The sequence below is a fragment of the Micromonospora sp. NPDC007230 genome, assembly GCF_042869115.1.
In the GTDB taxonomy this organism is placed as follows: Bacteria; Actinomycetota; Actinomycetes; order Mycobacteriales; family Micromonosporaceae; genus Micromonospora.
In genome coordinates, this window is the sequence record NZ_JBIAFE010000013.1 from 115,344 (window position 1) to 173,014 (window position 57,671).

At 72.4% G+C, this 57,671-nt stretch carries 45 protein-coding genes (1 of these 45 only partly in view); 23 read left to right on the forward strand and 22 right to left on the reverse strand.

Annotated features, from left to right (window positions below; genetic code table 11):
• Positions 1 to 63: 63 nt before the first annotated feature.
• Positions 64 to 936 (reverse strand): LLM class F420-dependent oxidoreductase, encoded by an 873-nt coding sequence (locus ACFYML_RS19870; protein ID WP_387422021.1) that lies wholly within the window; start codon positions 934 to 936, stop codon positions 64 to 66.
• 165 nt (positions 937 to 1,101) lie between these two features.
• Here ACFYML_RS19870 and ACFYML_RS19875 point away from each other — a divergent pair, with 165 nt between their 5' ends.
• Together ACFYML_RS19875 and ACFYML_RS19880 are read left to right on the forward strand one after the other, a co-directional pair.
• Positions 1,102 to 2,478, forward strand: a complete 1,377-nt coding sequence (locus tag ACFYML_RS19875; protein WP_387422022.1) for a transaminase — start codon at positions 1,102 to 1,104, stop codon at positions 2,476 to 2,478.
• A 103-nt stretch (positions 2,479 to 2,581) separates the two neighbouring features.
• The gene (locus ACFYML_RS19880) at positions 2,582 to 2,944 is read left to right on the forward strand and encodes a YybH family protein (protein ID WP_387422023.1); all 363 of its coding nucleotides are present in this window, start codon (positions 2,582 to 2,584) and stop codon (positions 2,942 to 2,944) included.
• 178 nt (positions 2,945 to 3,122) lie between these two features.
• Here ACFYML_RS19880 and ACFYML_RS19885 read toward each other — a convergent pair whose 3' ends face one another.
• The 3 genes from ACFYML_RS19885 to ACFYML_RS19895 all read right to left on the reverse strand — a co-directional run bounded on the left by ACFYML_RS19885 (position 3,123) and on the right by ACFYML_RS19895 (position 7,176).
• Positions 3,123 to 4,220, reverse strand: coding sequence for an epoxide hydrolase family protein (locus ACFYML_RS19885; RefSeq protein ID WP_387422024.1), 1,098 nt, complete (start codon positions 4,218 to 4,220; stop codon positions 3,123 to 3,125).
• Between the two features lie 291 nt (positions 4,221 to 4,511).
• Positions 4,512 to 5,423, reverse strand: coding sequence for a GNAT family N-acetyltransferase (locus ACFYML_RS19890; protein ID WP_387422025.1), 912 nt, complete (start codon positions 5,421 to 5,423; stop codon positions 4,512 to 4,514).
• A 55-nt stretch (positions 5,424 to 5,478) separates the two neighbouring features.
• A complete protein-coding gene (locus ACFYML_RS19895) occupies positions 5,479 to 7,176 on the reverse strand; it encodes a right-handed parallel beta-helix repeat-containing protein (RefSeq protein WP_387422026.1) in 1,698 nt (565 codons plus the stop codon).
• Positions 7,177 to 7,527: 351 nt separating this feature from the next.
• Here ACFYML_RS19895 and ACFYML_RS19900 point away from each other — a divergent pair, with 351 nt between their 5' ends.
• From ACFYML_RS19900 to ACFYML_RS19910, 3 genes are all read left to right on the forward strand, one after another.
• A complete protein-coding gene (locus ACFYML_RS19900) occupies positions 7,528 to 7,710 on the forward strand; it encodes a hypothetical protein (protein WP_387422027.1) in 183 nt (60 codons plus the stop codon).
• A gap of 250 nt (positions 7,711 to 7,960) precedes the next feature.
• Positions 7,961 to 9,730 (forward strand): thiamine pyrophosphate-dependent enzyme, encoded by a 1,770-nt coding sequence (locus ACFYML_RS19905; protein ID WP_387422028.1) that lies wholly within the window; start codon positions 7,961 to 7,963, stop codon positions 9,728 to 9,730.
• Positions 9,727 to 12,825: an FAD-binding and (Fe-S)-binding domain-containing protein gene (locus tag ACFYML_RS19910; protein ID WP_387422029.1), complete on the forward strand. Its 3,099-nt coding sequence runs from the start codon at positions 9,727 to 9,729 to the stop codon at positions 12,823 to 12,825. Before ACFYML_RS19905 ends, ACFYML_RS19910 begins: the two co-directional genes overlap by 4 nt.
• A 40-nt stretch (positions 12,826 to 12,865) precedes the next feature.
• Here ACFYML_RS19910 and ACFYML_RS19915 read toward each other — a convergent pair whose 3' ends face one another.
• Positions 12,866 to 14,659 carry a glycoside hydrolase family 15 protein gene (locus tag ACFYML_RS19915; protein ID WP_387422030.1) on the reverse strand — a complete coding sequence of 598 codons (1,794 nt, stop codon included), beginning with the start codon at positions 14,657 to 14,659 and terminating at the stop codon, positions 12,866 to 12,868.
• Positions 14,660 to 14,787: 128 nt separating this feature from the next.
• On the opposite strand from ACFYML_RS19915, the gene ACFYML_RS19920 reads away from it, so the two are divergent.
• Positions 14,788 to 15,807: an SDR family oxidoreductase gene (locus ACFYML_RS19920; protein WP_387422031.1), complete on the forward strand. Its 1,020-nt coding sequence runs from the start codon at positions 14,788 to 14,790 to the stop codon at positions 15,805 to 15,807.
• A gap of 205 nt (positions 15,808 to 16,012) precedes the next feature.
• Here the strand turns inward: ACFYML_RS19920 and ACFYML_RS19925 are convergent, their stop codons facing one another.
• Positions 16,013 to 16,744, reverse strand: coding sequence for a class I SAM-dependent methyltransferase (locus ACFYML_RS19925; protein WP_387422032.1), 732 nt, complete (start codon positions 16,742 to 16,744; stop codon positions 16,013 to 16,015).
• Between the two features lie 182 nt (positions 16,745 to 16,926).
• On the opposite strand from ACFYML_RS19925, the gene ACFYML_RS19930 reads away from it, so the two are divergent.
• Positions 16,927 to 18,048: a DUF3103 family protein gene (locus ACFYML_RS19930; protein ID WP_387422033.1), complete on the forward strand. Its 1,122-nt coding sequence runs from the start codon at positions 16,927 to 16,929 to the stop codon at positions 18,046 to 18,048.
• A 173-nt stretch (positions 18,049 to 18,221) separates the two neighbouring features.
• Here the strand turns inward: ACFYML_RS19930 and ACFYML_RS19935 are convergent, their stop codons facing one another.
• Positions 18,222 to 18,782 carry a snapalysin family zinc-dependent metalloprotease gene (locus ACFYML_RS19935; RefSeq protein ID WP_387422034.1) on the reverse strand — a complete coding sequence of 187 codons (561 nt, stop codon included), beginning with the start codon at positions 18,780 to 18,782 and terminating at the stop codon, positions 18,222 to 18,224.
• Positions 18,783 to 19,036: 254 nt separating this feature from the next.
• Here ACFYML_RS19935 and ACFYML_RS19940 point away from each other — a divergent pair, with 254 nt between their 5' ends.
• The 6 genes from ACFYML_RS19940 (at position 19,037) to ACFYML_RS19965 (ending at position 21,833) form a co-directional block, all read left to right on the forward strand.
• Complete coding sequence (locus ACFYML_RS19940) at positions 19,037 to 19,465, forward strand: hypothetical protein (protein ID WP_387422035.1); 429 nt, start codon at positions 19,037 to 19,039, stop codon at positions 19,463 to 19,465.
• Positions 19,459 to 19,683: a helix-turn-helix transcriptional regulator gene (locus ACFYML_RS19945; RefSeq protein WP_387422036.1), complete on the forward strand. Its 225-nt coding sequence runs from the start codon at positions 19,459 to 19,461 to the stop codon at positions 19,681 to 19,683. The genes ACFYML_RS19940 and ACFYML_RS19945 overlap by 7 nt, the downstream gene beginning before the upstream one ends.
• On the forward strand, positions 19,680 to 20,645 hold the full coding sequence (locus ACFYML_RS19950; protein ID WP_387422037.1) for an NAD(P)-dependent alcohol dehydrogenase: 966 nt from the start codon (positions 19,680 to 19,682) through the stop codon (positions 20,643 to 20,645). The genes ACFYML_RS19945 and ACFYML_RS19950 overlap by 4 nt, the downstream gene beginning before the upstream one ends.
• A 166-nt stretch (positions 20,646 to 20,811) precedes the next feature.
• Positions 20,812 to 21,138 carry a hypothetical protein gene (locus tag ACFYML_RS19955; protein WP_387422038.1) on the forward strand — a complete coding sequence of 109 codons (327 nt, stop codon included), beginning with the start codon at positions 20,812 to 20,814 and terminating at the stop codon, positions 21,136 to 21,138.
• Positions 21,138 to 21,341: a rhodanese-like domain-containing protein gene (locus ACFYML_RS19960; RefSeq protein ID WP_387422039.1), complete on the forward strand. Its 204-nt coding sequence runs from the start codon at positions 21,138 to 21,140 to the stop codon at positions 21,339 to 21,341. Before ACFYML_RS19955 ends, ACFYML_RS19960 begins: the two co-directional genes overlap by 1 nt.
• 3 nt (positions 21,342 to 21,344) lie before the next feature.
• Positions 21,345 to 21,833, forward strand: coding sequence for a hypothetical protein (locus ACFYML_RS19965; RefSeq protein ID WP_387422040.1), 489 nt, complete (start codon positions 21,345 to 21,347; stop codon positions 21,831 to 21,833).
• A gap of 45 nt (positions 21,834 to 21,878) precedes the next feature.
• Here the strand turns inward: ACFYML_RS19965 and ACFYML_RS19970 are convergent, their stop codons facing one another.
• On the reverse strand, positions 21,879 to 22,214 hold the full coding sequence (locus ACFYML_RS19970; protein WP_387422041.1) for a TraR/DksA family transcriptional regulator: 336 nt from the start codon (positions 22,212 to 22,214) through the stop codon (positions 21,879 to 21,881).
• 191 nt (positions 22,215 to 22,405) lie between these two features.
• Positions 22,406 to 23,668 carry an NAD(P)/FAD-dependent oxidoreductase gene (locus tag ACFYML_RS19975; protein WP_387422042.1) on the reverse strand — a complete coding sequence of 421 codons (1,263 nt, stop codon included), beginning with the start codon at positions 23,666 to 23,668 and terminating at the stop codon, positions 22,406 to 22,408.
• A 133-nt stretch (positions 23,669 to 23,801) separates the two neighbouring features.
• Between ACFYML_RS19975 and ACFYML_RS19980 the strand changes: the two genes are divergently transcribed.
• Entirely contained in the window at positions 23,802 to 25,358 is a 1,557-nt protein-coding gene (locus ACFYML_RS19980) for a PucR family transcriptional regulator (protein WP_387422043.1), read from the forward strand.
• 118 nt (positions 25,359 to 25,476) lie between these two features.
• On the opposite strand, the gene ACFYML_RS19985 is transcribed toward ACFYML_RS19980, so the two are convergent.
• The 8 genes from ACFYML_RS19985 to ACFYML_RS20020 form a co-directional block, all read right to left on the reverse strand.
• A complete protein-coding gene (locus ACFYML_RS19985) occupies positions 25,477 to 26,289 on the reverse strand; it encodes a rod shape-determining protein (protein ID WP_387422044.1) in 813 nt (270 codons plus the stop codon).
• Positions 26,290 to 26,526: 237 nt separating this feature from the next.
• Complete coding sequence (locus ACFYML_RS19990; RefSeq protein ID WP_387422045.1) at positions 26,527 to 26,841, reverse strand: hypothetical protein; 315 nt, start codon at positions 26,839 to 26,841, stop codon at positions 26,527 to 26,529.
• 9 nt (positions 26,842 to 26,850) lie between these two features.
• Positions 26,851 to 26,979 carry an alpha/beta hydrolase gene (locus ACFYML_RS19995; RefSeq protein WP_387422046.1) on the reverse strand — a complete coding sequence of 43 codons (129 nt, stop codon included), beginning with the start codon at positions 26,977 to 26,979 and terminating at the stop codon, positions 26,851 to 26,853.
• 38 nt (positions 26,980 to 27,017) lie between these two features.
• Positions 27,018 to 27,620, reverse strand: coding sequence for an MBL fold metallo-hydrolase (locus ACFYML_RS20000; protein WP_387422047.1), 603 nt, complete (start codon positions 27,618 to 27,620; stop codon positions 27,018 to 27,020).
• A gap of 26 nt (positions 27,621 to 27,646) precedes the next feature.
• Positions 27,647 to 28,882 carry a Cmx/CmrA family chloramphenicol efflux MFS transporter gene (locus tag ACFYML_RS20005; protein ID WP_387422048.1) on the reverse strand — a complete coding sequence of 412 codons (1,236 nt, stop codon included), beginning with the start codon at positions 28,880 to 28,882 and terminating at the stop codon, positions 27,647 to 27,649.
• 287 nt (positions 28,883 to 29,169) lie between these two features.
• Positions 29,170 to 30,576: an aminobutyraldehyde dehydrogenase gene (locus tag ACFYML_RS20010; RefSeq protein WP_387422049.1), complete on the reverse strand. Its 1,407-nt coding sequence runs from the start codon at positions 30,574 to 30,576 to the stop codon at positions 29,170 to 29,172.
• A gap of 9 nt (positions 30,577 to 30,585) precedes the next feature.
• Entirely contained in the window at positions 30,586 to 32,031 is a 1,446-nt protein-coding gene (locus tag ACFYML_RS20015) for an NAD(P)/FAD-dependent oxidoreductase (RefSeq protein WP_387422050.1), read from the reverse strand.
• Positions 32,028 to 33,323 (reverse strand): glycosyltransferase, encoded by a 1,296-nt coding sequence (locus ACFYML_RS20020; protein WP_387422051.1) that lies wholly within the window; start codon positions 33,321 to 33,323, stop codon positions 32,028 to 32,030. The genes ACFYML_RS20015 and ACFYML_RS20020 overlap by 4 nt, the downstream gene beginning before the upstream one ends.
• 117 nt (positions 33,324 to 33,440) lie before the next feature.
• On the opposite strand from ACFYML_RS20020, the gene ACFYML_RS20025 reads away from it, so the two are divergent.
• Positions 33,441 to 34,091 carry a TetR family transcriptional regulator gene (locus tag ACFYML_RS20025; protein WP_357436495.1) on the forward strand — a complete coding sequence of 217 codons (651 nt, stop codon included), beginning with the start codon at positions 33,441 to 33,443 and terminating at the stop codon, positions 34,089 to 34,091.
• Positions 34,092 to 34,115: 24 nt separating this feature from the next.
• Here ACFYML_RS20025 and ACFYML_RS20030 read toward each other — a convergent pair whose 3' ends face one another.
• Genes ACFYML_RS20030 through ACFYML_RS20045 form a run of 4 tightly spaced genes read right to left on the reverse strand, consistent with a single transcriptional unit; the run spans position 34,116 to position 37,978 of the window.
• Positions 34,116 to 35,183: an ABC transporter ATP-binding protein gene (locus ACFYML_RS20030; protein ID WP_387422052.1), complete on the reverse strand. Its 1,068-nt coding sequence runs from the start codon at positions 35,181 to 35,183 to the stop codon at positions 34,116 to 34,118.
• Positions 35,180 to 35,950, reverse strand: a complete 771-nt coding sequence (locus tag ACFYML_RS20035) for an ABC transporter permease (RefSeq protein WP_387279639.1) — start codon at positions 35,948 to 35,950, stop codon at positions 35,180 to 35,182. The genes ACFYML_RS20030 and ACFYML_RS20035 overlap by 4 nt, the downstream gene beginning before the upstream one ends.
• Positions 35,943 to 36,866: an ABC transporter permease gene (locus ACFYML_RS20040; RefSeq protein WP_387422053.1), complete on the reverse strand. Its 924-nt coding sequence runs from the start codon at positions 36,864 to 36,866 to the stop codon at positions 35,943 to 35,945. Before ACFYML_RS20040 ends, ACFYML_RS20035 begins: the two co-directional genes overlap by 8 nt.
• Complete coding sequence (locus ACFYML_RS20045; RefSeq protein WP_387422054.1) at positions 36,863 to 37,978, reverse strand: spermidine/putrescine ABC transporter substrate-binding protein; 1,116 nt, start codon at positions 37,976 to 37,978, stop codon at positions 36,863 to 36,865. Before ACFYML_RS20045 ends, ACFYML_RS20040 begins: the two co-directional genes overlap by 4 nt.
• Positions 37,979 to 38,090: 112 nt before the next feature.
• Between ACFYML_RS20045 and ACFYML_RS20050 the strand changes: the two genes are divergently transcribed.
• The 6 genes from ACFYML_RS20050 to ACFYML_RS20075 all read left to right on the forward strand — a co-directional run bounded on the left by ACFYML_RS20050 (position 38,091) and on the right by ACFYML_RS20075 (position 53,590).
• Positions 38,091 to 39,179, forward strand: a complete 1,089-nt coding sequence (locus tag ACFYML_RS20050) for a hypothetical protein (RefSeq protein WP_387422055.1) — start codon at positions 38,091 to 38,093, stop codon at positions 39,177 to 39,179.
• Positions 39,180 to 39,193: 14 nt separating this feature from the next.
• Complete coding sequence (locus tag ACFYML_RS20055) at positions 39,194 to 40,171, forward strand: SIS domain-containing protein (protein ID WP_387422056.1); 978 nt, start codon at positions 39,194 to 39,196, stop codon at positions 40,169 to 40,171.
• 121 nt (positions 40,172 to 40,292) lie between these two features.
• Positions 40,293 to 41,900, forward strand: coding sequence for a flavin monoamine oxidase family protein (locus tag ACFYML_RS20060; RefSeq protein WP_387422057.1), 1,608 nt, complete (start codon positions 40,293 to 40,295; stop codon positions 41,898 to 41,900).
• Between the two features lie 270 nt (positions 41,901 to 42,170).
• Positions 42,171 to 44,978, forward strand: a complete 2,808-nt coding sequence (locus tag ACFYML_RS20065) for a family 78 glycoside hydrolase catalytic domain (RefSeq protein ID WP_387422058.1) — start codon at positions 42,171 to 42,173, stop codon at positions 44,976 to 44,978.
• 77 nt (positions 44,979 to 45,055) lie between these two features.
• Entirely contained in the window at positions 45,056 to 49,714 is a 4,659-nt protein-coding gene (locus ACFYML_RS20070) for a family 78 glycoside hydrolase catalytic domain (protein ID WP_387422059.1), read from the forward strand.
• Positions 49,715 to 49,735: 21 nt separating this feature from the next.
• Positions 49,736 to 53,590 carry a family 78 glycoside hydrolase catalytic domain gene (locus tag ACFYML_RS20075; RefSeq protein WP_387422060.1) on the forward strand — a complete coding sequence of 1,285 codons (3,855 nt, stop codon included), beginning with the start codon at positions 49,736 to 49,738 and terminating at the stop codon, positions 53,588 to 53,590.
• Between the two features lie 139 nt (positions 53,591 to 53,729).
• On the opposite strand, the gene ACFYML_RS20080 is transcribed toward ACFYML_RS20075, so the two are convergent.
• A complete protein-coding gene (locus tag ACFYML_RS20080) occupies positions 53,730 to 54,758 on the reverse strand; it encodes a LacI family DNA-binding transcriptional regulator (protein ID WP_387422061.1) in 1,029 nt (342 codons plus the stop codon).
• Between the two features lie 326 nt (positions 54,759 to 55,084).
• On the opposite strand from ACFYML_RS20080, the gene ACFYML_RS20085 reads away from it, so the two are divergent.
• Together ACFYML_RS20085 and ACFYML_RS20090 are read left to right on the forward strand one after the other, a co-directional pair.
• A complete protein-coding gene (locus tag ACFYML_RS20085; RefSeq protein ID WP_387422062.1) occupies positions 55,085 to 56,608 on the forward strand; it encodes a sugar ABC transporter ATP-binding protein in 1,524 nt (507 codons plus the stop codon).
• A gap of 151 nt (positions 56,609 to 56,759) precedes the next feature.
• A protein-coding gene (locus tag ACFYML_RS20090; protein WP_387422063.1) for an ABC transporter permease crosses the window boundary here: on the forward strand, positions 56,760 to 57,671 show its 5' portion. Its footprint extends 150 nt past the window's final position; the window shows 912 of its 1,062 coding nt (coding positions 1–912); its start codon is at positions 56,760 to 56,762; the stop codon falls past the right edge of the window.

Below are 57,671 nucleotides of genomic sequence, written 5' to 3' on the forward strand. Positions count from 1 at the left end.
TGCGAGGGGATGGGCCGCCACGGGTCGTCAGCGTGGGTTCGCCGCTTATCGCCGCGGGGTAGCTCACGGAAGTTCGGCCAGCAGCGTCGCGACCTGCTGCTCGGCCAACTGCTGCGCGAACTCGACCGGGTGGCGGTCGGGCATTGTCTGCACCTCCGTCACGCCGAGCGCGGCGTACTCGGCCACCTCGGCCACGAACGCGTCGACGTCGGCCAGGGGCGGCCGCATGACCAGCACCGTCTTCTCGATGCTGTCGTAATCCCGGCCCTCGGCGGCGCAGTGTTGCCGCAGGACGTCCAGCTTGTGCGCGACCTGGGCGGCGCTCTCGCCGAACAGGTTGCAGGCGTCGGCGTAGCGGGCCACGAGCCGCAGGGTCTTCTTCTCGCCGCCCCCACCGATCATGATCGGGGGGTGGGGCCGGCTGATCGGCCCCGGCACGCACAGCGTCTCGGCCAGTTGGTAGTGCTTGCCGTCGAACGGGCCGTTGTCGGCGCTCCACATCTGCCGGCAGATCTGCAACGTCTCCTCGAGCCGTTCGAAGCGCTCGCCGACCGGGACGACCGGTACGCCGAGGCCGCGCTGCTCGCGTTCGTACCACGACGCGCCGATGCCGAGCTGGGCGCGCCCGCCGGAGAGCACGTCCAGAGTGGTGACAATCTTGGCGAGCAGGCCCGGGTGGCGGTACATCACCCCGGTGACGAGGACGCCGAGTGTCATCCGTTCCGTCTTCGCGGCCACGTAGCCCAGGGTTGTGTAGGCCTCGAGCATCGGCTCGTCGGCCGACGTCGTGAACTCCATCTGGAAGTAGTGGTCCATGACCGTGAATGTGGAGACGCCGGCCTGCTCCGCGATCCTTGCGGTCTCCGCCAGGGCCGGGGCGATCTCCGCCGGGTCGGCGGGCGTGGAGAAGTTCCAGTAGTGCAGGCCAAGCCTCATGCCTCATCCTCCAGTTCCTGGCGGCTCCTCCCATCATGCCGGGCGGGCGGCCGGTCCTCCGCTCATCCCGCGGACGGAAGGGAACGTTGCGCTGCCCGGCGTGAGAGGCGGGAATCAGTCGCGCAGCTACTGGTTCGATGAGCACTCCGTTGGTACTGTCGCCGAATGCCGACGGATTTCGCAGCTGACGGGATTGACCGCGCGCGTCTCAACCGGCTCCTTGAGCGGGAACGGGCCGAGTTCGTGGACCGGCACCCCCGGTCGGCCGCCGCGTACGCCCGGGCCGAGCACCTGTTCGGCAAGGTGCCGATGACGTGGATGAACAAGAACGCCGCCGGCTTCCCGGTGTACGTGGACCGGGCCCGCGGGGCCCGACTCACCGACATCGACGGGCACGACTACGTCGACTTCTGCCTCGGCGACACCGGCGCGATGGCCGGACATTCCCCGGACCCGGTCGTCGCCGCGGTCACCCGTCGACTGGCCGAGCTCGGCGGAGCGAGCACCATGCTGCCCACCGAGGAGGCGGCGACGGTCGGGGCCGAGCTGAGCCGACGCTTCGGGCTGCCCGCCTGGAGCTTCACCCTGACCGCCACCGACGCCAACCGGTGGGCGATCCGGCTGCTGCGCGCCGTCACCGGCCGCCCCCGCATCCTGGTCAACAGCTACTGCTACCACGGCTCCGTGGACGAATCGCTGATCGTGGTCGGGCCGGACGGGCGCCCGCGCAGCCGCGAGGGCAACGTCGGCGCCCCCTGCGACGTGACCGTGACCAGCCGGGTCGCCGAATTCAACGACCTCGACGGCCTGGCCCGCGAACTCGCACACGGCGACGTCGCCGCGGTGCTGATGGAGCCGGCGCTGACCAACATCGGCATCGTGCTGCCCGAGCCCGGTTACCTCGACGGGGTCCGCGCGCTCACCCGGCAGCACGGCACCTACCTCATCAACGACGAGACGCACACCTTCTCCGCCGGGCCGGGCGGCGCGACGGCGGCCTGGGGGCTGACGCCGGACGTGGTCACGATCGGCAAGGCCATCGGTGGCGGCGTCCCGGTCGGCGCGTACGGCCTGTCCGCCGAACTGGCCGCCGCGTTGACCGGCCGGGCGGACCTCGACCTCGTGGACATGGGTGGTGTCGGGGGCACCCTCGCCGGCAACCCGGTGTCGATCGCGGCCACCCGAGCCACCCTGCTGGAGGTACTCACCGACAACGCGTTCGCCGGCATGATCGACGTGGCGACGGTCTTCGCCGAGGGCATCCGCAAGATCATCGACGGGTACGCGCTGCCCTGGTCGGTGAGCCAACTCGGCGCGCGGGTGGAGTACCGCTTCGCCACGCCGGCTCCCCGCACCGGCACCGAGTCAGCGGCCTGCGCCGACCCCGACCTGGAGGACTACCTGCACGTCTACCTGATCAACCGGGGTGTCCTGCTGACCCCGTTCCACAACATGGCGCTGATGTGCCCGCAGACCACCGTCGAGGACGTCGCCCGGCACCACGAGGTCTTCGCCGACGCACTCGCGCAGCTGCTGGCCTGACTGCTCGCCGGCAGGGCCGGTCCGGCCGCGGACGGCGAACGCCTCGCGCGTGCTTGGCCGGACCTCGCCACCTGACGCCGGTCAGCTGGCAAGCTGGGTACTTGTGGATCGGAAGCAGGTGACGGGCTGGGTCGCGGCCTACGAGCAGGCGTGGCGCACGCCGGGGACCGAGGTGCTCGCCACGCTCTTCACCGAAGCGGCGAGCTACCTGCAGGGGCCCTACCGGACACCGGTCATCGGCCTGCCGGCGATAGCCCGGATGTGGGAGGTCGAGCGCGACGGCCCCGCCGAGGTGTTCCACCTGACCAGCGAGATCGTCGCGGTCGAGGGCGACACCGCGGTCGCCCGAGTGGAGGTCCGGTACGGCGACCCGGTCGAGCAGGAGTACCGCGACCTGTGGATCATGCGATTCGCCGAGGACGGGCGCTGCCGATCGTTCGAGGAGTGGCCCTTCCAGCCGGCGTAGCCGACCGTCTCCGGTCCGGTGGACGCTGATGTCCGCCGGTCGGCTCACCCGGTCATCGCAGCGACCGGAAGGCCGCTCGAAGCTCCTCCGCGAACAGTTGGGGCTGCTCCCATGCCGCGAAGTGACCGCCCCGGTCGACCTCGTTGAAGTAGCTGAGCTGCCGGTATGCCTGCTCCGCCTAAGTCCTCGGTGCACGGTAGATCTCGCCCGGAAACACGGTCACCCCCACGGGAAGCGAGATCTCCGCTGTCTGCTGTGACGCGGCGCTGAAGTAGTCGTACTTGTTCTCCCAGTAGAGCCGCGCGGAAGAGACGGCGGTGTTCGTCAGCCAGTAGAGCGAGATGTCGTCGAGGACATCGTCCCGGGTGAGGTCGCCCGCGGGTTTCCCTTCGAGCACCCGCTGGATCGCCCCGGCCGGCTGGCCATAACCGTCACCGTGGTCAAGAAGCCAGGCTGCCAGGCCGACGGGCGAATCCGTGATGCCGTAGCCCACGGTCTGTGGTCGGGTTTGCATCATGACCCCGTAGGCGGCGTTCTTCAGGAAGAAGCCGCTCAGCGTCTCGAAGGCCCGCTTCTCGTCAGCGGACAGCCCGGCCGGGGCCGGATCGCCACTCATGGTTACCTTCGCCAGGTCGCCCGGCACCGTCGCCGGCATGTTCACATGTATGCCCAGAAGCCCCGACGGCGCCTGGCGCGCCATCGCATGCGCGACGAGTGCCCCCCAGTCGCCGCCCTGGTGCACATAACGTTCGTATCCCAGGCGCCCCATCAGGTCGGCCCAGGCGCGCGCGATTCGGTCGGGATCCCAGCCCGTATCCTGCGGTTTCTCGGAGAAGCCGTGGCCGGGCATCGAGGGTATGACGACGTCGAAGGCGTCCTCCGCCCGGCCACCATGAGCCGGCGGGTCGGTGAGCGGACCGATGGCCTTCAGGAACTCCAGGATCGAGCCGGGCCAGCCATGGGTGATGATCAGCGGCAGGGCGTTCGGATGGGGAGAGCGGACGTGGATGAAGTGGATGTCGAGGCCGTCGATGTTCGTCATGCACTGCGGCAGGGCGTTGAGCCTCGTCTCCACCTTGCGCCAGTCGTGGTCCGCCGCCCAGTACCGGGCGAGCTTCTGAAGGTGGCTCAGTTGCACGCCCTGTGATTGATCCGGAACCGTCTCCGGATCGGGCCACCGGGTCGTCGCCAGGCGTCGGCGGAGATCGACGAGATCCCCCGCTGGGACATCAACGCGGAACGCGCGTACTTCTGTCGCCATCGTTGCTGTCGCCATCAGAATCCTCTTTCCGCCGACTACCTCGCGCGGTCCGGACGGACGCCGACCTGCCTGCGACCGGAGGCGGTCGAGCGTGGCCACAACACGGGAGCCGGCCGATGTGCCGGCTGGCCAGAGCAAGGAATCTCCTTGGCGCCACCGAGGCGCCAAGGTTCAGCCTAAGCTTCGGGCCGGGACGTGCGAGCCGGAACGCCAACTTGACGGCCGGGCGCTCTCGCCGTGACGACGGGCTGCCGGTCGCGGTAGGCCGGACTGGCACCCGGCCGCACCGCCGAGCCGGGTAGCGCGTCAGCGCACGATGACGAGGTTGGCCATGTCGACCACCGGGCGGTAGCCGAGCCTCGCGTAGACCTTGTTCGAGGTCGGGTTCGCCTGGTCGGTGAACAGGCACACCCGTGCACCCTCGGCCTGGAGCCGCCAGGAAACCTCGGCGACCGCGTTGCTGGCCCAGCCGCGCCCGCGTTGCGTCGGGGGCGTGTACACCGGACCCACCCGCGCGACCCCGAACGACGGTGGGTTGGCGCCCGTCAGGTGCACCGGCTGCCCTTCGTCGTCGACCCAGAACCACATCCGCCCGGCGCGGAGCCGGCGCAGCAACTCCGCACGCTCGGGCATCTCGTGCGCGCTGGCCCCTCGCGGACGGCCCGCCTGTTCGTCGGCATCGCCCACGAACGCGCCGAACCACTCCGTGACCAGGTCCACGTCGTCCTCGGTCGCGACCACCAGGCCGCCGGGCGCGGGCTCCGGCCGGACCAGCTCGCCGAGCTCGTGCAGCCGCGTGTGTTGGCTGACCTGTACCCGGCCCCCACCGAGTCTTGTCAGCTCGGCGGCGCACCGTTCGACGGCGGGAAGAGCCCCGTTGATCGCGAGCACCTCCTCCCCGCGCTCGTGCAACGTGCGGGCCAGGGCCACGGCCGCCTCGTCGGGCATCGGCAGCAGGAACGGCGGGTAGGGCGCGAACGGAGCCGTGCGCATCCCGGCACCGACCACGGCGCCGGACTCGTCTCTGACCACCAGCCACCAGTCGCGCTCGGGCTGCGCGATCCCATCGGCCTGCTGAGCCGACCGCCGGTGCGCGAAGCCGGCCACCACCGTACCGATCACCGGGTCGGCGGCCAGGTGGTCACCGGCCGCAGCGAGGAACTCGTCGGGGTCGGTGTGGAACTGCAGGCGCGAGGTGGCCATCGGGACAGCGGTCATCTGGGGAAACTACCCACCGTGGTGCCACACCGGCAGCGGAATTTCCACGCCGTGGTCAGGGCCCGGGACAGTCATCCAGGCCGATGTTGTGATACCAGCACCCGCCGGACGGGGCGGTGTCGAAGCGGACGGCCGCGACGGCGTTGCCGTCCAGGTGGTTGTCGTGGACCCACCCGGATTCGCAGGTGCCGGCGGTGGTGATCTGGAGGCCGTGGGTCTGCGTCCGGTGGGGCTGGCTGTCCCAGACCCGGTTGTTGTGGATGGTGGGGTGGTAGGTGACAGCGGCCACGGTGATGCCGGCCCTGGTGGGCGGGGCGCCGGGTATCTCGTAGGGAGTCCCCGGCGGTGGGGTGCGGTCCGGCCAGGCGGTCAGCGCGCCGGGGCGGCGCGGCGCGAGCACCAACTTGGTCGCGGTGTTGCCCATGACGATGACCCGGTGCCCACCGACGGTGATCCACTTGCCGCGGTGGCCGTCCGGCACCCAGTTCGCGGATGTGTCGGTGAGGGACCGTTCGGTGTACGAGACGGTGTCGCCGCTGCCGGACGAGGCGGGTGCGGTGCGCCGGCCGTTGTTGCGGATGCGGTTGCCGGCTATGGCGACGTCGGCCAGCGAGGAGTCGGCGAGGATGCCCTCGAGGGCGTTGTCCCAGAACTCGTTGTCCTTGATGATCATGTCGGTGGCGGGCGCCTGGGGTCCGCCGGCGAGGTTGTGCTGCCAGTAGCCGTAGCGGCCGTTACGGCTGATGCGGTTGCCTTCGACGGTGTAGGGGCCCGGGGTGTTGCCGATGGCGACCCCGTCCCAGACGTTGTCCTCGATGACGCAGCCGGTCACGATGCCGCCCCGCCCGGCGACGCCCGTGGTGCCGAGCGAGGACACGTCGTAGCCGGCCTGGTGGTTGCCGATCAGGGTGCAGCCGGAGACGATGAGCCCGTCGGCGCCCCAATCGGAGATGCCGAACCGGTTGCCCTCGGCGTGGCAGCCGATCACGCGGATCCCCCGAGGCGGGGTCCAGTCCCTGCCCTGCAGCTCGAAGAAGATGCCGTTGGTGCCGTTGCGGATCGTGGTGCACGCGCTGACCGTGCACCGCTCCACCGGCCCCCAGCCGCCGATGCCGATGCCGATGCCGGCGCCGCCCATCCACTCGCCGTTCTCCAGCCGGCCGCAGTGCTCGATCAACAGACTGTCGACGAACGTGTCCTGCAGGAAGTCGCAGCCGAAGCCGGTGGCCGCCGTGTCGTGGATGTACAGGTCGTGGAAGCGGCCCCGCCACACGTACTGCATGCCCAGGCCCTTGGCGAGCACGTCGTATTCGGGCAGCCGCACCCCGGAGCCGTCGATCTCGAAGTACGCGAAGGTGCAGTCGGCGATGTGGTTGTCGCGGCTGGCGCCGTGTTCCCGGGCGGTGAAGTAGGCCAGCGGAGTGGGGGAGCGCGGATCGCCCGGATTGGCCAGCACGAACCGGGTGGCGGCGGCCCCCGCGCCGATCAGCGAGACACCGCTTCTCCACACGGTGCCCTTGTCCCTGATCGAGTACACCCCGGACGGGCAGTAGATGGTGCGCGGCTGACCGTCGTGGGCGTAGGCGGCGCCGAGGTGGTCGACCAACCGCTGGAGTGCCGGCTGGTCGTTGGTGGTTCCGTCGCCGGTCAGGCCGTGATCGCGGGCGTTGCAGACGAAGGGGTCCGTCGCGGCGGGCCCGGTCGTGGTCGCGGTCCCGGCGCGGGGTGGACGCCTGCCTTGCGGCTGGTGCATCGGGCCTCCTGTCCGCGAGGCAGGCCGCCGTCGGCCCGTGCCGTAGTGGGCGTACGCCGCAGCGCCGGCCAAGGGCGGATCGTGGTCGCGCGGGCGGCCGGAACGTCCGCGGCTCGCCAGCGCCAGCAGGAGGAGTATCCCACCGGCTCGGGCATCCCTGACCCCGCTTTGCCGTAGGGACGCGAGCTGGACAGCCGAGCAGCAGGGCTGTCTCCCACCTGACCGCCGGACAGCGGGGTCGACCGAGCCGCCCGGCGCGACCGGTTGGCCGCCCGGGCCGGAGCCGCCCGTTTGGCGTCCTGAACGACGGGTACGGGCGGTAAGAAAAGCGGGCAGGAGAGGTGGCGGGCGATGAACAAGAGCCGGTTCAGTGACGTGGTTGTCGGCGCGGCCGGCAACGTGGCCGGTGCGGTCGTCGACCCCCGCGAGGGATTCACCCGGCTCCGGGCGACGGTCACCGGCCGCACCCTCGCCACCGTGGCCGCCGGGCTGGTCATCGGCTATCTGGTGGCGCGACTCGGTCGCCGCGGGTGACGTCCAGGCAACGCCGGGGTGGCACGGCGGCCGGGGGAGCAGAGCGGCCATTTGCCGGTTCGCCGGCACGGGCCCGGGTAGCTGCCGGAGACTCGGGACGTGCCGGTGACACCCCGGTACGCGAGCACCAGTCCCTGCGGCGGCCCAGCTGGCACGGGGAACGGCGGCCGGCGCGGGGACTGCGCCGCGCTCCAGTGGCCGGCACCTGCGGGCGCCAGACCGCGGTAACTCCAGGATCAGGAGGCGTGACGTGCAGGAGATCGTAGGCGAGAGCCTGGCCCGACGGCTGGTGGATTGGGGCGTCGACACGGTCTTCGGCCTGCCCGGGGACGGCATCAACGGCCTGATGGAGGGCTTCCGCCGGCAGCGGGACAAGCTGAGGTTCGTGCTGGTGCACCACGAGGAGGCGGCGGCCTTCATGGCCACCGGCTATGCGAAGGCGACGGGGCGAGTCGGGGTCTGTGTCGCGACGTCCGGGCCAGGGGCGATTCACCTGCTCAACGGCCTCTACGACGCCAAGCTCGACCACGTGCCGGTGTTGGCTATCACCGGAATGCAGGAGACGTCGGTGCTGGGTTCGCACTATCAGCAGGAGGTGCACGCGGCGTTGCTGTATCAGGATGTGGCGGAGGCCTACAACCTGATGGTGACGAATCCACAGCAGGTGCCGGGGGTGGTGGACATCGCCATCCGGCACGCTCTGGCCCGGCGCAGCGTCGCACACCTGTCCTTCCCCAATGATGTGCAGGTCGCCGCGGCGGGGGAGGATCCGTATCGGCATGTCAGCCCGGGGAAGCCGCCGATGAGCAGCCCGGTGGTGTCGCAGCCGGCGGTGTCGGCCGTGCAGGCGGATCTGGCCCGGGCGGCTGAGGTGCTCAACGCCGGGAAGAAGGTCGCGATGCTGGTCGGCGTCGGCGCCCGCCGTGCTCGGGACGAGGTCCTCGCGGTGGCCGACGCGCTGGCCAGCCCGATCGTGAAGACACTGTCGGGCAAGATGGTGGTGCCGGACGATCATCCGCTCACCACCGGCGGGCTGGGCCTGCTCGGCACGAAGCCGAGCGAGGAACTGATGGAGGAGTGCGACACCCTGCTGATGGTGGGCACTTCTTTTCCGTACGGGAAGTATTTGCCCTCGCCGGGCCAGGCGCGGGTGGTCCAGATCGACATCGACGCGAGCCTCATCGGTCTGCGGCTGCCGATCGACGCGGCCGTCACCGCGGACGCCAAGGTGGCCTTGCAGCAACTGCTGCCGATGCTCCAGGCCCGATCGGACCGGTCCTTCCTGACGAAGTACCAGCAGGCGCGGGACGCTTGGCGCGCGGACATGGAAGCGTTGGAGGACCCGGGCCGTGAGCCGATCGCCCCGCAGTATCTGATCAGCTGCGTCGACGAGGCCGCCACCTCGGACGCCATCCTCACCTGCGACTCCGGCACCATCGCCACCTGGGCGGCGCGGCACTGGACCATCCGTGGCAATCGGGAGTTCTATCTGTCCGGCAACCTGGCCACCATGGCGCCGGGCCTGCCGTACGCGGTCGCCATGCAGCACGCGTTTCCGGGGCGGCAGGTGATCGCGTTCGTCGGTGACGGCGGGTTCGCCATGCTGATGGCCGAGTTCCTCACCGCCGTCCGCCACGAGCTGCCGATCAAGGTGATCATCAACAACAACAATGCGTACGGGCAGATCCTGTGGGAGCAGATCATCCTCGGCTACCCGGAGTACGAGGTTCGGCACGGGCAGCCGGAGCCGGACTTCGCGGCCTGGGCGCGAGCCTGCGGCGGTTACGGCGTGAAGGTCACCGACCCGAAGTCGCTGTCCGGGGCGGTCCGGGAGGCCCTGGCGCATCCGGGGCCGGCGCTGGTGGACTGCGACGTCAACCCGAACGAGCCGCCGATGCCCGGCAAGGTCCGCTACGAGCAGGCCAAGCACTTCACCGAGGCGTTCCTGCGCGGTGAGCCGCACAAGAAGGCGACGCTCGCCACCGTGGCCCGGGACAAGATCAACGAGCTGCGGTCATGACCCGGGTCGCCCCTGCGCCGGTCAGACTGCCCGACCCGGTGACCCGGGCGCCCGCTCCCGCCACCGACGTGGACCTGGACGCCCTGGCCGCCCGGCTGCGCCCGGTGGTGGACGGCGAGGTCCGGTTCGACACCGGGTCCCGTGGCGCCTATTCCACCGACGGCTCCAACTACCGTCAGGTCCCGCTCGGCGTGGTGGTGCCGCGCACCGTCGACGCGGCCGTCGCCACCATCGAGGTGTGTCGTCAGCTGGGCGTCCCCGTCCTGTCCCGCGGCGGCGGCACGAGCCTGGCCGGCGAGTGCACGAACACCGCTGTGGTGATCGACTGGTCGAAGTACTGCAACCGGCTGCTCGAGGTGGACGCCGAGGCGAAGACGTGCCTGGTGGAGCCGGGCATCGTGCTCGACACGCTCAACGAGCTGCTGGCCCCGTACCGGCTGGAGTTCGGCCCGAAGCCGTCGACCCACAACCACTGCACCATCGGCGGCATGATCGGCAACAACTCCTGCGGGTCGACGGCGCAGCGCACCGGCAAGACGGTCGACAACCTCGTCGAGCTGGAGGTGCTGCTCTACGACGGCACCCGGATGTGGGTCGGCGAGACCAGCGACGAGGCGTACGCCGAGATCCAGCGCCGGGGCGGCCGGCCGGCCGAGATCTACCGCCAGCTGCGCGCGCTGCGCGACGAGTACCTGACCGACCTCCGCACCCGCTACCCGCACATCCCCCGGCGGGTCTCCGGCTACAACCTGGACAGCCTCCTGCCGGAGAAGAACTTCCACGTGGCGCAGGCCCTGACCGGCTCGGAGAGCACCCTGGTCACCGTGCTGCGGGCCCGGCTGAAGCTGGTCCCGGTGGTGCCTTGCAAGGCGATGGTGTTCCTCGGTTACCCGGACATCGCCGCCGCGGCCGACGACGTGCCGCACATCCTGCCGCACAACCCGATCACGCTCGAAGGCCTCGACGACAAACTGATCAACTTCGAGAAGCGCAAGCACCTGCACCCCGCCGCGCTGCACCTGCTCCCGCAGGGCGGCGGCTGGCTGATGCTCCAGATGGGCGGCGACACGCCGGAGGAGGCGGAGGCCGCCCTCGCCCGGCTGCTCCACGCGCTGCGGCGTGAGAACGGGCCGACCGTGCACCGCTTCGACGACGCGGCCCACGAGGAGCAGATGTGGGGGGTCCGCGAGTCCGGCCTCGGCGCCACCGCCCGGGTACCGGGCGAGGCGGACACCTGGGAGGGCTGGGAGGACTCCGCGGTCCCACCGGAGCGACTCGGCGACTACCTGCGCGATCTCGACACCCTGTACCGGGAGTACGGCTTCGAGCAGGCGTCCCTGTACGGGCACTTCGGGCAGGGCTGCGTCCACACCCGCATCCCGTTCAAACTGACCACGGCCGAGGGCGTACGCCAGTACCGCTCCTTCATCGAGCGCGCCTCGGACCTGGTCGTCTCCTACGGCGGCTCCTTCTCCGGCGAGCACGGCGACGGCCAGTCCCGGGGCGAACTGCTGCCGAAGATGTTCGGCGAGCGACTGATCCGCGCGTTCGGGCAGTTCAAGGCCATCTTCGACCCCGCCGACCGGATGAACCCGGGCAAGGTCGTCGCCCCCTATCCGCTGGACAGCCACCTCCGGCTGGGCGTCGACTACAACCACGGCGACGTGCAGACCCACTTCCGCTACCCCGACGACTCCGGCAGCTTCGGCCGGGCCGTGCTGCGCTGCGTGGGTGTCGGCGAATGCCGCCGACCGCACGGCGGGGTGATGTGCCCCTCGTACATGGCCACCCGCGAGGAGGAGCACTCCACCCGGGGCCGGGCGCGGCTGCTCTTCGAGATGCTCGACGGGACGGCCCGGGGTGGCGTCATCGCCGACGGGTGGCGGTCGAACGCCGTCCGGGACGCCCTCGACCTCTGCCTGGCCTGCAAGGGATGCAAGGCCGACTGCCCGGTCAACGTGGACATGGCGACGTACAAGGCGGAGTTCCTGTCGCACCACTACCAGGGCCGGCTCCGCCCCCGCGCGCACTACTCGATGGGCTGGCTGCCCGCCGTGGCCGCGGTCGCCGCGCGGGCACCACGCATGGTGAACGCGCTGGCCCAGGCGCCCGGGCTGAGCCCGCTCGCGAAGCTGGTCGGCGGGGTCGACCAGCGCCGGGAGATCCCCGTGTTCGCCACCGAGAGCTTCCAGCGCTGGTTCGCCCGGCGGACCCCGGGCGGCGACGGCTCGCGGGGCGAGGTCCTCCTGTGGCCGGACACCTTCACCAACCACTTCCACCCCGGCATCGCCCAGGCCGCCGTCGAGGTGATGGAGGCGGCCGGCTGGCGGGTGCGGGTGCCCGACCAGGCGGTCTGCTGCGGCCTGACCTGGATCTCCACCGGGCAGCTCGGCGTCGCCAAACGGGTGCTCCGGCGGACCGTCGACGTGCTGCGCCCGCACCTGCGGGCAGGTATCCCGGTGGTGGGCCTGGAACCGAGCTGCACGGCGGTCTTCCGCAGCGACGCCCGCGAACTCTTCCCCGACGACGAGGACGTCTCCCGGCTGCGGAAGCAGACCGTCACCCTGGCCGAACTGCTGCACGACCACACCCCGGGGTGGCAGCCGCCGCAGCTGCCCGCGCACACCCTGATCCAGACCCACTGCCACCAGCACGCCATCCTCGGCACCGCCGCGGACCAGGCGGTGCTCGCCAAGGCGGGGGCCCAGCCGGAGTTCCTCGACTCCGGCTGCTGCGGCCTGGCCGGCAACTTCGGTTTCGAGGCAGGGCACTACGAGGTCTCCGAGGCGTGCGCCGAACGCGTGCTGCTACCGGCCGTCCGGGACGCCGCCGACACCGACGTCATCCTGGCCGACGGCTTCAGCTGCCGTACCCAGGTCGAGCAGGGCGCGTCCGCGGGCCGGACCGCGATCCACCTCGCCGAGCTGCTCCGGGCCGGCCTGCACGGCGACCCGGTGACCGCCCGTCCCGAGCGACAGTGGGCACGGCGCCCGGAGCGGCCGTCCCGCGCCACCCGACTGCTCGCCACCGGAGTCGTCGGCCTGGCCGCGCTCGCTCCGGCCGTCGCGCTCGCCGTCTGGCGCCGGAGGCGGTGACGGCGGCGCGGCGCGCGGGCGACGGCGCGGGAACCGCCGGTCAGTCGGGCGACGAACAGGGAATCGCCTGACCGAGCGTCACCGCGGTCTCCAGCATCAGTGCGTGCACGAACGCCTGCGGCAGGTTGCCGCGCAACTGTCGCTGCTGCACGTCGTACTCCTCGGTGTACAGCCCCGGTGGGCCGCAGGCCGCGCGACTGCGTTCAAACCACCGGTTCGCCTCGACGACGTCACCGGCCTGCCACGCGGCCAGCGCCGCCCCGTAGCCGCAGAGCAGGAAGGCACCTTCCGCGTCCCCGAGTGGCCGGAGGTCGGGGCGGAACCGGTACAAGTAGCCGTCACACTCCAACTCCCGCAGCACCGCCCGGCGGGTCGCCTCGGTACGCGGATCCCCCTGCGGCAAGGCACCCCGGATCCCGGGGAACAGCAGCGACGCGTCGACCCGCTCGTCGTCGTACGCCCGCTGCCAGCGCCCGGACCGGTGGCGGCCGTGGGCCGCCGCGTCGGCGAGGACGGCATCGGCGAGGGAGGCCCACCGCCCGGCCAGCCCGGCCGGCGCGACGCGGGCCGCCGCCCGCAGTCCGGCCACACACATCAACTTCGAGTGGGTCCACGGGCGCGGCGCCAGCTCCCAGATGCCCGAGTCCGGCTGGCTCCAGCGGTCGCCGATCACCCGCGCGGTCAGCTCCATCGCCCGCCGCGCGGCGTCGTCCAGCCGGTCGTGCCGCCCGGCGATCGCCAGCAGCAGCAGGACCTCCCCGAAGACGTCGAGCTGGAACTGCCCGCCGACCCAGTTGCCGACCCGCACCGGCGCGCCCGGATAGCCGGGCAGAAACCCCAGTTCCTCCTGTGGTGGCACCGGGCGGCCGTCGACCGTGTAGGCGGGGGCGAGCCGGTCCCCGTCCGCCAGCACCCGCTCGGTGACGAACGCCACCGCGTCGTCGAGCAGGTCGTACCGGCCGACCAGCGCACCGGCCCGGCCGGCGAAGGACTGGTCGCGGAGCCAGGCGTAGCGGTAGTCGTAGTTGCGGCCGGCCAGCGCCCGCTCCGGCAGCGACGCGGACGCCGCCGCCACCATCCCACCATCCGGCTGGGTCAGGCCGCGCAGCACCGCGTACGCGAACACGGCGTCCCGCCGCGCGTGGCCGCCGACCAGGCCCGGCACGGCCTGCCGCCAGGCCTGCTCGGTGGTCCGCCACAGCTCGGCGGGCTGGGGCGGCGCCTCGTCGAGCGGCCGCCCGGCGATCTCCAGCACCAGGTCGTGCCGGCCGCCGGCCGGCACGGTCAGCTCGCCGCACAGCAGGCCATCGCTGGTCTGCCCGAGCATCTCGCCACCGGAGTGCCGCAGGTACAGACCGCCGGTGCGGGCCAGCCAGTGCCGCCCCGCCCGGCGCACCTCGCGCACCGGCTCCCGGCCGAAGTCGGCCCGCGGATCCAGCCGGACGTGCACGACCGCGTCACCGTCCACGGCCTGGATCTGGCGCAGCAGCACGATCCGGTGCCGCTCGCCGGGAAACAGCAGCGCCTCCCGGGACTGGATGATCCCGTCCGTGGTCACCCAACGGCTCACCCACACCAGCGAGGCCGCCTCGTAGTGGCCGCCCCACACGAACCGCCGGTTCGCCGGCGTCACCAGGTAGTCGCCCCGCCCGCCGACCAGCCGGCTGAACACCGGGGGATCGGCCCAGCCGGGGGCGCACAGCCAGGTGACATTCCCGTCCGGGCCGACCAGCGCGCCCCGGCGCCCGTCGGCGATCAGCGCGTACTCCCGCAGCACACTCGGGCCCCGAACATCCTCACCCGCCGGTCGGCCTGGCCCCACGTCCTGATCCACCGCCGACCTCCCCGCAGCGTTGCACGCCACTACCCGCCCCACTGCGCCCTACACCTCACCCGCCGTGCGCGGTTATCTCGGCCGCCGCCGGGGTAGCCAGTACGGACAGGCGACGCTGGGAGGGCGACATGCGGCGAACCAGACGGCAGGCACAGGTTGCGGTGATCACCGGCGCCAGTGCCGGAGTGGGCCGGGCCACCGCCCGGCTGCTCGCCCGGCGGGGCATCGCCATCGCGCTGCTGGCCCGGGGACGCACCGGGCTTGACGCCGCTGCCGCTGAGGTCCGGGCGGCCGGCAGCCGGGCCCTGCCCGTGGAGGTGGACATGGCTGACTACGACCAGGTCGTCGCCGCCGGGCAGCGGGTGGCGGACGAGCTCGGCCCGATCGACCTGTGGATCAACAACGCCTTCAGCTCCGTCTTCGCGCCCTTCCAGGAGACCCGACCGGAGGAGTTCCGGCGCGCGATGGAGGTCACCTACCTGGGGTACGTGCACGGCACCCGGGTCGCGCTCGCCCACATGACGCCCCACGACCGCGGGACGATCGTGCAGGTCGGATCGGCGCTGGCGTACCGGGGGATCCCGCTGCAGGCCACCTACTGCGGGGCCAAGCACGCGATCGTCGGGTTCACCGAGTCGCTGCGCTGCGAGCTGATGCACGACAAGAGCAACGTGAAGGTGACGATGGCGCACCTGCCCGCGGTCAACACACCCCAGTTCGACTGGCTGCTGTCCCGGCTGCCCCGCAACGCCCAGCCGGTACCGCCGATCTACGAGCCGGAGGTGGCGGCCCGGGCCATCGTGGGCGCCGCGGACCGGCCCGGCCGCCGCGAATACTGGGTCGGCGCGTCCACGGCCCTGACCATCCTGGGCAACCGCATCGCGCCGGGCCTGCTCGACCGCTACCTGGCCCGGACCGGCTACCAGTCCCAGCAGACCGACCAGTCGGCCGACCCGCACCGGCCGACGAACCTGTGGCAGCCGATCGACGGGCCGGGCGGCCACGACTTCGGCGCCCAGGGCAGCTTCACCGGGCGCGCGCACAGCCACAGCGCCCAGGCGTGGCTGTCCCGGCACCGGCTGGTCGCCGCCGCCGGCCTGACCGTGGCGGCGGGTGCGGTCGGCGCCCTGGTCGCCGCTCGCGACTGACCATCCGTCAACCTGAACGGCGGTCGTTGCCAGCGAGTCCGCCGGACGGCACGGTCGAAGTCCATCCGCTCCGGATCGGGGAAGACGCCCGGATCGTGGTTGGCGGCGTCGTGCGACGGGACGCCGATGTCCCCTTCGGACAGTCACGCGCGGCTGGGCAACTGCACGTCCGCCATCACCCGGGGCGGCAGTCACCGGGGAGGCGTTAGCGAAGGACCAGCAGGTCGAGGGCGTCGATCACCGGGCCGTGCTCCGAGCGGGCGGCCCGGTGGAGCCGGGCCAGCCCGGCGGCGTACTCGTCGTCGGTGATCAGTTGCAGCGGCGTGTGCGCCTCCCGGCGCAGGCTGGTCGCGCACTCGCTCAGTGACGACGCGGTCGTCTGCGGAACCTGGTCGAAGGCGGTGACGGCGAACCCGCACGCGCCGAAGGCCGCCTCGACGTCGGCCACGCTCGGAAACGTGTCCAGGACCCGGATGGCCTCCGGGAAGAACCGGAACAGCGTGATCGCCTCGTGCCGTCCGGCGAAAGCTGACCGGATTAACACCGGGCCGCCGCCGCGCACCACGCGACGCAGTTCCCGCGCCGCGGCCGCCAGATCCGGTACGTGGTGGATCACGGTCGACAGCCAGGCCGCGTCGACGCTGTGGTCGGGCAGGGGAATGTTGGCGGCGTCGCCCGGCAGCACCCGGGGATGAACGCAGCGGGCCCGCATCGCCGCGGACGGCTCGACGGCGATCACGTCCAGGTCGTCGTACCAGTCGGTGAAGGCTGCCGCCCACCTGCCCGTACCCGAACCGAGGTCGAGCACCCGCGCGCCGGGCCGGGGGTCCAGATGACGGGTGATCGCCGCACGCCACGCGGCCAGCCCCTGATCAGGGATGTGGCGGGTCGCTTCGAACGCCGCGGCGGCCTCGTCGTCGTACGCGATGCGTGCCATGGTGTCGACCCAACCAGTCGCCTGACGTTGCGACAAGAATGGATGCCCTGAGTCACATCCGCGGCCCGCGTCCGATCCTTCTTGGGCTTGCCATTGACGAATGCCTATGCATGGATGCGATCATCTGGCAAAGCCGGCTGCGCCGGCCACCAGCCGACGCCGCGACCGCAGAGGAGTTGCCCATGCATCCACGTACCTTCCGGCATGCCGTGTTGTCCCTGACCCTGGCGGCGGCCACCGTGCTCGCCTCGACGGCGGCGCCTGCCCAGGCCCGTCCGGACGACGCACGGCAGACCACCCAGGCGGCTCCGTCCGGGGTGGGTCCGGTCTTCTCGGCCACCGACCGGCTCGCCCGCGAGGTCGCCGCCGCGCTCGCCGAACCGGTCACCCGCAACCGGGTCGTCGCGGCCGTCGCCGCCGGACCGGTGGACCTGCTGACGGCCAGACTCAACCCACGGGCCGACCGTGCCGTCCAGTCGACCAACCGGGCGGTGCTGGGGGCGAAAGGGCTGCCGGCGGCCACCGGGTCGGTGCTGCAACTCCGGCTCGGGCACGAGGACATGGCGGCCGCGCTGAGCCGGGCCGAGATCCCGCTCGTGGCGGCGGCGTCCACCGACGACGCCGTGGCCGGCGTGGTCGGCTACGACCCGGCCGGTGGACGGGTCATCCTGGATCCGGTCCGGCTCCCCGGCCGTCCGGTGCTGGTGGTCGAGGTCAACGTGGCCAAGGCGATGCGGTGGGGCCTGGTGCAGCTCCGGGAGGAATTGACGGTACGGGGCTTGACCAGTGTGAAGGCCGCGGTCACGACGCAGGCCGGCTACTGGGCCACCAAGGTCAACGCCATCCGGCTGAACGATGACAAGGAGCCGTGGGTCAAGGGCGGCGCCGAGATCTTCAACGTCGTCGGCGGCTTCGGCCTCGACGGCAAGGCCACGGTCAACATCGTGGAGATGCCCTACCTCGACAACGACGGCACGGTCTACTACCCCAACCAGCTGCTGGTCCACTTCAACAACTACAAGTACAACCTTGCCGACGTGGTGATGTGGGAGGACGACGGCGACACCAACTACCGCGACCTCGCCAAGGCGCTGATCACCGCGCTGCTGACCATCGTCGACTACGGCACCTACACCCCGCTGGTCAACGCGCTCATCGACGCGATGCCGGACAGTTGGTGGACCGACGACCCGGACTACGTGGACTCGTGGTACACGCTCAGCACCGCAAGTTCCGGCCGGCTCCACGGGGCGGCTGCCAACGGTTGGATGGACGTGGCTCCGTACTGGGTTCAGCAGCTCTGAGCGGGTACCCGGAGCGCCGGGGCTCGGTGCTCGCCCACCACATCGACGCGCCGATCTCCGGCGTCGGGCCGAACAACTGACGGGTCCGTTGGCGGAGGGCTCATTCTGATATCACCGGGCCGGCCGGGTCGGCGAACCGCCGACCCGGCCGGAGTGTCACCGTTGGCGCGGTGTCAGCGCAGTGCGCCCACGGATGCCGGCCAGCTGTCGGTGAAGACCTGAGCCGTCGTCGCGCTGCGGACGGCGGTGCGGAAGTACGAGTCAACCGCGGCGGCCTCGCCGGCGCTCGGGTACGGGTTGGTGCAGCTGGTGCCGGCGCTGCCGCCGGACATCAGGATGGCGCAGTTGCCGTTGTAGTTGTCGGCCAGGCCGAGGATGTGCCCGATCTCGTGGGTCATGATCCGCAGCGGGGAGTACTGCTGGGCCTGGTAGTAGTCGATGACCACGTAGCCGTTGCCGAGGCTGTTGCGGACGGCGTAGGAGCCACCGCCGTAGGTGTAGTAGATCATCAGGTTCGAGCCGCACTGGGCCATGTTGATGTTGTTCGTGGCATTGTTCCAGATCGTGGCGGCCTGGTTGGCGTACCCGGCGAACGGCCCGGCCTGGCTGGTGTTGTAGCAGACGTTGCGGACGGCGGCGGAGGCCGGCGCCGAGTCGACGGCGACGGCGCCGAGCGCCGCCATCGTCGCGGCGGCGAGGGTGGCGAGGATCCGGGACATCCTGGGCAGACGCATCGTTCACGCTCCAAACTGGATGGGTCGAGCGGGGACCGGTCCAGCCTATAAATCGGCGCATGTCGATATCAAGCCCTATCTATGTTGGCCGTCATGATCGCATCGCCTTGACGGTGCGGCGCACCTCGGGCCCGTGGGCAGCGCTGGGAGTGGCCGGATCGACGTCCTTCCGAGGGGTAAAGAATTCTTGACATCATGTCGGCTGTGCTTGACACTCGATCGTGTCAAGAATTCTTTACCTCGGGGAGGGGTCGATGGCGTTCGAGGAGAAGCGCGCCTGGATCATGGGGCTGGTGGCGGTCGCCGCCTACGCCGCGTACGTGGTGATCGTGCTCGGGCGCGCGGGCGGTGACCCACTCGCGGACGTCTCCTACGCGGGCCCGCTGCTGGCGACCGTGGCCGGGTCGATCGTGGCGTCGATCGCGCTGCACATCGTCGTCTCGACCGTCTCGCCCGAGGGCGCCAACGAGAAGGACCAGCGGGACCGGGAGATCCACCGGCTCGGTGACCACATCGGCCAGTCCTTCCTGATCGTCGGCGGCGTCGCGGCGCTGGCCATGGCCCTGGCCGACTGGGACCAGTTCTGGATCGCCAACGTCATCTACCTGGGCTTCGTGCTCTCCGCGGTGGTCGGCTCGGCCGCGAAGATCGTCGCCTACCGGCGGGGGTTCCAGTCGTGGTGAAGCCGACCCGGATCACCAACTCCATCCGGGCGTTGCGGTTCGCGCACGACGAGATGACCCAGGCCGAGCTGGCCCGCCGGATCGGCGTCACCAGGCAGACCGTCATCGCAATCGAGCAGGGCCGCTACTCGCCGTCGCTGGAGATGGCCTTCCTGATCGCCGCCGTGTTCGGCGTGCCCCTCACCGACGTGTTCGAGTATCCGCAGGGGGAATCGTGAAGGCGATCGTGCAGGACCGCTACGGCTCGGAAGAGGTGCTCCGCCTCGCCGACATCGACGTACCGTCGGCCGGCGCCGGCCAGGTGCTGGTCCAGGTCCGCGCGGCCGGCGTCGACCCGGGCGTCTGGCACCTGATGACCGGCCTGCCCTACCCGGTACGCCTCGGCTGCGGGCTGCGCCGACCCCGCAACCGCGTCCGCGGCATGGACCTGGCCGGCGTGGTCACCGCCGTCGGACCCGGAGTCACCAGGTTCACCCCCGGCGACGAGGTGTTCGGCATGGGCGCCGGCTCCTTCGCCGAATACACCGTTGCGTCCGCCGGCCGGCTCGCCCCGAAGCCCGCCACCCTCAGCTTCGCGCAGGCTGCCGCCGTCCCGGTCTCCGGGCAGACCGCACTCACCGCCGTCCGCGACGCCGCGCGGGTACGCCCCGGACAGCGCGTCCTGGTCATCGGCGCCGGCGGCGGCGTCGGCTCCTACGCCGTCCAGCTCGCCAAGGCCGCCGGCGCGCACGTCACCGGCGTCTGCGGCCCCGCCAAGCTCGACCTGGTACGCGGACTCGGCGCCGACGAGGTCGTCGACTACACCCGAGCTGACCTTCCCGACCGCCGCTACGACGCCGTCATCGACACCGCCGGCAACCGGCCGCTGTCCCGGCTGCGCCGGGTGCTCACCCCGAAGGGCACCCTGGTCCTCGTCGGCGGCGAGGCGCGCGCCGGGAAGTGGCTGCGGGGCTTCGACCGGCAGCTGCGGGCGTTGGCCCTGTCGCCGTGGGTCGGGCAGCGGCTGGTGCCGCTGGTCGCGAAGGAGAGCACCGACAACCTGGCGGCCCTGACCGAGCTCATCGACGCCGGCCGGCTCACCCCGCTCGTCGACCGGACCTGGCCGCTCGCCGGCGCCCCCGACGCCATCCGTCACCTCGAGGGCGGCCACGCGACCGGGAAGGCCGTGATCATCATTTGACCGCCGGCCGCTGCCGACGCCGGTGCCATGCGGTGCGGAAGACGGCCGGGCTACGCGTCGCCGATCCGGTACGCGATGGGCGCGTTGCCACTAAAGTCGGGTCCGCGGGGCGATGCCGGTAAGCCGGCGAGAAAGGCGGGCAGGGCACCTGAAGGGGAGGGCGAGTGTGATCGAGGTGTTGTACTTCGACGGCTGCCCGAGCCACGAGGCCCTCGTGCCGCGCCTGCGGGCGCTGCTCGACGCCGCTGGACTGGATGATCCGATCCACGAGCATGCGGTGGAGACTGACGTCGACGCCCAGGCGCACCGGTTCCTCGGCTCGCCGACGCTGCGGATCGACGGGGTGGACGTCGACCCGACGGCCGCGCACCGCACGGACTACGGCCTGCAGTGCCGGCTCTACCCGACCCCGGATGGTGTTCGTGGTACCCCGCCCGATGAGTGGATCCTGGCCGCCCTGCAGCGCCGGGGGGCCGCGTTGACGGCCGACTGATGGTCACCCGGATCGAGTTGCCGCGGCTGCGTGCGCTGCTTGACGCGGGCGCCCAGCTCATCGAGGTGTTGCCCGCGGCCGAGTACGCCGACCAGCATCTGCCCGGGGCGCGCAACATCCCCCTCAAGACCATCAGCCCCCACACGACCGCAGACCTCGACCGCGCCCGCCCGATCGTCGTCTACTGCTGGGACGGCCTTTGAGACGTGAGCCCACGAGCCGCGTGCCGGCTCGAGTCCCTCGGATTCACCGACGTCTACGACTATGCGGCCGGCAAGGTGGACTGGCTTGCGCACAACCTGCCCATCGAGGGCGCTGCGGCCAGCTCACCTACCGCGGGTAGCTGCCTGCGCCACGACGTGCCCACCGCAGGCCCGGAGGAGGCGCTCGCTGCCGTTCGGGCCCGCGTCGACGCCTCTCCGTACCGATTCGCCTTCGTTGTCGCCGGTGACCGTACTCTGCTCGGCCGACTCCGGCACGCCGCCCTCGAAGCCGCCCCCGGCACCGCGGCGGCCCACGAGGCGATGGAGTCCGGCCCCTCGACGCTGCGTCCCCAGGTAGCCCTGGCCGCCGTCGAGTCCCACCTGCGCGACCACCACCTCACCTACGCGATCATCACCGATCCGGAAGGCCATCTGCTGGGCACGGTTCACCGGGATGACCTGACCGGAACGACCGGCTCACCTTCTCGCTGATGGGCGGCAGCTGCCTCCGCCACTCGTGCGTGAGCGACGCGCCTGCTACGGGCGGCCTTGGTGGTGAGGTTCGGGTTGGCACGTGGTGCAGAACCGGGTCGCCGGCCGAAGCGCCAGCCGCTCGATGGGGATGTCGCCGCGGCACTCCTCGCAGGTTCCGTAGCGGCCCTGTTCCAGGTAGTGCAGTGCCCGGGCGATGTCGCCCAGCGCCCGTCGCGACGCGGCGGTCAACGCGGACGCGGCCGCAAGGTCCGTCCGGTCACCGGGCAGCTGGCGGGCCTGCCGGGCCAGCAGTGCCAGCTGGGTGCTGTGCCGCTCGTACTGCTCCTCCAGGACGATCCGCAGCACACCGAGCTCGTCCTGCCGGCTCACCACGTACACGATCGCTTCCTTTCAAAAATGAAAGCGGGCGGAGCGCCGTGGCGCTCCGCCCGCTGGGGCCGGTCATCAGCGTGTCGGCCGTCGTGATGGCGGGCGGCGCCGGGCGCGCTGCCACCGGGTCGGCGGCGCGGCGATCGGCGTGACCGTGCCCCGGCGGCCGCGAGCGACCGCCGACACGACGAGGTGAGGCATCAGCGCAGGGGGTCGAAGGGGTCCAGCTCGGCGGGCTGGCGGCCGGTGGTGATCTGCTCGGCGAGCAGGTCGCCGGTGAGCGGGCCGAGGGTGATGCCCCACATGCCGTGGCCGCCGGCGGCGAAGACTCGCGGTGATCGGGTCCGGCCGATCAGCGGCAGCCCGTCCGGGGTGCACGGGCGCGACCCGACCCACTCGTCGGTGCGGGCGTCCAGGTCGGCGCCGCGCAGCAGCGGTCGTGCCGCCTCCGCGATGGCCAGGACCCGGCGACGGTCCAGGGGCGCCTCGGCGCTGCGGAACTCCATCATCCCCGCGACGCGCAGCCGGTCGCCCAGGGGCGTGCACGCGACGCGCTGCGCCGGGAAGTACACCGGACCGGACGGAACGTGCTCGATCGGGATGCTGAAGCTGTAGCCGCGACCGGCCTGCACGACGGTCCGGACCCCGAACCGCCGGCCCAGCTCACCGAGCCAGGTGCCGGTGGCCAGCACCACCGCGTCATAGCGCTCGTCCGCGCCGGCGGAGGTCACCACCCGGACCCCCGACCCCTCGTCGTGCACGCCGACGACGGCCGACCCGTTCACCAGCGAGGCGCCCCGGGCGCGAACGGAGTCGGCGAGCGCGTGCACGTACTCACCGGGGTTGATGAACCGCTGGCCGTGCAGGCGGATCGCGGCGCCGATGGTGTCGGACAGCGAGGGCTCCACCTCACGCGCCTCGGCCCCGGTCAGGACGTCGAACTCGATCTCCTGCCCGGCGGAGTGGATGTGCGCCAGCTCGTCCAGCAGGACCGACCGTTCGGCCTCGGTCCGGTAGGCCGCGACGAACGACTTCGCCTCGTGCGTCATCGACTGCACCCCGCCGGCCGCCAGGGCGTCGAACGCCTCGAACGCGCGCCGGTTCATCGGAATGTAGGCCCGCATCGCGGTCCGCCACTTCGCGGCGGTGCTGTGCCGGGTGAAGCCCGCCAGGAACCGCAGGAGCCGCGCGTCCGCGCGCGGCGGCACGTAGACCGGCGACGACGGGCTCAGGACGGCGCGCAGCCCGTAGCGGAGCACCGCCGGCTCCGGCAGGGGAGTGGTGATGCCGGGGGTGAGCCAGCCCGCGTTGCCCCACGACGCGCCGGCCGCCACGCCCGTCCGGTCGAGCACGGTGACCTGGACCCCCCGTTCCTGCAGGAACCAGGCGGTGGCCAGCCCGACCATCCCCGCGCCGAGGACGGCGACGCGTTGAGGGGCGGGCGTGGGCTCGATGGCGGGCATCGTTGTCTCCTTCACGGCAATGGGGGATCGGCGCCAATCCTGGCCGTGCCGCGCCGGGACGTCATTGTTCTGCCAGGCCAATGCTGGTCCTGCCGATTGGGCGAAACGAACAATGCCGAGGCACAATCGGGTGATGATCACCGTGGCTGGCATCGTGGACGCGGTCGGCGCCGCGTTGCTCAAGGTCGTCATCCCCGCCGGCGAGGCGGAGGTGCGCGACGTGACCCTCGCCGAGCTCGACGAAACACCGACCGGCCAGAGCGGGGACCTCGTCCTCGGCGCGGGCGTCGCCACCCCGGACCAGGCGCTCGCCGTCATCGACCGCTGCGCGGACGCCGCGGCGGCCGGCCTCGTCCTCAAGCCTCCGCTGGCCGCACACCCCGCCGTCACGTCGTCCGCCGCCGAGCGCAAGGTGACCCTGGTCGAGCTGCAGAGCCATGGGTCGTGGGCCCAGCTGGTCTGGCTGCTCCGCGGGGTGATCGACAGGGCCGCCGCGCCGGGCTCGCCGGAGACCGGCGAAACCGGGGTGTACGACGAGCTGTTCGCCCTCGCCGACGCGACCGCCGCCATCGTCGACGCGCCCGTGACGATCGAGGATGCCCAGTACCGGGTGCTCGCCTACTCGTCGCGGCAGGACCGCACCGACCCGGCGCGCGTGTCGACCATCGTCGGGCGACGCGTCCCCGGTGATGTGATCGCGCACTTCCGGTCCCGGGGCGTCTTCCGCAAGCTCGCCACGGGCAGCCAGTTGGTCTTCGTGCCGCAGGGCCCGGACGGGACGCTGCCCCGGCTCGTGATCCCGATCCGCGCCGGAGGTGAGCTGCTGGGCTCGATCTGGGCCGTCGTGGAGGGGCCGCTGCCGGACGAGCGCCTTCGCGATCTCCAGGGCGCGGCGTCCGTGCTGGCGTTGCACCTGCTCCGCCTCCGGGTGCAGGCCGACGTCGCCCGCCGGGTGTCGGCCGACCGGCTCAGGGCCGCCCTGCGGGCCCCGGCCCGGACGGGCCGGGAGGAACTGGGCCTCCCCGCAGGGCCGTGGCGGGCGGTCGCGCTCGGGGCGCACGGCGGGACCGGGGAGATGGTGCACAACCTGGCCCTGTGGGAGTCGATCAGCCGCCGGCACGGGTGGCGCCAGCCACTGCTCGCGGACGTGGGAGATGTCCTGTTCGCGGTCGTGGTCGACCAGGGCGCGCTGCCCGGTTCCTGGCGGTGGCTGGAACGGCTGATCCGCGACATCGCCGTGCACGACCCAGGGCTGCGCGCGGCGTCCGGCGGCGTCGCCACGGAGCTGGCCGACCTGCCGCGATCACGCGCCGAGGCGGCGGAGCTGCTCGCCCTGCACGGCGCGGCCCGGCAGCGAGGATCCGTGCTGCGGTTCGAGGACGTCTGGGCCGAGGTCGTCGTACACCGCGTGGTCAGCACCGTGTCGCAGGAGGACCTGTTGGTCGGCGGGCCGCTGCCCGACCTGGTGGCCCACGACCGCAAGCACGGCACCGACTACGTCGCCACGGTCGCCGCCTGGCTGGAACAACAGGGTGACCCGAGGAAGGCCGCCCAGCAGCTGCACGTACACCCCAACACGCTGCGGCACCGCCTGCGCCGCCTCGCCGAGGTCGTCCACCTCGACCTCGAGTCGCCGCGAACCCGGCTGGCGCTGCAGATCCAGCTCGCGGCGCTGCGCCCCGGGTCCTGACCACCGGCTCCCGGGCGCGCGGTGTCGTCACCCTGGCGGCTGGGAAACGAGTCGCCGCGCGCTGAGGTTCACGTCCCTCCTTGGTCCCGTCGCATCCGGTCCGGGCACGTCTGCGTCGTCACTGCCCGGGCGGGCCGGGTGTGCTGCCCGTTGGGTGGTCCTGCCCGGTGGTCAGGAGCATCGTGAGCCCCTGGATGGTGGCCAGCCGGACGTTCGCCGGCATGGTGACGGACCGGTTGGTGAGGGCGGCGAGGCGGGCGGCCACGCCGGGGATCGCCCCGCCGCCGGTGATCAGCAGCCGTCGGGGACCAACCCGGTGCGCCCGTGGGGTGAACCGGCGGACCACCGCGGCGATGGCGGGCACCTGATCGACCGCGTTGGCGACGTCGACGCGCTCGGCGGCGGTCACCGTGCCGCAGGCGACACGGACGACTTCCGTACGGCCGTGGCCGATGTCGACGACGACCACGTCGTCGGTCCTGGCGAGGTCGATCCGGCAGGCGAGCGCCGCCGCCAGGGGTTCCTCCACCACGGTGACCCGGCCGCCGGTCGCCCGGCGGACCGCTGCCCGCACCAGGTTCTGCTGCCGCAGCGTCGCGGTGGCCGGCACCCCCACCAGCACCGGCGTGTGGGGACGGCAGACCAGATCGTTGGCGGTGACCAGGACGCGCAGCAGATGCACGCAGGCCGGGTAGTTGTCCATGACGCCGGCACGCACCGGCCACACGAGGGGAGCGTCGCCATGGGTGGCCCGGTCCAGGGCGGCACGGCCCACGGCCCGTCGCGAACCGGGTGGTCCCCACGCCACCACCGTGGGCTCCTCGATCACCTGCCCGAGGGTGGGCGACCAGAGCCGTACGGTCGCCGTGCCCAGGTCGATGGCGAGCATGTGCCGCAGCCCGCGACGGGCGTACGCCCCCGGGGTCAACATGTCACCACCCCTCGAGAGTGATGACGTCGCCCGCAGGCGCAGGCACGGCGACCGTCGAGCCGGTCCGGGCTCACGGCGAGGCGCCGGGTGACGGAGCTGGTCACCTGACGCCGCCGGAGCACCGGCGGACAGGCGCGGCGGATCGGGCGATCAGCCGTCAGACAGGCAGCGAGGGGCGCGGACATGGTGCCTTCCAGGAAAGGTGCCGGTTCCGGACCGGCAGGGTGTCGGGGGAGATCAGGCGATGCCGAGCACGCGCGGCGGCGCCCGATCGGCCGACCACACCGGCACACATCCCGGGATCGACCGCTTCGCCAGCCGGAAGACGATGCACATTCCCACGACGCGGTCGGTGGCAGACACCAACGCGGCGAGCACGGCGGCCACGACCAGGATCGGCAGCCTGCGCTGCTCGACCACCTGTCGCCCGTCATGGACCCGCATCGCGACACCATAGCCCAACTCGCCACCGTGCCCGTCGGACCACGAGCGATCCCGAACGCCGTCGTGGCGGCTCCGCCCGTTGGTGTGCCGCCGGTTGGCGATCCGCACCGCCGCCGATCAGGGCTCGACCGCCGGGCAGGTCATGCCGGGGGCCGGCGTACGCACCGAGATCAGGTAGTCGTCGACCACGCCGGTGGTGCAGGCGCTGCGGGTGTAGGCACCGTGGCCCCAGTCCACTCTCTCCAACGGCGGTGATGACGGCCGGTCGTCGCCACGTCGGCAGGTCAGGCGGTCTCGCCCGCGATGAGGTGGCGATAGCCGGGAACGGTCTCGGTGAGCCAGCCGATGACACTGGCCAGGCCGCGCTCGTTGATCTGGGCGTCGTGAATGGTGTACGCGTGGCGTGGCCGGATCGCCTGGGCGAACTCGATCGCCTCGCCCAGTCGCATCCAGGATGCCTGCCCCGGGATCAGCAGGGTCTGCACCGGTTCGTCCGGCACGTGCAGCGCGTCGCCCGGGTGGTAGAGGCCGTCACCCACCAGGTAGCCGAGGTTGGCGCAGCCGGGCTGGCCGTCGTGCACGGCCGCGTGCCGGCCACCGACCGCCGTCACCGGGAAGCCGGCGGCGGTGAACCGCTGCCCGACGCGGACCGGAGTCACTGACAGCGGCGCCAGGTCGGGCAGTCGCGCGCCCTCCGGCGCGTACACCGGCACGCCGAGCCCGGCCAGCCGGAGCACGTCGACGTGGTCGGTGTGCTCGTGCGTGACCAGCACGGCGTCCGCGCCTGCGAGCGCGCGCGGCTCGCTCCAGGTGCCTGGATCGATCACCAGCACCCCGCCGCCGTGCTCCACGCGCACGCAGGAATGCGTGTACTTGGTGATCCGCATTCGACGACCCTAACCCGCCGCCCGCCCTACTGGTGATCACAGCTCCCTTGCCGGGCGGGAGGAGCAGCGGGCGATGTTGCGCCGTCACCGGGCTGGCTCGTCGGTCGGCCACTCGCGATCAATCGCCGGAAGGGCAGAGCGAGGAGAAGTGCCACCGTGACCAGGACGCTGCTCGCCCAGAGCGGACCACGTTCGGCGAAACCGGTGTTCAGCGTGGCCCCGGCGATGAGTGGTCCTGCCGCGGCACCGACGTTGAGTGCTGCGGTGGCGTACGAGCCGGCCATGCTCGGGGCTCCGGCGGCCTCGTACAGCACGCGGGCGATGAGCGTGCTCCCGAGTGCGAAGGAGAGCGCCCCCTGGACGAAGGCAAGGACGAGCAGGGCAACTGGGTGGGTGGCGGAGACGGCCAGGGCGACCCAGCCGAGCAGCAGAAGGGGGCCGCCGACGGCAACGACGAGACCGGGGCGATGGTCCGACAACCGTCCGGCGGTGGTGACGCCGACGAAGGATCCGATGCCGAACAGCACCAGCACGGCGGAGACCCAGAGGGATCCCAGTCCGGCGGCGTCAGTGACGATGGGGGCGAGGAAGGTGAAGGTGCCGAACGTTGCCGCATTCACCAGCGCGCCGAGCAGCATGACGAGGGCCAGTCGCGGACGTCGCAGCTGAGCGAGTTCACCTCGAAGGACCGGTCCGGTCGGCCGGTCCGGCCGTCCCGCTTGTGCGGGGATTCCCCGCAGCACGCCGAGGGTCGCGGGCAGGCACAGCAGGGCCACTGCCCAGAAGGTGGCGCGCCAGTCGAGCAAGGTGCCCAACAGGGCGCCGGCGGGGACCCCGGCGATGGTGGCGACGGTGGTGCCGGACAGTAGTACCGCCAGGGCGCGGCCCTTCCGGTCCGGTGGGACCAGCCCTGCGGCCGCCGTGAGTGCCACCGCCAGGAATCCCGCGTTGGCGAGCGCTGCGACGACCCGAGTCACCAACAGGACGGCGAAGCTCCCGGTGACGGCGCCGAGGACGTGTGCCGCCAGGAACAGCCAGATGAATCCGAGCAGCGCCGAGCGTTGCGGCCAGTGGCGGGCGAGCGCGGCCATCAACGGCGCGCCGACGATCATTCCGATCGCGAAGGTTGAGGTGAGCAGACCTGCCGTTCCGACGGGAACGTCGAGGTTTGCGGCGATGCTCGGCAGCAGGCCGGCGAGCATGAACTCTGAGGTGCCCATGGCGAAGATGGCCACGGCAAGCAGGTAGAGAGGGAACGGCATCGAGTGACTCCGTGGTGTCGAGAAATCGGATGAGACGTCTCGTCACCGCGGTCAGCGGCCCTAGAAACTCCTGACATCCCCCGACCGGCGCGGCGGGGGCAGGGCTATGGCTTCAGTGGTTCAGGGGGCTGACGGGGTGACCGAAAGCCCCCACCCTGGATGCCTCTGGGCTCGACATGGCCCACACGATACTCAACCCACCTGACTGCGGGCACCTCGTTTCCCCGCCGCAGGCGGCGACGTGGCAGTCTCCTCCCCGTGCCGGCTTTGCCGTGGACGCTTGGCGGTCAGGCTGGCCGGAAGGAGTCGCGGGCGGCGGGCGCCGCGTGCTTGATCATCAGGTGTCGGGTGACCGAGTACTCGGCGACCGCCTCCTGGCTCATGTCCTTGCCGAAGCCGGAGCCCTTGACGCCGCCGTGTGGTGCCTCGGAGGCGATCGGCAGGTGGTCGTTGATCCAGGTGACACCGACGTCGAGGCGGTGGCTGACCCGCAGGGCCCGCGCGACGTCGCGGGTCCACACCGACGAGGCGAGGCCGTACTGGCTGTCGTTGGCCAGCCGTACCGCGTCGTCCTCGTCGTCGAAGGGAAGCACCACGACGACCGGCCCGAACACCTCGCCCTGCACGATCTCGCTGCGCTGGTCGGCGTCGACGACCAGGGTGGGTGGGAAGAAGAACCCGGGCCCGCCCGCAGGGGCACCGCCGAGCGCGACGGTGGCGCCGTCGGCCGCGGCGCGGGTCACGAAGTCCGCCACCCGGCCGCGATGGTCGGCGGAGATGAGCGGACCGATGTCGGTCTCGGCCGACCAGGGGTCGCCGGTGGTTACCGTGGCCAGCGCCGCCTCGAGCGCGTCGACCGCGTCCCGGTAGGCGGACCGCTGGACGTAGACCCGGGTGGCGGCGGTGCAGTCCTGGCCCGTGTTGTACGTCGCGCCCATGGCCACGCCGGACGCCATCTCGGACAGGTCCGCGTCGTCGAAGACGACCGCCGGGGCCTTCCCGCCGAGTTCGAGGTGTACCCGTTTGAGCCCGGCCACCGCGCCGCGCATCACCTCCCGGCCGGTCCGGGTCGATCCGGTGACGCTGACCATGTCCACGCCCGGGTCCGCGACCAGGGCGGTTCCCACCCCGGCGGCTCCGGTGACGACCTGTACCAGGCCGGCCGGCGCGCCCGCTTCCTCGATCAGTCGCGCCAACGCGAGGGTGGTGCGGGGGGTCTGCGGTGCGGGCTTGATGACCACCGCGTTGCCGGCCGCGACGGCCGGAGCGATCTTCCAGATCGCCATGATGAGCGGGAAGTTCCATGGCGCGATCGAGCCGACGACGCCGACGGGCCGGCGTACCAGCAGGGACGTGTAGCCGGCGGACAGGGTGCCGGCGCCCGTCCCGTCCAGCGAGCGTGCCGCACCGGCGAAGAATCGTAGGTTGTCCACGCCGAACGGCAACTCGCCGTCGCGCATGACCGACGCCGGTTTCCCGGTCTCCTCCACCTCCAGGCGGGCCAGTTCGTCCGCGTCCCGTTCGACGAGGTCGGCCAGGCGCAGCAGGACCCGCGCGCGGTCCGCCGGGGTGGCGTCCCGCCATTGGTCGAACGCGGTCCGGGCGGTGGCCACCCGCTTCGCGACGTCTGCGGGATCGGTGTCCGCGATCTCGCCGATGACGGCGCCGGTCGCGGGGTTGGTCAGGATGGCCACGGTCGCTCCTCAGCTGTTGAAACCGACACCGAAGCGGTCCAGGAGCCGTAGCCACGGCCCCCGGCGCCCGTCGTGCGCGTCTGCCGCGGCGAGTGCGCGGCGGGTCAGCTCCACCACCGGGTACCGCAGCGGTTCGGGCGGGAACGGCACCGGCCGGCGCCGTACCATCTGCAGCCGGGTCCGGTCGGTGTCCCGGCCGGCCAGCAGGTCCAGCGCCACCTGCGCGCCGAAGCGGGACGCGGCCACGCCGAGTCCGGTGTAGCCGACGGCGTAGGCGATCCGCCGGTCGCGGGTGGTGCCGAAGATCGGGGTGAACCGGGTGGTGGAGTCGATCACCCCGCCCCAGCGGTGGGTGAACCGGATCCCGTCGAGCTGGGGGAAGGTCTGCGCGAAGTGCTCGGCGAGCAGCAGGTGAGTGGCGTCGCGCTGGTCGAGGACCGGGTCCACCCGGTTGCCGAACCAGTAGATGGCGTCGTAGCCACCGAACAGGATCCGGTTGTCGTCGGTGAGGCGGTAGTAGTGGAACTGGTTACCGGCGTCGGTGAGGCCCTGCGCCTCGGGCCACCCCAGCTGCGTCCGCTGCGCGTCGGAGAGCGGTTGGGTGACGAGGACGTAGTCGTAGACCGGCAGGATCCAGTGCCGCAGCCGCCGCAGCGGCGGGGGATAGGCGTTGGTCCCGATGACCACCTGGCGACAGCTGACCGGTCCGCCGCTGGTCCGGACCACGACGCCGGCGCGGGTCCGGTCGAAGCCGGTGACCCGGGTGTCCTCGTGGATCGTCACCCCGAGCGACTCGGCGACCCGCGCCAACCCCCAGGCCAGTCGGGCCGGGTCGACCAGGCCGCCGGCACCGCGCAGCCGTACGCCCGCGAGGTAGGTGGGTGAGGCCACGTCGGCGCGTACCTGGCCGGCGTCGAGCAGCGTCACGTCGTCCCCGTACGCCCGGTGCAGGTCGGCCAGGGCGGCGAGCTCGGCCACCTGGTGGGGGGCGACCGCGACGGTCGTCTTGCCGCACAGTTGCAGCCCGGCGTCGATGCCGAACTCCTGCACGGTATCGGCGATCGCGGCGAGGTTGTCCCGGCCGAGGCGGACCAGCGAGTCCATCTCGGTGGGCCACCGCGACAGGCCGTGGGACAGGCCGTGCGTGAGTGAGTCCGCGACGAACCCGCCGTTGCGCCCGGAGGCGCCGAAGGCGATCCGCTCGGCCTCCACCAGCACCACGTCGGCGGCGGGGTTGTCCTGTTTGGCCAGGATGGCGGCCCACAGGCCGGTGAACCCGCCGCCGACCACCACCAGGTCGGCGGTGCGCGGGCCGGTCAGCCGCGCCCGCGGCGCCGGCCGGTCCGGACGGTCGGTCCAGAAGCTCGCCGGCGCCGCGTCGGCGATCGCCTGCCGGGCCCTCGCCCGCGCCGCGCTGGCGGTGTCGGTGCGGGCCGGTGCGTACCAGTTCGTCAACGACGGGCCCCGGTGCTACCCAACCGCTCGATCGCGTCGGCGGCCTGGCGCAGGCCGTCGGCGGCCCGGATCGCCGCGCCGTGCGCCGCGAGCCGGCCGCGCAGGTCCTCGTCGCCGAGCAGGCGCTCGATGGCCTCGTGCAGCTGCTCGTCGGTGAACCGGTACGGGTCGAGGCGTACCCCGAAGCCGAGCTCGTCGACCCGCTGCGCGTTGTCGTACTGGTCCCAGAACAGCGGCAGCACGATCATCGGCTTGCCGAAGTGCAACGCCTCGGTGGTGGTGTTGTTGCCGCCGTGGGTGATGACCAGGTCGGCCACGGGGATGATCTTCGTCTGCGGCACGAACTCCGCACCCCACATGTTCTCGGCGAGGTCGATCTCGGCGTGCAGCGGGCCCTTGGACACGATGTAGCGGTGCGGCGTCTTGGCCAGCGAGTCGATGACCCGGCGCATCAGCTCGACGTCGGCGGAGCCGAGCGAACCGAGGCTGAAGTAGATCAGCGCCCCGTCCCGGTCGGCGAGCTCGGCCGGCATGCTGAACTCCTCGTCGGTCTCGCGGACCGACGACTCGAGCCGTTGCCAGGTCGGGCCGAGCGGCCGGGTGTCGGTGTAGTCGGCGATGCCCGGGTAGACGTAGAGGTTGAGGTCGCCGTCGTGGATGAACTCGAGGTCGGGCAGGCCCGGTGCGCCCTGCTCGCGTACCCAGGCGTCGAACTCCTCCCACACGGGGCGGTGGACCCGGTCGTACTCGGCCCGGAACGCCGCCCAGCCCGACCGGTCCGCGGCGGCGTATCCGGAGAAGACCGGGGCGATGTCCGGGCCCTTCATCTCCAGCGGGTTGCAGGAGACGATCCGTACGAAGGGCACCCCGGCGGTGTTGAGCGCGGGGAAGGCGACCACGTTGTCCTCGACGATGACGTCCGGCCGTACCCGGTCGATGATGTCCAGCAGCCGGGGCTGGCAGTACTTCGCGCCGTTGATGAGCTCGACCCACACCGGCTTGACCCAGGTCTCGAGCTGCTCGATCGTCGGCTTGCGGAACTCGGGCGCGGTGTCGCGAATGAAGTCCTTCCAGAACTGGCCGGCGTCCTGCTCCTCGGCGTTCTCCGGCGGCGGGGCGAGGTCGACCAGGTCCTCCTCGAAGCCGAGCGCGGTCAGCTTGCCCCGCCACGACGCCTCGGCCGCGAACACCACCCGGTGCCCGCGTCGGCGCAGCACGTCGCCGATGCCGATGCAGTTGTTGGTGGGGCCGTACGCGCTCTCGGGCATGAACAGAACCGTCAGCTGAGACATCGACTCTCCCGGGGGTGACTGTTGAATCGAAATTCAACAAGGTCCTCGCTCGGCCGTCAATACGCAGGCACTATGGTGTTCGGGAGAGTGTTGACGTCGTACCTCGGATCGGTGCCCATGAAGACCCGCAAGTCCCGCGCCCAGCGCCGCCAGGACCTCATCGAGGCCGCGCGCCGGGCCATGATCCAGCATGGGACCGACACGGTGCTGCTCAACCAGGTGGCCGAACAGGCGGGCCTCACCTCGGGCGCGGTCCTCTACCACTATCCCGACCTGCGGGACCTGCTGCTCGAGGCGCACCACGCCGGCATGGAACGCTTCTACGAGCTGCGGGTGAAGCGGATCGCCGGCATCTCCGACCCGGTACGGAAGCTGGTGGTGACGATCCGCTCCGGGCTGCCCACCGACGCCGAGGACGCCGACGTGCGCCTGCTCTGCGAACTCGGCGGGGCGGCCGGCCGCAACCGGGTCTACGCCGCCCTGCTGACCACGCTCTACGACCGACAGGTCTCCATGTTCCAGACGATCCTCGAACTCGGCGCGGCCCACGGCGTGTTCACCCTCGCCGTGCCGTCGGAGGCCATCGCCCGCAACCTGGTGGCGCTCGAGGACGCCTACGGCTACCGGATCGTGGCCCGGCACCCGACCCTGCACGCCGCCGAGGCGGTCGAGCTCATCCTGTCGTACGCCCGGCTGGTCACCGGCAACCCGCTGGACGTACCGGAGGAGCCGGCCAAGCCCCCGCGCGCCCGGAAGGCCACGGCGTAGCGCGGACGGCATGGCGCCCGGCGGTCAGGCCCGGTCGAGCAGCACGGCGTCGGCGCCCGACCAGTCCACCCGGGTCTTGTCGCCGAGCCCCACCGCGGCGGCGCCGGCGACCGTGGCCAGCAGCGGCCGGTCGAGCCCGGTCACGTCCACCGCCACCCGCGTGGTGCCACCGAAGAAGGTCACGTCGCGCACCACCCCGACCAGGCCGCCGTCGGCACCCAGCCGCACCCGCTCGGGGCGCACCGCCAGGGTCGCGGTGGCCCCGACGGCGTCCGGGGCGGCGGGGCAGGGCAGCACCCCGACGTCCGGCACCCGCAGCCCGTCGGTGGTGACCACGCCGGTGATCAGATTGTTGGCCCCGATGAAGTCCGCCACGAACAGGTCGGCGGGCCGCTCGTACAGGGGCACCGGCGCGTCGATCTGGCGCACCCGGCCCTCGCTCATCACGGCGATCCGGTCGGCCAGCGACATCGCCTCCTCCTGGTCGTGGGTGACGACCACGAAGGTGATGCCCACCTCGTGCTGCAACCGCTTGAGTTCCAGCTGCATCTCGGCGCGCACCTTCTTGTCCAGCGCCGACAGGGGCTCGTCGAGCAGCAGCAGCCGGGGCCGCTTCACGATCGCCCGGGCCAGTGCGACGCGCTGCCGCTGGCCGCCGGAGAGCTGGTGCGGGCGACGGCGGGCCAGTCCGGTGAGGCCGACGGTGGCGAGCACCTCGTCCACCCGCTCGCGGATCTCCCGCCTCGGCACCCCTTCGCGCTCCAGCCCGTACGCGATGTTCTTGGCCACGCTCATGTGCGGGAACAGCGCGTAGGACTGGAACATCAGGTTGACCGGCCGCCGGTGCGGCGCCACGGCGAGCAGGTCGGCGCCGTCGAGGGTCACCGAGCCGCTGTCCGGGTGCTCGAAGCCGGCGAGGATCCGCAGCAGGGTCGTCTTGCCGCAGCCGCTCGGGCCCAGGAGGGCGAAGAACTCGCCCTGGCGGATCTCGAGACTGACCTGCTCCAGGGCGCGGACGTCGCCGAAGCGGCGGCTGACACGCTGGATGCTGACCAGGGGTTCGCCGGCTGGCGCACCACGATGCTCGCTCATAGGGACTCCGTGAGGCGGGACAGGCGCTGGGCCGCGATGACGAACGTGAAGCTGACCGCCAGCAGCAGCGTGGCCAGGGCGTTGATTTCGGGGGTGACGCCGAAACGCACCATCGAATAGATCACGATGGGCAGCGTCGGGTCCTGCGGGCCGGCGGTGAAGAAGGCGATGACGAACTCGTCGATGGACAGGGAGAAAGCCAGCAGCGCCCCGGCGATGATGCCCGGGGCGAGCGACGGCAGCGTGATCCGGACGAAGGTCTGCACCGCCGTGGCGCCCAGGTCGCGGGAGGCTTCCTCCAGGGACCCGTCGACGTGGGCCAGCCGGGTGCGGACCACCGCCGCGACGAAGGCCGTGCCGAACACCGTGTGCGCCAGCAGGATCGAGTGCAGGCCGAGCGTGAACTGAACGGCGGTGTAGAAGGCGAGCAGCCCGATGGCGAGCACGATGTCGGGCAGCACCGCCGGCGCCACGGCGATCGCGTCGAGCAGCTTCGACCGCGTGTACCGGGCGAGGCCGACGGCGAGCAGGGTACCGAGGACCGTGGACAGCGCGGTGGCGCCGGCCGCGACGACCAGCGTGTTGATCAGCCCCTCGCGCACCGCCCGGTCGTCGAACAGGCGCCCGTACCAGGCGGTGTCGAACCCGTCCCACCGGTACGGGGTTTCGGCGGCGTTGAATGACATGACCACGAGGACCACGATCGGCAGGTAGAGGAAGAGGTACGTCAGGCCCGCCGGGACGTACAGCCAGCTGAATTTACGCACGGTTGCCACCTGCCAGCCGTCGCGCCGCCCACGCCTGGACCATGAGCAGCAGGACGAGCAGGGCGATCACGACGAGCGCCAGGGTCGAGCCGAACGGCCAGTCCCGCGCCTTGAGGAACTGGTCGCGGATGAGGTTGCCGACCATCACCGTGCGACCGCCGCCGAGCAGTTCGGGGACGACGAAGTTGCCCAGGCTGGGCACGAACACGAAGACACAGCCGGTCAGCACGCCGGGCAGGGTGAGCGGCAGGGTCACCGACCAGAAGGTCCGGGCCGGCCGGGCGCCCAGGTTCGCCGACGCCTCGCGAAGCTGGGGGTCGAGCCGTTCGATCGCCGAGTACAGCGGCAGGACCATCAGTGGCAGGTAGGCGTAGAGCAGGCCGCCGACGACGGCGCCGGGGGTGTAGAGCAGCTCCAACGGCCGGTCGATCGCCCCGATCCCGGTCAGCGTCCGGTTGATCACGCCCTCGCTGTTGAGCAGGATGATCCACGCGTAGGTGCGGATGAGGAAGTTGGTCCAGAACGGCAGGACCACGAGGACGAGCGCCACCGTGCGCCAGCGGCGGGGGAGCCGGGCGATGAGGTAGGCGGTCGGATAGCCGAGCAGCAGCGCGAGCAGTGTGGTGAGCCCGGCCAGCTTCACCGAGGTCCAGATGACGCTCAGGTAGAGCCCGTCGGCGACCCGGGTGAAGTTGTCCGTCGAGGCCTCGTACACGATCCCGCCGAAGCGGCCCCGGTGGAACAGCGTGTAGCTGAGCACGAGCGCGAGCGGCACGAGCAGGAAGACCACCAGGTAGCCCAGCCCGGGCCCGAGGGTGGCCAGCCGCCCGGCGAGGCGCTCCCGTCGGGCGGCGCGCCGCCCGCGCGGACCGACGTCCGTGCGGGCGGCGCGCTGGGGGGTGAGAGTTGAGCTCACTTGCTGGCCGACACCTCGGTCGCGATCCGGGTGTACGCCGGCGCGGCGTCACCCAGGTCGACCGGAACCTCGCCCTTGAGCAGCTCGGCCGGGGGCGTCTTCAGCTCCGGGTGGGTGTCCAGCAGCTTGGCGTCGACCTTGGCCATGGCCGCGGCGTTCGGCACCTTGTAGAGGATGTTCTCGGCGGCCCAGGAGTGGTTGCCCGGGTCGAGGATGTAGTTGATGAAGGCGTGCGCCGCCTCCTTGTTCTTGGACGTCTTCAAGACCACCATGGTGTCCACCCAGAGGTCGCTGCCCTCCTTGGGCACCACGAACTTGATCTTCGGGTCGTCGGTGGGGCACCAGCCGTCCCACGCCTCGACCAGGGCGGCCTCGCCGGACTTGAGCCGGTCGCCGAAGGTGGTGTCGTCGTAGGCCAGCAGCGTCTTCTTCGCGGTGAGCAGCTTCTGCTTCACCTGCTCCAGCTGCTCGGCGTCGGTGGTGTTCGCCGAGAAGCCGAGCACCTTCTGGGCCGGCAGCATGAGCCACCGTTCGGTGGCCATCATGGTCACCTTCTTGGCCAGCTGCGGCCTGGGTGAGAGCAGGTCCTCCCAGCTGTCGGGGGTGTAACCGGTCAGGTCGGTGCGGTAGCACAGGCCGGTCGTGCCCCAGGTGTACGGCACGGAGAACTTGTTGCCCTTGTCGTACGCGAGTTGCCCGGCCTCCGGGTAGAGGTTCTTGAGGTTGGGCACGAGATCGGTGTGGATCGGCTCGAGCAGGCCCTGCTCGGCCAGCGCCTGGGCGAATTGTCCGGAGACGAACGCGACGTCGATGCCGCTGTCCGCGCCCGCGGTCAGCTTCGCCATGATCTCTTCGTTGGTGGCGTGCTTGGTTACGGTGACCGCCGGGCCCTTCGCCGTCTTGAACTTCTCGGGAAGATCCTCCGGCATGTAGCCGTCCCAGTTGGAGACCGTGAGCTTCTGCTTGCTCAGGTCCGCGTTCGGGTCGAGGGCATCCGGGCCGGCGGCGCCGGCGTTGTCGGAGCCACCGCCGCACGCCGCTACGGCGAGCACGAGGCCCGCGGCGAGGGCGGCCGAAACGGCGGTACGCCGGGCACTTCTGAACGGCAACACTCGGCACTCCCGTCGAGAGTCGAGACAGTGCACCGGAGTGTTGCAATGCAAGTCAACGTGCGCAAGACTCGTGCCGCCTTTTGTAGCCGACTTTTTACGCCGGAAACTGAACTTGGATTCAACACACGCCCGAGTGCCGCCCGGTGCCTCCGCCGCGCTCGTCGAGGCCCTCGCCACCGGAGGCGCGATCACCGGCCTACGGGTGCGTCGCTTCGTCCCGCTCGCCCGAGGTCCCCTCGGGGAACGACTGATCACCGTCGACCAGACCAACACCTCGGTCGTGGTGGGCGAACGCGTCGTGGTCAAGTGGATGCGCCCCGCTGAGGCGCCCGACCGGGCTCCTGACCTGCTCGCCCACCTGGCGGCCGGAAACTTCACCCGTACGCCCACCCCGTACGCGGCCGTCTACCGGGACGAGCCGGACGGCGGCCTGGCGGCGGTCGTGACCGGCTTCCTGCCGGACGCCGCCGACGGTTGGGACTGGTGCGTCGACGCCCTGCTCCACCAGCTCGACGGTGGACCGCCCGCCGACCTGGCCGGCGACCTCGGGGCGCTGGCCGCCGAACTGCACTGCGCCCTGGCCACCCCGTCCGAGACCATCCCGGCACCCGTGGCGGTCAGCCACCGGGACTGGGCGGCCGACGGCCTGGCCGTCCTCGACCAGGCACGCCGGCTCGTCGCCGCCGCGGACGACGAGGACGCCCGGTGGTTCACCGCCCGGATGCCCCGGCTCGCCGCCGACATCTGGCGGTCCCGCGAGGTGGACCGGGCGTACGTCATCCAACCGCACGGCGACCTGCACGTGGGACAGGTGCTGCGCTGGCGTGGCGGACTCGCGGTGACCGACTTCGACGGCAACCCGACCCTCGCGGCACCCGCCGGCGGCACCCTCACCGAACCGGCCGCGCGGGACGTGGCGCAGCTGCGCACCAGCCTGTTGCACGTCGGGCAGATCGCCAACCGGCGGACCGAGGGCCGGCATCGGCCCGCCGTCGCCGACTGGTGCCGGCGCGGCGTCGACGACCTGCTCGCGGCCTACCTCCGCACCCTGCACGAGCGCGGCATGGCGCACCTGTTCGACGAGCGGCTGCTGCGACCGTTCGAGGTCGAGCAGGAGTGCCGCGAACTGTGCTATGCCGCCCGTTTCCTGCCCCGCTGGCGGTACGCCCCGATGGGCGTCCTGCGCAGCTGGTACGACTGACCCGAGGAGAAACCGTGGACCCCCGCCTGTTCCTGGCCGACCTGGAAGCCAAGCCGGAGTCGCTGCGCCGCCTGGCCGCGACGCTCACCGACGGCGACCCGTGGCACGGGCTGCCCGACCGGGTCGAGCGGGTCCTCCTGCTCGGGATGGGCAGTTCCCGCTACGCGGCCGAGATGGCCGCACTGCGGCTGCGCGCCGCGGGTGTCGACGCGGTCGCCGAGTACGCCTCGACCGCCACCGGCTATCCGCCCGGGCCGCGGACCCTGGTGGTCGCCATCTCCGCCACCGGGACCAGCCAGGAGACCCTCGACGCCACCAGCCGCTACCAGGGCGCGGCCCCACTCGTCGCGCTGACCAACGTGCCGGACTCGCCGCTGGCGAAGGTGGCCGACCTCGTCGTGCCGATGCACGCCGGCGTCGAGGCCGGCGGGGTGGCCTGCCGGAGCTTCCAGCACACCCTGGTGCTGCTGCTGGATCTGGTGGCTCGACTGGCGGCGCAACGGGACATCCCGGGCGACCGCCGGCGGGACATCGCGGGCCTGGCCCGGCGCGCCGCGGACGCCACCGAGGATCTGCTGACCCGCCGGGACGAATGGCTGCCCGTAGCCGTCGAGGTCCTGGACGGCCCGCACGGCGTCTACACCCTCGCGCCGGCCGAGCGGCTCTCGTCGGCGATGCAGTCCGCGTTGATGGTCCGCGAGGGTCCCCGCCGTCCCGCCGACGGATGCGAGACGGGGGACTGGTCGCACGTCGACGTCTACCTCACCAAGACCCTCGACTACCGCGCCCTGCTCTTTCCCGGCTCCCGCTACGACGCGCCAGCGCTGGACTGGCTGCGGCAGCGGGCGGCCACGGTGCTCGCCGTCGGCGCCGAGGTGACCGGCGCCGCGGCGACGGTCCGCTATCGCGGCGACGAGGAGCCCGCCGTACGCCTGCTCACCGAGACGCTGGTCGCCGAGCTCGTGGCCGCCCGGTGGTGGGCCGACTCCTGAAAGCGAGATCAGCTCCGACGGGCTGCCGTGTTCCAGGCCAGTGAACTTCTTGACTGTCTAACTGAATCCGGCTTTAAATGTCGGGCACGCCAGCTCAGGCGTTCGCGACCGGAGGTCAGTCATGAGATCCAGAGGTCGAACACCACTCACCAGCCGCCTGCGTGCCACGCTCGCCGCGCACGCCGAATCCGAACGGACCGGCATCCCGGTCGACGAAGTCATCGAGATGCGGGCCGCGGGGCTGTCCCGCCGCAAGCTGCTCGGCGGCGCCGCCGCCGTCGGGGCCGCCGTCGCCGGGGCGGCCGGCCTGCCCCGCCCCGCCAGCGCGGCCGCCGCGCCCGCCGCGCCACCGTCGGTGACCATCGTGGGAGCGGGTCTGGCCGGCATCCGCGCGGCCCACTGGCTCTACAAGGTCAAGGGGGTCCGGGCCGCCGTCTACGAGGGCAGCTCCCGGATCGGCGGCCGCTGCTACACCCTGCGGAACTTCTTCGACGGCGGCGTCGTCGTCGAGCACGGCGGGGCGTTCATCAACACCGAGCACAACACGATCCGCAACCTCGCCAACAGCCTCGGACTCAGCCTCCGGGACGTGGCCGGCGGCAACCAGCCACCCGGCGGGGACAAGTACTGGATCGACGGGGCGGACTACCCCTACAGCGCGGCGAACACCGACTGGGGTCAGGTCTACCAGGCGTTCAAGGCGGCACAGCAGGCGGCGCCGTGGCCGCAGCGGTACGACAGCTACACCGCGACCGGGCTGGCGCTGGACAACCAGACGGTCAACCAGTGGCTGGACGCCAACATCCCGGGTGGCCTCTCCAGCCGCTTCGCCAAGCTCATGCAGAGCAACGTCGTCGCTGAGTACGGCATGGACCCGGACCAGCAGTCCGCGCTCAACCTCATCTACCTGCTCGCCTGGAACTCGCAGAACTCGCTGAACCCGCTGACCGGGGGCGACGAGAAGTACACCATCATCGGCGGCAACGACCAGCTGCTGACCGCCATGGTCGGCCAGCTGCCGGCCGGCACCGTGACGCTGGACCGCAAACTGGTGGCGGTCAAGGCGAACACCAACGGGTCGGTGACCTGCACCTTCCAGGCCGGCAACACGTACGTCGACGTGACCTCCGACAAGGTCATCCTCGCCCTGCCCTTCACCATGCTGCGCGAGTGCGACCTGTCCAGGGCCGGGTTCTCGACGGTCAAGATGCGCTCGATCAACGAGTTCGACCTGGGCAGCAACGCGAAGATCCACGTCCAGTTCACCAGGCGGCCCTGGGTGGCGCAGGGCTACGGCGGCGCCACCTACACCAACGTGACCGGATTCCAGTGCGCCTGGGACGACGCGGTCAACCAGGCGACGACCACCGGCGTGCTGTGCGAGTTCCCGGGCGGCAGCCAGACGAAGGTGTGGACGGGAGCGCCGTTCGGCGCGGCACCGGCCGCCGAGGTCACGTCGTTTCTGACCCAGCTGGAACCCATCTACCCGGGCATCACCGCCGCCTACAACGGCAAGGCGTACCGGGACGCCTGGCCGCTCAACCCCTGGTCAAAGGGCGCCTACTCGAGCCTCAAGCCGGGCCAGTACACCCGCTTCTTCGGCATCGAGGCCGCCCGCGAGGGCAACGTCCACTTCGCCGGCGAGCACACCTCGATCGAGTACTTCGGCTACCTCAACGGGGCGGTCGAGTCCGGCGAGCGCGCTGCCAAGGAGGTCACCGGCCCGTAGTCGACGGGGCGCCAGCGGCAGCGCGTGACGGTGCTGCCTCAACGGGGGTGCCGCCGGCGGGCATGAGGCAGCACCACACGCCCGGCTTCCGCTCAGCAGGATCTGTGCGCGCGAGTTCCGCGACCAGCATTTGCGAACGATTCAATGGAACCGGCTTGCGCGAGGCGTCGCCGGACCTGCTGGGTGGCCGGATCCGGCCATCGTGGATGTCTTCACAGGAGGGACACGAGCACGTAGCCTGCCTGAAACGATTCATGGCCGGAGGTAGGCGTGACACCTCAGACTCCCGGATCCCCGCTGCTCGCCAGGCGCCGGACGGCGTTGACCCTGGCGGCGGCGACCGCCGTCGCCACGGTCGTCGCCGGGGCCCCACCGGCCTCGGCCGCCCGAGGTCACGCCCCGGGCGCACCGGCCGCGCTGACGGTCGACGACCGGACCGGCCCGCTCAACGTCGAGGGCACCCCGCGCTTCGGATGGCTGCCACAGGACGCCGACCCGGGGGAGACGCAGACGGCCTACCGGATCACCGTCAGCGAGCCCGGCGGCGACCTGGTGTGGGACTCGGGCAAGGTCGCCTCGGACCAGCAGTCCTACGTGCCCTACGGCGGGCCCGCCCTGCGCGCCGGCGCGGCGTACCAGTGGTCGGTGCGCACCTGGGACCGCACCGACCAGCAGTCCCCGCCCGGCACCGGCGCCTTCGAGACCGGCATCTCCGACACCCAGTGGGAGGGCGCCGCCTGGATCCGCCGCACCACCACCGAGGCCGACGACTACACGCTGGCCCGCACCGAGGTACGCCCCAGCGCCAGCCCGGTGGTCCGGGCCCGCTCCTACACCGCCGCCGACCACACCTACGAGCTCTACCTCAACGGCACCCGCGCCGACCGGGGCACCTCCTTCGGCTACCCCGGCGAGGACTACTACCAGGCCGCCGACGTCACCGACCTGGTGACCGCCGGCGAGCCGCTGGCCATCGGGGTGCGCTACCACTGGTACGGCAGCGGCCAGGGCCGCCCCGCTGGCGCCCGCGGCCTGCTGATGAAGCTGGTGGTCGAGCACGCGGACGGGACCCGGGAGGTGTTCGTCACCGACGGATCGTGGCGGGTCGCTCGGGACACCCAGTTCGTCGCGAACGCCGAGCGCCGCAACGGCGAGGGTGACCGGGTCGAGCGGCAGGACGCCCGCGCCGAGGTGACCGGCTGGACGCGGCCGGGCTACGACGACAGCGTCGCGCCGTTCACGGCCGCCGAGGTAATCGGCGCGCACCCGAACGCGGCGTACCCGCGGCTGATCGGGCAGGAGACCCGGCTGGCCGAGACCACGGTCGCTCCGGTCGCACTGCGTACCGCCGAGGACGGCACGGTGGTCGCCGACTACGGGGTGGTCATCCCGGCCCGCCCCGCCGTACGGTTCGACGCCGGCGTGGCCGGTCGCACGGTGACCGTGCGCGCCGGCTACACCCTCACCGACACCGGCCGGGTCGCCACGTCGACCCTGCAGTCGCAGGGCACCAACATGAGCTTCCCCTACCTGCAGAAGGACGGCCCGCAGCAGTTCCGCGCCTTCACCCACCTCGGCTTCCGCTACCTGGAGATCCCCGACGCGGGTGAGGAGATCGCGCTCGACGACATCTCCGCCGTGGTGGTGCACAGCGACGTCCCCGCCGGCCGGGAGGCCAGCTTCGCCAGCTCGGACGCCACCCTCGACGCGGTGTGGACGATGATGAAGCGGTCCGCGCTCTACTCCGTGCAGGAGGCGTTCGTCGACACGCCCACGCGGGAGAAGGGACAGTTCCTCGGCGACGCCGCCAACATCTCCTACGCCACGATGGGTGCCTTCGGTGAGCGTGACGCCACCCAGCAGGCCATCCGGGAGTTCCTCCGCTCCGCCGCCCGCTACTGGAACGCCGGCAACGACCGGGGGCGGTACAACGCCGTCTACCCCAACGGCGACGGCAAGCGGGACATCCCCGACTACTCCCTGATGTTCGTCGACTGGGTGTGGCGGTACTGGACCGAGACCGGCGACCGGGCGCTGCTGGCCGAGGCGTACCCGGCGATCCGGGACACCGCCGACTACGTGCTGCGCCACATCCCGGCCACCGGCCCGACCGCCGGCCTGGTCACCGAACTGGCCGGCGGCAGCGGCGCCTACCGCTACGGCATCGTCGACTGGCCGGAGCCCGGCCGGTTCGGGTACGACATGTCCGCCGCCGCCCGCACCACCATCAACGCCCAGGGTGTCGACGTGCTGCGAACGACCGCCCGGATGGCCGAGGCGCTCGGCCGCCCCGCCGCGGAGGTCACCTCCTACGACGGCCGGGCCGCCGACCTCGCCGCGACGATGAACGCCAAGCTGCGCCGCGCCGACGGCAACTACGTCGACGGGCTGTCGGCCACCGGCGCGCAGAGCGGCCACGCCGGCCAGCACGCCACCTCGTACGCGATCGCCCACGGCGTGGCCCCGCAGGCCGACCTGCCGGCGCTCGCCGACCACCTCTCGGCCATGGGCATGAAGCAGGGGCCGATGACCGCACACTGGCTGCTGGCCGCGCTCGCCGACGCCGGCCGGCCCGACGCGGTGCTGCGGCTGCTGACCAACCCCGACGACCTGGGCTGGGCGAACATCCTCGCCCAGGGCGGCAGCTTCACCTGGGAGGCCTGGACCCTCGACCCGGGCACCAACTTCAGCCAGTCCCACGGTTGGGGCGCGCAGGCCGTGGTCGACGTGCAGGAGACCCTGCTCGGCGTCCGCACCGCCGCCCCGGGCGCCGCCGTGGTGGACGTGGCGCCGCCCGCCGTCGGGCTCGACCACGCGTCCGGTGTCGTGCCCACCCAGCGCGGACCGGTGCGCCTCGACTGGCGGCGCACCGGCGCCGGCCTGCTGGTCGACCTCGAGGTGCCGGTCAACGTCACCGCCCGGGTGGCCCTACCGGTCACCGAGGGCAGGTCCTACCGGGCCGCCGGTCCGAGCAAGGCCACCTTCATCGGGATCGAGAACGGCCGCGCCGTGTTCGAGGTGGGCTCCGGCCGGTCCAGCTTCCACCCGGTCGCCGACTCGGCCGCCCAGCCCCGCTGATCACCCGTCCGGCGCCCATCGGTCCGGACGTCGCCCACGAAAGTCGGTGCGGACCGCCGCACAGAAGGGTTTGGACCATGAAGCTCACGACGCGGCGCCGACCCGTGCTCTCCGCGGTCGTCGCACTGCTCCTCGGGCTGACGCCGGCGGTGGTGACGGCGGCCCCGGCCGCCGCCGCACCGGAGGCTCCGCAGCTCACGGTGACCGGCCTGACCACCGAGCGGGCGACCGACCCGATCGGGCTCGACGTGGCGCAGCCCCGCCTCGGCTGGCGGATCGAATCCGCCGCCCGGGGCGTGCTCCAGGAGTCCTACCAGGTCCGCGTCGCCACCAGCCAGGCCCGCCTCGACGACGCCGACGTCTGGGACAGCGGTCGCGTGACGTCCCGGCGCAGCACCCTCGTCCCGTACACCGGCCCGGCACTGCAACCCCGCACCCGCTACCTCTGGCAGGTCCGGGTGTGGGACACCGCGGGCCGCGCCTCCGGGTGGAGCGCCCCGGCCTCGTGGGAGACCGGCCTGCGGGGCGCCGAGGGCTGGCGGGCCGACTGGATCGGGCTGCCCCCGCCCACCGAGTCGTGGCGCGACTACACCGTGCAGACCACGGTGCGCCTGGAGCGCGACGCGGCCGGGATCTATCTGCGCGCCCACGGCCCGACCAACGCCTACATGTGGCAGTTCTCCAGCACCGGCGGCACCGCCAAGCTGCGCCCGCACGTGCGGGTCAACGGCGCCTGGACGGTGCTCAAGGAGGTGCCGCTCGGCGCGGTCGTGCCGCCCGACAAGCTCACCGCCCCGCACACCCTGCGTATCACGGCGGCCGGCGACACCATCACCACCTGGGTCGACGGCACCCAGGTCGACGTCACCCGCGACACCCGGCACCAGGGCGGCTCGGTCGGCCTGCGCACCGACGGAGCGGAGACCGGCGTCTTCTCCGACTTCTCCGTGACCAGCGGCGCGGACACCCTCTTCGCGGCCGCGCTCACCGACGGCGAGAACCCGTTCGGCGGCGGCACCCCCACGTCGAGCGGGCTGCGGGTCACCGGCACCACCGAGGCCATGCTCACCGCCCTGGACGCGAACCCGCTGCTGCGCCGCGGCTTCCGGGTCGACGGGGAGGTCGCCCGCGCCCGGGTCTACGCCACCGCCCTCGGCGTCTACCAACTGTCGCTCAACGGGCAGCGCGTCGGCGACCACGAGCTGGCACCCGGCTGGACCGACTACCGCAAGCGGGTGCAGTACCAGACGTACGACGTGACCCGGCAGCTCCGCCAGGGCGACAACGCGCTCGGCGCCATGCTCGGCGACGGCTGGTACTCCGGCACCATCGCCTCCTTCGGCACCGACCACTACGGCTCCCGCCCGCACCTGGGCGCCCAACTGGTCATCGACTACACCGACGGCCGCACTGAGACCGTCCGTACCGACGGCTCCTGGCGTGCCACACCCGGGCCGTTCCTGCTGAGCGACCTGATCCACGGCGAGACCTACGACGCGCGCCGGCTGCCGGCCGGTTGGGACCGGCCCGGCTTCGACGACGCCGGCTGGTCGGCCGCCACCGTCGACGCCCCCGGCGCGACCGGCCCGATCGTCGCCCAGGTCGACCCGCCCGTGCGGGTCGCGCAGGAGCTGCCGGCGCGGGCGCTGACCCAGCCCACCCCCGGCACCTGGATCTTCGACCTCGGCCAGAACATGGTGGGCAAGGTGCGGCTGAAGGTCGACGGGCCCGCCGGCACCACCGTGCAGATCCGGCACGCCGAGGTGCTCAACCCCGACGGCACGGCCTACACCGCCAACCTGCGGTCGGCCCGGGCCACCGACCACTACACCCTCCGCGGCGGCGGCGCCGAGGTCTACGAACCCACCTTCACCTTCCACGGCTTCCGCTACGTCGAGCTGACCGGCTACCCGGGCACCCCCGACCGCTCCACCGTCACCGGCCTGGTCATGCACACCGACGGGGAGCTGACCAGCGAGTTCGAGACCTCCAACGCGATGGTGAACCAGTTGCACAGCAACATCACCTGGGGGCAGCGCGGCAACTTCCTGTCCATCCCCACCGACACGCCCGCCCGCGACGAGCGGCTCGGCTGGACCGGCGACATCAACGTCTTCGCCGAGACCGCGACGTTCAACATGGAAAGCCTGACGTTCCTCACCAAGTGGCTGCAGGACCTGCGCGACGCGCAGTCCGCCAACGGGGCGTACCCCGACGTCGCACCCCGCGCCTGCTGCGGCGACGGCGCGACCGGCTGGGCCGACGCCGGCATCACGGTGCCGTACACGCTCTGGCAGCGCTACGGGGACACCCGGGTGATCGAGGAGCACTACGCGTCGATGGTGCGGTACGCCGCCTGGCTGCAGAGCACCAGCTCCGGCAACCGGCGCACCAACGCCGGCCCGTACCTCGACTGGCTCAACCTCGACGACCCGACGCCCGCCGGCGTCATCGGCACCGCGTACTACGCGTACAGTGTCCGGCTGCTCGGGGAGATGGCCGCGGCCATCGGCCGGGACGCCGACGCGGCCCGTTACGCGGCGCTGGCCAAGGACATCGGCAAGGCCTTCGTCGACGCGTACGTCTCGGCCGACGGCACCGTCCAGGGCGACAGCCAGACCGGGTACGTGCTGGCCATCGGCATGGATCTGCTGCCCGAGCCGCTGCGCGGCAAGGCCGCCGACCGGCTGGTCGACAACGTCCGCCGCCACGACTGGCACCTGTCCACCGGCTTCCTCGGCACCCCGGACCTGCTGCCGGCGCTGAGCGACACCGGGCACCTCGACGTCGCCTACCGGCTGCTGCTCAACGACACCTACCCGTCGTGGGGTTACGAGATCGCCAAGGGCGCGACCACGGTCTGGGAGCGCTGGAACTCGATCATGCCGGACGGCAGCTTCGGCGACGTGTCGATGAACTCGTTCAACCACTACGCCTACGGCGCCGTCGGCGACTGGATGTACCGGACCGTCGCCGGCATCCAGCCCGACGCCGGCAATCCCGGCTACACCCACCTCACCTTCGCGCCCCAGCCGGGCGGTGGCCTCACCTCGGCCCGGGCGTCGTACCGCTCCGCGCAGGGCGTGATCGGCAGCGACTGGAACCTCGACGCCCGCGGCGACCTGCGGCTACGCGTCACCGTCCCGGCGAACACCACCGCGACCGTGCGCATCCCGGCACCCGGGCGGCACGCGGTGACCGAGGGCGGCCGGCCGGCGGACCAGGCCGACAGCGTGCGGTTCGTCCGGATGGACGGCGGGACCGCCGTCTACGAGATCGGTTCCGGCGCCTACTCCTTCGCCGTCGACCGGGTGCTGGGCGACCTGGGCGACACCGCCGACGCGGTGCAGGCGCTGTCGGCGCTCACCGACGAGCGCGCCGACGACCTGGGCCGACCGGTGGCCGCGCACCTGCGGGCCCAGCTGCGGAAGCTCGCCGACGAGACGACCGCGGCGCGGACCGCGTACCTGGCCGGCGACAGCGCTGCCGCCGCCGGCGAGGTGCACCACGCCCTCGCCACCGCCGCCGACCTGAACCGGTGGCTGCGTACCCAGGTCGGCGTCGGCCGCGTCGCGGCGGCCCACGCCGACCGGTTCACCACCCTGCTCACCCGGGTCGACCAGCGGCTCTCCGCGGCCTCGTCGGCCCTGGTCGGCGCGGTGGTCAAGCTGGACCTGCCGGTGGGTGAGCGGCTGCCCGGCGACGGCGTCCGGGCCAGCGTCGTGGTCACCAACGGCGGCACCGCACCGATGACCGGGGTGACCTCCGACCTGCGCGTTCCCGCCGGGTGGACGGTGACCCCGGTCGGCGACCGGCCCACCACCGTCGCCCCCGGCGCCACCGTCAGCCACCGCTACGACCTGCGCATCCCCGCCGGCCAGTCGCCGGCCGACGTGGTCGTCGACGGCTCGGCCAGCTACCGCCTCCAGGGCGGCGCCGCCACCCTGCCCGTCGCGGGCACGATCACCACGGCGCCGGCCGTGGTCATCGAGTCGGCGTCCGCCACGCCCGCCGCCGTGGCTCCCGGCGCCGCGACCACCGTCGGCGCCGTGCTCCGCAACCGGGCCGCCGTGCCGGTGACCGGGCAGCTCACCACCACGGCGCCCGACGGCTGGCGGGTGGCGTCGCCGACCGCCCGGTACGACCTCGCACCCGGCGCGGAGACCACCGTGTCGACCGTCGTCACCGCACCGGTGACGGTGACGGAAGGGCCGGCGGAGCTCACCCTGGCCACCGGCGGCACGGACGCCGAACGGCGCACCCTCGCGGTCCCGGTCCGGTTCACCAAGCCGCCGGCCGGCGCGTACGACCACGTCGATCTCGGCGACGCGGCCTCCGAGCAGGCGCACCACCTGACCGCCTCGACCCACTCGGGCACCAACACCGAGGCCGGGTTGACCCGCCGCTACACCAACGTCAGCTACCCCGACGGCTGGTTCGAGTTCGACCTCGCCGTCGCACCCGGCGAACCGTTCGTGCTGCGCGCCGTCGAGACCTACGACCAGGCGCAGCTGAAGGACTACGAGATCGTCGTCGACGGGGTGGTGGCGCACGCCCGCTCCTGGCGGCGCACCGCCGGCGGGGCCGGCACGGTCAGCTACCAGTTCGTCGTCGACCTGCCGGACGCGACCCGCGACGGGGTGGTGCGGGTGCGGTTCCGGGACACCGGTGACGGCTACGACCCGTCGATCGCCGACGTCTGGTCGGCACCCCTGCCCGCCGGCTCGCCGTCCTGACCCGACATCGAGGAGACACCCATGGCCCAGACACCACCGGTCCCGCCACCGGGGACCGAACTCAGCCGCCGATCCCTGCTCGGTTGGGGCGTCGCCGGCGCGGGAGCCGTCGCGCTCGGCGCGGGCATCGCCGAGCCGGCGGCGGCCGCACCGCCCCCCGGCGTCGGTGCCGGCCCGCTCTCGGTCGGCCGCCCCCGCACCGAGTACGCCGACCAGCTTCTCGGCACCGACGTCGCCCAGCCCCGCTTCTCCTGGACCGGCACCGCCCCCGGCCACGGTGCCACCCAGAGCGCGTACCAGGTGCTGGTGGCCAGCCGCGCCGACCGGCTCACCCCGGACGCGGCCGACGTCTGGGACTCGGGCCGGGTGGCCTCGGCGCGGTCGGTCGGCGTGCCGTACGCCGGCCCGCGCCTGGCCCCGCGTACCCGCTACCACTGGACGGTGCGGGTGTGGGACGGGGCCGGCCGGGAGACCGGGTGGAGCACGCCGACCTGGTTCGAGACCGGCCTGCTGGACGAGGGCTTCGGCGCGGCCCGCTGGGTCGGCGCGCAGCCGGACGTCGCGCAGGCCCCGCTCGACTTCGCCGGGGCGTCGTGGATCTGGTCGCCCGGGGCCAGCTCGAGCAACGCGCCGGCCGGTACCCGCTGGTTCCGGGGCCGGCTCGCGGTGCCCGCCGGGGTCGAGATCGCCACCGCGCACCTCGTCGTCACCGCCGACGACGACTACACCGCCTACCTCGACGGGCGTCAGGTGCTGCACGCCCCGCAGCAGGCCGACGGCTGGAAGAGCGCCGAGATCGCCGACGTCACCGAACTGGCCCGCGCGGCCGTCGGCCGCACGCTCACCCTGGCCGCGGTGGCCACGAACCGGCCCGGCCCGTCGGTGAACCCGGCCGGCCTGCTGGCCAAGCTGGTGCTGGTGACCGCCGCCGGGCAGCGGCTCGTGCTGGTCACCGACGGCTCCTGGCGCAGCTCGGACACCGAACGGCCGGGCTGGCAGGAGGCCGGGTACGACGACGCTGGCTGGGCCGGCGTGGCCGTGCTCGCCCCCTACGGGCAGGGGCCGTGGGGCGGCAACGTCACCGTGCCCCAGCCCCAGCCCCGGTCCCTGGACCTGGCCGGCGCCGCCTGGGTGTGGGGGCCGGGCGCGACGGTGAACAACGCGCCCGTCGGTCCGCGCTGGTTCCGCGGCCGACTGGCCCTGCCCGCAGGGCTCGACGTCGCCTCCGCCCGGCTGATCATGAGCGCCGACGACGATTTCACCGCGTACCTGGCCGGTCGGCTCACCCTGTCGGCGCCCCAGCAGACCGACGGCTGGCGCACCGCCCGGGTCGCGGACGTCACCGAGCTGGCCCGCCAGGCCGGCGGCGGGGACCTGGTGCTGGCCGCGATCGCCACCAACCGGGCGGGTGCGTCGGTCAACCCCGGTGGCCTCATCGTGAAGCTCGTCGTGCGCACCGCCGACAGCCGGGAACTGGTGCTGGTCACCGACGCCGGCTGGCGGACCACCGGCATCGTCGAGTCCGGCTGGGAGCAGCCGGGCCACGACGACTCGGCCTGGTCGCCGGTGGTCGTGCTCGCTCCCTACGGGCAGGGACCGTGGGGCAGCGGCATCGAGCCGCCGGTGGAGGAGCGGCCCGCCCCGCTGCTGCGGCGCGCGTTCCGGCTGACCAAGCCGGTGACCCGCGCCCGGCTGTACGCCAGCGGCCTCGCCTACCAGGTGCTGCACGTCAACGGGAAGCGGGTCGGCACCGCGGTGCTGGACCCGGGGTTCACCGACTACGACGACACCGTCCTGTACGTGACGCACGACGTCACCGACCTGCTGGCTGAGGGGCAGAACGTCCTCGGCGCCGAGCTGGGCCGCGGCTTCTACGGCATGACCACCCGCAACGTGTGGCGCTGGCACCAGCCACCCTGGCACGGCGAGCCCCGGCTGCTCGCCCGCCTCGTCGTGGAGCACCCGGACGGGTCGCGCACCGAGATCGTCAGCGATGACGCCTGGCGGATCACCGCCGGCCCCACCCTGTCCAACTCGCTGTTCGCGGGGGAGACCTACGACGCCCGGCAGGAGCCGGCGGGCTGGTCGACGGCCGGTTTCGACGACGCCGGGTGGGCCCGGGCGAGCGCCCTGGACGCCCCGGCCGGCACGCTGCGCGCCCAGGAGCACGAGCCGATCCGGGTGGTCGAGTCCGTCGCCCCGGTCGCCCTCAGCTCGCCGCGCGCCGGTGTCTGGGTGGCCGACTTCGGCCGGACCACCGCCGGCTGGGTCCGGCTGCGCACCACCGCCCCGGCCGGCACCACGATCCGCATCCTGTACGGCGAGAAGCTGCGCGCCGACGGCACCGTCGAGGCGTCCAACGGCAACGTGCAGAGCGCTCGCTTCCAGCAGGACGAGTACGTCGCCCGGGGCGGCGGCGAGGAGGTGTGGGAGCCGCAGTTCTCGTACAAGGGCTTTCGCTACGTGCAGCTCGACGGCCTGCCGGGCGCGGCGACCACCGACACGGTCATCATGCGGGTGGTGCACTCCGACGTCCGTGACGTCGGCGAGTTCCGGTGCAGCGAACCGCTGTTCGAGCAGTTCGAGCGGATGATGCGCCGGACGGTGCGCAACAACCTGCACGGCATCCCCACCGACACCCCGATGTACGAGAAGAACGGCTGGACCGGTGACGCGCAGGTGGCCGCGCCCACCATGGCGGGCCTGCTCGACCTGTCCCGGTTCTTCACCAAGTGGCTCGGCGACCTGCGCGACAGCCAGGTCACCTCCGGCCAGGTGCCGGTGATCGTGCCCAGCGGCGGCTGGGGCTACCAGGAGCTCGCCCCGGCGCCGGAGTGGACGACGGTCTACCCGTTCCTGCTGCGCGAGATGCACCGCTGGTACGGCGACGACCGGCTGCTGCGCCAGCACTGGCAGCCGGTGGTCGACTATCTGGACTGGGAACTGGGGCGGCTGCGCGACGGCCTGGCCGTGACCGCGCTCGGCGACTACCTGTCGCCCGGCACCGGTGGCAACCCGCCCGAGGACACCCGGCTCACCGCGACCGCGTACCTGCACCGGGCGCTGGTGGCCACGGCCGAGGTCGGCGAGCTGACCGGGCAGGACGGGCCGGCGGCCCGGTTCCGCACCGCGGCCGCCGGGCTGCGGGACCGGCTGAACGAGACGTTCCTGGACCGGGTGCGCGGGCTGTACCGCACCGACCGCGATCCCGGCTACCGGCAGACCTCCAACGCGGTGCCGCTGGCGTTCGGGCTGGTGCCCGACGACCTGGTCGGGAAGGTGGTGGACAACCTGGTCGCCGACATCCGGGAGCGGGGCTGGCATCTCAATACCGGCTGCCTCGGCACCAGCGTCCTGCTGCCGGTGCTGACCGAGCACGGCCACGCCGACGTGGCGGCCCGGGTGGCCCGGCAGCGGACCTACCCGAGCTGGGGCTACTGGGTGGACAACGGCGCCGACACGATGTGGGAGATGTGGCCGACGTCGACCCGCTCGCGCCAGCACTACTTCCACGGCACGGTCGTGCAGTGGCTCTACGAGCACGTGGCCGGCCTGCGGTCGGTCGCCGACGGCTGGGCGCGCATGGTGGTGCGGCCGGACGCCCGCGCCGAGGTGTCCGCCGCGTCGGCGGCGGTGGACACGGTCCGCGGCCGGGCGTCGTCGGCCTGGCGACTCCAGGACGGCGGGTTCGAGCTGACCGTGCAGGTGCCGGTGGGCGCCACCGCCGAGGTGCACGTGCCCGCGGCGCGGGCCGAGGACGTCGAGGCGTCACCGGGTGGGCTGGTGACCGCCCGCCGGATGGCGGACGGTTACCTGGTGCACACGGTGGGCGCGGGCACCTGGCGGTTCGTCAGCAGTTCCGCGCCGACCGGCTGAGGACGGCGACGGCGCCGGCCGCGCGGGGGAGCGCGGACCGGCGCCGTCGCGCTGTGGCCGTCGTGGCACGCGATCCTGGCCGCCTCCAGGGCCAGGCGGGCGGGCGACCATTCGCCGGCGACGCCTGCGCGGGCCGAAGTCAGCGCCGGGTACGCCGGGGCTGCTCGCTGGAGCGGCGGACGACCAGCTCCGGCTGGAACACCACGTGCCGGTGCCGGTGCGTCTCGCCGGACCGCGCCTCCTCCAGCAGCAGCTGGGCCGCCGTGCGGCCGAGCTGTTCGCGGGGTTGACGCACCGACGACAGCGGCACCGCCGCCGCGCCGGCGAACTCGATGTCGTCGTAGCCGACGATGGCCACGTCGGCGGGCACCCGTAGGCCGCGCTCGGTCACCTCCTGCAGCACGCCCAGCGCGATCAGGTCGTTGGCGCAGAACACGGCGGTGGGCCGCTGCCGGGCCGGCAGGGCCAGCAGGTCCTCGGCGGCGCGCCGCCCGGCGGCGACGGTCAGGCTGGTGGTGGTCGCCACCCGCAGCTCGGCGCCGCCGCGTTCCTCCAGCGCGGCCGCGGCCCCGGCGTGCCGTTCGGCGACCTGAGCGATGGAGAACGGGCCGCCGAGGTACGCGATGCGCCGGTGGCCCTGGTCCAGCAGGTGGTCCATGGCCAGCCGGCCGCCGAGCACGTCGTCGACGGCCACCGAGCAGCGGCTGGCCCGGCCGGAGCCGCGGTCGACGAGCACCACCGGGATGCCCCGGTCGATGAGCTTGTCCAGGTTGGGTTGGGGGCCGTGGCCGACCGGGGTGATGAGCACCCCGCGGACCCGCTGCTCCTCCAGCAGTTCCAGGTGCCGGCGTTCCCGGGCGCTGTCCTCGCCGCTGTTGCAGACGACGAGCATCGCGCCGGCCTCCTCGACCACCTGTTCGGCGCCGCGCACCACGTCGGTGAAGAACGGGTTCGCCACGTCCAGCACGACGATGGCGACGGTCCGGCTGTGCCCGGCGCGCAGTTGGCGGGCGGAGTCGTTGCGGACGTAGCCGAGTTCGGTGATGGCGTCGAGCACCCGCTGCCGGGTGGCCGGGGCGACCGTGTCGGGTCGGTTGAGCACGTTGCTCACCGTGCCGAGGGAGACGCCGGCGTGCCGGGCCACCTCCTTGATGTTCGCCGCTGCCATGACTCCCCTGACGATCGGTGCGGTGGGTGGTTGCGGCCCGCTCTCGGGTGCGGGCAGGGGTCGCGGTGCTGCCGCGGCCGTACGGGGCGTGCCGGCCGGAACGGGCCGACCGGGCGACGACGGGGAGTCTATAGCGTCTAAAACGTTTCATCCAGTCGGCCTAGCCGGCCGGCGCGCCTCCGTCGCAGGCCTGGGACGGGTTGCGGCACGACGCAGTCGCCCCCGCTGGCAACAGTCTAGAAATCGCCGGGAAACCCTTGACGGTCACGAATGTCGACCCCTACCGTCCATGCAACAACATGTGAAACGATTCAGGAGGGGATCGGATGAGCCCCGGCGCACCGGGCGCGGAGAGCGCTCCGCTGCTGGAACTGGACGGCGTGACGAAGTCCTTCGGGGCCGTCGCCGCCCTGCGGGGGGTGCACCTGGCGCTGCATCCCGGAGAGGCCCACGCCCTGGTCGGGGAGAACGGGGCCGGCAAGTCCACCCTGGTCAAGACCCTCGCCGGAGCACACTCCCCGGACGCCGGCCGGATGACCCTGGACGGCCGACCGCTGCAGCTGCGCGGCCCCGCCGACGCCCGCGCCGCCGGCATCGCGGTCATCTACCAGGAGCCGACCCTGTTCCCGGACCTGTCGGTCGCGGAGAACATCTTCATGGGCCGGCAACCGCTGCGGGGTCTGCGGCGCATCGACACCCGGGCGATGAACCGGGACGCCGAGCGGCTGTTCGAGCGCCTCGGCGTCCGGATCGACCCCGCCCGCCCCGCGCGCGGGCTGTCCATCGCCGACCAGCAGCTCGTCGAGATCGCCAAGGCGCTCTCCTTCGACGCCCGCATCCTGGTCATGGACGAGCCCACCGCCGCGCTCTCCGGCGTCGAGGTGGAACGCCTCTTCGGCGTCGCCCGGTCGCTGTGCGAGCGCGGCGCCGCCGTGCTGTTCATCTCGCACCGCTTCGACGAGGTCTTCGACCTGTGCCAGCGGATCACCGTGCTGCGCGACGGCGCGTGGGTCTCCAGCGACCGGGCCGCCGACCTCACCGTCGACGAGGTGGTGCGACGCATGGTCGGCCGCGAGGTGTCCTCGCTCTACCCGAAACAGGACGCGCCGCTGCGCGACACCCTGCTGGAGGTGCGCGGGCTCAGCCGGGCCGGCGTCTTCTCCGACGTGTCCTTCTCGGTTCGCGGCGGCGAGATCGTCGCCCTGGCCGGGCTGGTCGGCGCCGGACGCAGCGAGGTCGCCCGCGCCGTCTTCGGCGTCGACCGCTACGACGCCGGTGAGGTACGCGTGGCCGGCCGGGCCCTCCCGCCCGGCAACCCGGGCCGGGCGATCGCCGCCGGCATGGCCCTGGTGCCCGAGGACCGTCGCCAGCAGGGCCTGGTCATGGAGCTGTCGGTGGAGCGCAACGCCACCCTCGCCCGCCGCCGGGCGCTGAGCCGGCTGGGCCTGCTCCTCGGTGGCGCCGAGCGGGCCGAGGCCCGCCACTGGACCCGTCGGCTGCAGGTCAAGGCCTCCCGCCTCGCCGCACCGGTGGCCACCCTCTCCGGCGGCAACCAGCAGAAGGTGGTGCTCGCCAAGTGGCTCGCCACCGAACCCCGCATCCTGATCATCGACGAACCCACCCGCGGCATCGACGTCGGCACCAAGGCCGAGGTCCATCGGCTGCTGTCCGAACTGGCCGGCGAGGGGCTGGCCATCCTGATGATCAGCAGCGAGCTGCCCGAGGTGCTCGGCATGGCCGACCGGGTCCTGGTCATGCACGAGGGACGGGTGGTCCGCGAGCTGCTCCGGGCCGAGGCCGACGAGACCTCCGTGATGTTCGCCGCCACCGGCCAAGGAGCGACGGCATGAGTGAGCGTCAGCGAACGAATCATCAGCACAGTGCCGTGGTGCCTCATGACGGCACTGCTCACAGTCCGACCCCCGGCCGAGGCCGCGGCGACGGTGCGGCACAGACCGACGCGGCCGGGGCTCGGACCGTTCGGCGAAGCGGAGTGCCGTCATGAGCCTCACCGACACCGGCGCGCCCGCCCAGGCCGCCGAGAACCCGCCACCCGGCCCCGGCCGGCGGCGGCGCGGCCTCACCGAGCGGCTGCTCGCCGTACGCGAACTGAGCCTGCTGCTCGCCCTCGGCGCGCTGATCCTGGTCACCACCGTCCGCAACGACCGGTTCCTCAGCGGCCAGAGCATCAAGGACCTGCTGCTCGGCTGCGCCATCCTGGTCATCCTCGCGGTCGGCCAGACCCTGGTCATCGTCACCCGCAACGTCGACCTGTCCGTCGGATCGATCCTGGGGCTGGTCGCCTTCGCCACCGGCGAGCTCTTCCTCGCCGCGCCCGGCACCCCCTGGCCGGTCGCGCTCCTGCTCGGCGTCGCCCTCGGCGCGGTCTGCGGAGTGGTCAACGGCGGCCTGATCGCGGTGGCCAAGGTCCCGGCCCTGGTCATCACCCTCGGCACCCTCTACGCCTTCCGCGGCGTCGACTACTACTGGGCGGCCGGCCGCCAGATCAACGCCGCCGACATGCCCCGCTCGTTCCTGCGGCTGGGCAACCAGACGGTGCTCGGCGTACCCGTGCTCTTCCTGGTCGCGCTCATCGTGGTCGCCGCCGTCGGCTTCTACCTGCGCTCCTACCGCAGCGGCCGGGAGCTGTACGCCATCGGCTCCGAGCCGGCCGCCGCCCGGCTGTCCGGCATCCCGGTCGGCCGGCGCGTCTTCGCCGTCTTCGTCGCCAACGGCGCGCTCGCCGGCCTCGCCGGGGTGCTCTACGCCGCCCGGTTCGGCACCCTCGACGCGGCCGCCGGCACCGGTCTGGAACTGCAGGTCGTCGCCGCCGCGGTGGTCGGCGGGGTGGCCATCTTCGGCGGCAGCGGCAGCGCCTACGGCGCCGCGCTCGGCGCCGTCCTGCTCACCACG

Coding starts and splice junctions, on each gene's coding strand:
- ACFYML_RS19935 (WP_387422034.1), bottom strand. CDS start 18,782: ATGCGTCTGCCCAGGATGTCCCGGATCCTCGCCACCCTCGCCGCCGCG.
- ACFYML_RS20070 (WP_387422059.1), top strand. CDS start 45,056: ATGAAGCTCACGACGCGGCGCCGACCCGTGCTCTCCGCGGTCGTCGCA.
- ACFYML_RS19870 (WP_387422021.1), bottom strand. CDS start 936: ATGAGGCTTGGCCTGCACTACTGGAACTTCTCCACGCCCGCCGACCCG.
- ACFYML_RS19910 (WP_387422029.1), top strand. CDS start 9,727: ATGACCCGGGTCGCCCCTGCGCCGGTCAGACTGCCCGACCCGGTGACC.
- ACFYML_RS19985 (WP_387422044.1), bottom strand. CDS start 26,289: ATGTTGACCCCGGGGGCGTACGCCCGTCGCGGGCTGCGGCACATGCTC.
- ACFYML_RS20005 (WP_387422048.1), bottom strand. CDS start 28,882: ATGCCGTTCCCTCTCTACCTGCTTGCCGTGGCCATCTTCGCCATGGGC.
- ACFYML_RS19930 (WP_387422033.1), top strand. CDS start 16,927: ATGCATCCACGTACCTTCCGGCATGCCGTGTTGTCCCTGACCCTGGCG.
- ACFYML_RS19890 (WP_387422025.1), bottom strand. CDS start 5,423: ATGACCGCTGTCCCGATGGCCACCTCGCGCCTGCAGTTCCACACCGAC.
- ACFYML_RS20025 (WP_357436495.1), top strand. CDS start 33,441: ATGAAGACCCGCAAGTCCCGCGCCCAGCGCCGCCAGGACCTCATCGAG.
- ACFYML_RS19960 (WP_387422039.1), top strand. CDS start 21,138: ATGGTCACCCGGATCGAGTTGCCGCGGCTGCGTGCGCTGCTTGACGCG.
- ACFYML_RS19900 (WP_387422027.1), top strand. CDS start 7,528: ATGAACAAGAGCCGGTTCAGTGACGTGGTTGTCGGCGCGGCCGGCAAC.
- ACFYML_RS19875 (WP_387422022.1), top strand. CDS start 1,102: ATGCCGACGGATTTCGCAGCTGACGGGATTGACCGCGCGCGTCTCAAC.
- ACFYML_RS20080 (WP_387422061.1), bottom strand. CDS start 54,758: ATGGCAGCGGCGAACATCAAGGAGGTGGCCCGGCACGCCGGCGTCTCC.
- ACFYML_RS19975 (WP_387422042.1), bottom strand. CDS start 23,668: ATGCCCGCCATCGAGCCCACGCCCGCCCCTCAACGCGTCGCCGTCCTC.
- ACFYML_RS19925 (WP_387422032.1), bottom strand. CDS start 16,744: ATGGCACGCATCGCGTACGACGACGAGGCCGCCGCGGCGTTCGAAGCG.
- ACFYML_RS20020 (WP_387422051.1), bottom strand. CDS start 33,323: ATGTCTCAGCTGACGGTTCTGTTCATGCCCGAGAGCGCGTACGGCCCC.
- ACFYML_RS19895 (WP_387422026.1), bottom strand. CDS start 7,176: ATGCACCAGCCGCAAGGCAGGCGTCCACCCCGCGCCGGGACCGCGACC.
- ACFYML_RS19940 (WP_387422035.1), top strand. CDS start 19,037: ATGGCGTTCGAGGAGAAGCGCGCCTGGATCATGGGGCTGGTGGCGGTC.
- ACFYML_RS19885 (WP_387422024.1), bottom strand. CDS start 4,220: ATGGCGACAGCAACGATGGCGACAGAAGTACGCGCGTTCCGCGTTGAT.
- ACFYML_RS20075 (WP_387422060.1), top strand. CDS start 49,736: ATGGCCCAGACACCACCGGTCCCGCCACCGGGGACCGAACTCAGCCGC.
- ACFYML_RS19980 (WP_387422043.1), top strand. CDS start 23,802: ATGATCACCGTGGCTGGCATCGTGGACGCGGTCGGCGCCGCGTTGCTC.
- ACFYML_RS20060 (WP_387422057.1), top strand. CDS start 40,293: ATGAGATCCAGAGGTCGAACACCACTCACCAGCCGCCTGCGTGCCACG.
- ACFYML_RS19920 (WP_387422031.1), top strand. CDS start 14,788: ATGCGGCGAACCAGACGGCAGGCACAGGTTGCGGTGATCACCGGCGCC.
- ACFYML_RS20000 (WP_387422047.1), bottom strand. CDS start 27,620: ATGCGGATCACCAAGTACACGCATTCCTGCGTGCGCGTGGAGCACGGC.
- ACFYML_RS20085 (WP_387422062.1), top strand. CDS start 55,085: ATGAGCCCCGGCGCACCGGGCGCGGAGAGCGCTCCGCTGCTGGAACTG.
- ACFYML_RS20030 (WP_387422052.1), bottom strand. CDS start 35,183: ATGAGCGAGCATCGTGGTGCGCCAGCCGGCGAACCCCTGGTCAGCATC.